At 55.1% G+C, this 57,119-nt stretch carries 56 protein-coding genes and 1 pseudogene (1 of these 57 only partly in view); 17 read left to right on the top strand and 40 right to left on the bottom strand.

Annotated elements, in window-relative coordinates:
• Nucleotides 1-193: 193 nt before the first annotated feature.
• The 7 genes from KO486_RS01760 to KO486_RS01730 all read left to right on the top strand — a co-directional run bounded on the left by KO486_RS01760 (nt 194) and on the right by KO486_RS01730 (nt 5,794).
• Complete coding sequence (locus tag KO486_RS01760; RefSeq protein ID WP_216035507.1) at nt 194-1,111, top strand: manganese-dependent inorganic pyrophosphatase; 918 nt, start codon at nt 194-196, stop codon at nt 1,109-1,111.
• 151 nt (nt 1,112-1,262) lie between these two features.
• On the top strand, nt 1,263-1,775 hold the full coding sequence (locus KO486_RS01755) for a class I SAM-dependent methyltransferase (protein ID WP_216035506.1): 513 nt from the start codon (nt 1,263-1,265) through the stop codon (nt 1,773-1,775).
• A 132-nt stretch (nt 1,776-1,907) separates the two neighbouring features.
• The gene (locus tag KO486_RS01750; RefSeq protein WP_216035505.1) at nt 1,908-2,783 is read left to right on the top strand and encodes a TIGR01459 family HAD-type hydrolase; all 876 of its coding nucleotides are present in this window, start codon (nt 1,908-1,910) and stop codon (nt 2,781-2,783) included.
• Between the two features lie 94 nt (nt 2,784-2,877).
• Nucleotides 2,878-3,321 (top strand): MaoC family dehydratase, encoded by a 444-nt coding sequence (locus KO486_RS01745; protein ID WP_216035504.1) that lies wholly within the window; start codon nt 2,878-2,880, stop codon nt 3,319-3,321.
• A gap of 36 nt (nt 3,322-3,357) precedes the next feature.
• The gene (locus KO486_RS01740; protein ID WP_216035503.1) at nt 3,358-4,290 is read left to right on the top strand and encodes a bifunctional riboflavin kinase/FAD synthetase; all 933 of its coding nucleotides are present in this window, start codon (nt 3,358-3,360) and stop codon (nt 4,288-4,290) included.
• Nucleotides 4,283-4,753 carry a YcgN family cysteine cluster protein gene (locus tag KO486_RS01735; RefSeq protein ID WP_216035502.1) on the top strand — a complete coding sequence of 157 codons (471 nt, stop codon included), beginning with the start codon at nt 4,283-4,285 and terminating at the stop codon, nt 4,751-4,753. The genes KO486_RS01740 and KO486_RS01735 overlap by 8 nt, the downstream gene beginning before the upstream one ends.
• Complete coding sequence (locus tag KO486_RS01730) at nt 4,754-5,794, top strand: beta-eliminating lyase-related protein (RefSeq protein WP_216035501.1); 1,041 nt, start codon at nt 4,754-4,756, stop codon at nt 5,792-5,794.
• Here the strand turns inward: KO486_RS01730 and KO486_RS01725 are convergent.
• On the bottom strand, nt 5,791-6,387 hold the full coding sequence (locus KO486_RS01725; RefSeq protein ID WP_216035500.1) for a 2-hydroxychromene-2-carboxylate isomerase: 597 nt from the start codon (nt 6,385-6,387) through the stop codon (nt 5,791-5,793). The genes KO486_RS01730 and KO486_RS01725 overlap by 4 nt on opposite strands.
• Before the next feature lie 96 nt (nt 6,388-6,483).
• Between KO486_RS01725 and KO486_RS01720 the strand changes: the two genes are divergently transcribed.
• Complete coding sequence (locus KO486_RS01720) at nt 6,484-7,503, top strand: ribose-phosphate pyrophosphokinase (RefSeq protein WP_216035499.1); 1,020 nt, start codon at nt 6,484-6,486, stop codon at nt 7,501-7,503.
• 2 nt (nt 7,504-7,505) lie between these two features.
• Here the strand turns inward: KO486_RS01720 and KO486_RS01715 are convergent, their stop codons facing one another.
• From KO486_RS01715 to KO486_RS01675, 9 genes are all read right to left on the bottom strand, one after another.
• Nucleotides 7,506-7,856, bottom strand: coding sequence for an H-type lectin domain-containing protein (locus KO486_RS01715; protein WP_216035498.1), 351 nt, complete (start codon nt 7,854-7,856; stop codon nt 7,506-7,508).
• A 100-nt stretch (nt 7,857-7,956) separates the two neighbouring features.
• Nucleotides 7,957-9,159, bottom strand: coding sequence for an MFS transporter (locus KO486_RS01710; RefSeq protein ID WP_216035497.1), 1,203 nt, complete (start codon nt 9,157-9,159; stop codon nt 7,957-7,959).
• 38 nt (nt 9,160-9,197) lie between these two features.
• Entirely contained in the window at nt 9,198-9,719 is a 522-nt protein-coding gene (locus KO486_RS01705) for a DNA topology modulation protein FlaR (RefSeq protein ID WP_216035496.1), read from the bottom strand.
• 130 nt (nt 9,720-9,849) lie between these two features.
• Nucleotides 9,850-10,251: a F0F1 ATP synthase subunit epsilon gene (locus KO486_RS01700; protein WP_216035495.1), complete on the bottom strand. Its 402-nt coding sequence runs from the start codon at nt 10,249-10,251 to the stop codon at nt 9,850-9,852.
• 51 nt (nt 10,252-10,302) lie between these two features.
• On the bottom strand, nt 10,303-11,727 hold the full coding sequence (gene atpD, locus KO486_RS01695) for a F0F1 ATP synthase subunit beta (RefSeq protein ID WP_216035494.1): 1,425 nt from the start codon (nt 11,725-11,727) through the stop codon (nt 10,303-10,305).
• 19 nt (nt 11,728-11,746) lie between these two features.
• Nucleotides 11,747-12,619 carry a F0F1 ATP synthase subunit gamma gene (locus KO486_RS01690; protein ID WP_216035493.1) on the bottom strand — a complete coding sequence of 291 codons (873 nt, stop codon included), beginning with the start codon at nt 12,617-12,619 and terminating at the stop codon, nt 11,747-11,749.
• A gap of 17 nt (nt 12,620-12,636) precedes the next feature.
• Nucleotides 12,637-14,172, bottom strand: coding sequence for a F0F1 ATP synthase subunit alpha (gene atpA / locus KO486_RS01685; RefSeq protein WP_216035492.1), 1,536 nt, complete (start codon nt 14,170-14,172; stop codon nt 12,637-12,639).
• The gene (locus KO486_RS01680; protein WP_216035491.1) at nt 14,172-14,732 is read right to left on the bottom strand and encodes a F0F1 ATP synthase subunit delta; all 561 of its coding nucleotides are present in this window, start codon (nt 14,730-14,732) and stop codon (nt 14,172-14,174) included. The genes atpA and KO486_RS01680 overlap by 1 nt, the downstream gene beginning before the upstream one ends.
• Nucleotides 14,733-15,192: 460 nt before the next feature.
• Complete coding sequence (locus KO486_RS01675) at nt 15,193-15,939, bottom strand: class I SAM-dependent methyltransferase (RefSeq protein ID WP_216035640.1); 747 nt, start codon at nt 15,937-15,939, stop codon at nt 15,193-15,195.
• A 62-nt stretch (nt 15,940-16,001) separates the two neighbouring features.
• On the opposite strand from KO486_RS01675, the gene gloB reads away from it, so the two are divergent.
• The 3 genes from gloB (at nt 16,002) to KO486_RS01660 (ending at nt 20,233) form a co-directional block, all read left to right on the top strand.
• Entirely contained in the window at nt 16,002-16,766 is a 765-nt protein-coding gene (gloB, locus tag KO486_RS01670; protein WP_216035490.1) for a hydroxyacylglutathione hydrolase, read from the top strand.
• Between the two features lie 186 nt (nt 16,767-16,952).
• A complete protein-coding gene (gene clpA, locus KO486_RS01665) occupies nt 16,953-19,274 on the top strand; it encodes an ATP-dependent Clp protease ATP-binding subunit ClpA (RefSeq protein ID WP_216035489.1) in 2,322 nt (773 codons plus the stop codon).
• Nucleotides 19,274-20,233, top strand: coding sequence for a M23 family metallopeptidase (locus KO486_RS01660; RefSeq protein WP_252734454.1), 960 nt, complete (start codon nt 19,274-19,276; stop codon nt 20,231-20,233). The genes clpA and KO486_RS01660 overlap by 1 nt, the downstream gene beginning before the upstream one ends.
• Nucleotides 20,234-20,297: 64 nt before the next feature.
• Here KO486_RS01660 and KO486_RS01655 read toward each other — a convergent pair whose 3' ends face one another.
• The 3 genes from KO486_RS01655 to KO486_RS01645 form a co-directional block, all read right to left on the bottom strand.
• Complete coding sequence (locus KO486_RS01655) at nt 20,298-22,193, bottom strand: peptidoglycan -binding protein (protein ID WP_216035488.1); 1,896 nt, start codon at nt 22,191-22,193, stop codon at nt 20,298-20,300.
• A 3-nt stretch (nt 22,194-22,196) separates the two neighbouring features.
• Nucleotides 22,197-23,375: a biopolymer transporter ExbB gene (locus tag KO486_RS01650; protein WP_216035638.1), complete on the bottom strand. Its 1,179-nt coding sequence runs from the start codon at nt 23,373-23,375 to the stop codon at nt 22,197-22,199.
• Nucleotides 23,376-23,444: 69 nt separating this feature from the next.
• On the bottom strand, nt 23,445-23,966 hold the full coding sequence (locus KO486_RS01645; protein WP_216035487.1) for a gamma-glutamylcyclotransferase: 522 nt from the start codon (nt 23,964-23,966) through the stop codon (nt 23,445-23,447).
• A gap of 65 nt (nt 23,967-24,031) precedes the next feature.
• Here KO486_RS01645 and KO486_RS01640 point away from each other — a divergent pair, with 65 nt between their 5' ends.
• A complete protein-coding gene (locus KO486_RS01640; protein ID WP_216035486.1) occupies nt 24,032-25,027 on the top strand; it encodes a DUF2125 domain-containing protein in 996 nt (331 codons plus the stop codon).
• Here KO486_RS01640 and KO486_RS01635 read toward each other — a convergent pair.
• From KO486_RS01635 to KO486_RS01580, 13 genes and pseudogenes are all read right to left on the bottom strand, one after another.
• Nucleotides 25,024-25,620 (bottom strand): extensin family protein, encoded by a 597-nt coding sequence (locus tag KO486_RS01635; RefSeq protein WP_252734453.1) that lies wholly within the window; start codon nt 25,618-25,620, stop codon nt 25,024-25,026. The genes KO486_RS01640 and KO486_RS01635 overlap by 4 nt on opposite strands.
• A gap of 5 nt (nt 25,621-25,625) precedes the next feature.
• Complete coding sequence (locus KO486_RS01630; RefSeq protein ID WP_216035484.1) at nt 25,626-26,543, bottom strand: prephenate/arogenate dehydrogenase family protein; 918 nt, start codon at nt 26,541-26,543, stop codon at nt 25,626-25,628.
• Nucleotides 26,543-27,622: a histidinol-phosphate transaminase gene (gene hisC, locus KO486_RS01625; RefSeq protein ID WP_216035483.1), complete on the bottom strand. Its 1,080-nt coding sequence runs from the start codon at nt 27,620-27,622 to the stop codon at nt 26,543-26,545. The genes KO486_RS01630 and hisC overlap by 1 nt, the downstream gene beginning before the upstream one ends.
• Nucleotides 27,623-27,714: 92 nt before the next feature.
• Nucleotides 27,715-28,335, bottom strand: a complete 621-nt coding sequence (rpsD, locus tag KO486_RS01620) for a 30S ribosomal protein S4 (RefSeq protein WP_216035482.1) — start codon at nt 28,333-28,335, stop codon at nt 27,715-27,717.
• Nucleotides 28,336-28,472: 137 nt separating this feature from the next.
• On the bottom strand, nt 28,473-29,186 hold the full coding sequence (locus KO486_RS01615; protein WP_216035481.1) for a M50 family metallopeptidase: 714 nt from the start codon (nt 29,184-29,186) through the stop codon (nt 28,473-28,475).
• Nucleotides 29,187-29,189: 3 nt separating this feature from the next.
• Nucleotides 29,190-30,254, bottom strand: coding sequence for a Hint domain-containing protein (locus KO486_RS01610; RefSeq protein WP_216035480.1), 1,065 nt, complete (start codon nt 30,252-30,254; stop codon nt 29,190-29,192).
• Nucleotides 30,255-30,368: 114 nt separating this feature from the next.
• A complete protein-coding gene (locus tag KO486_RS01605; protein WP_216035479.1) occupies nt 30,369-31,292 on the bottom strand; it encodes a lipid A-modifier LpxR family protein in 924 nt (307 codons plus the stop codon).
• Nucleotides 31,293-31,431: 139 nt separating this feature from the next.
• The gene (locus tag KO486_RS01600) at nt 31,432-32,601 is read right to left on the bottom strand and encodes an AGE family epimerase/isomerase (protein ID WP_216035478.1); all 1,170 of its coding nucleotides are present in this window, start codon (nt 32,599-32,601) and stop codon (nt 31,432-31,434) included.
• 237 nt (nt 32,602-32,838) lie between these two features.
• Nucleotides 32,839-33,939 (bottom strand): hypothetical protein, encoded by a 1,101-nt coding sequence (locus tag KO486_RS01595; protein ID WP_252734491.1) that lies wholly within the window; start codon nt 33,937-33,939, stop codon nt 32,839-32,841.
• Nucleotides 33,940-33,981: 42 nt separating this feature from the next.
• Nucleotides 33,982-34,389 (bottom strand): annotated as a pseudogene (locus KO486_RS16395) (TniQ family protein); the annotation flags it as partial.
• A 5-nt stretch (nt 34,390-34,394) separates the two neighbouring features.
• Nucleotides 34,395-35,357 (bottom strand): TniB family NTP-binding protein, encoded by a 963-nt coding sequence (locus KO486_RS01590; RefSeq protein WP_216035476.1) that lies wholly within the window; start codon nt 35,355-35,357, stop codon nt 34,395-34,397.
• Nucleotides 35,358-35,359: 2 nt separating this feature from the next.
• On the bottom strand, nt 35,360-37,711 hold the full coding sequence (locus KO486_RS01585) for a Mu transposase C-terminal domain-containing protein (protein WP_252734450.1): 2,352 nt from the start codon (nt 37,709-37,711) through the stop codon (nt 35,360-35,362).
• A gap of 244 nt (nt 37,712-37,955) precedes the next feature.
• A complete protein-coding gene (locus tag KO486_RS01580) occupies nt 37,956-38,633 on the bottom strand; it encodes a hypothetical protein (RefSeq protein ID WP_216035475.1) in 678 nt (225 codons plus the stop codon).
• 936 nt (nt 38,634-39,569) lie between these two features.
• On the opposite strand from KO486_RS01580, the gene KO486_RS01575 reads away from it, so the two are divergent.
• Nucleotides 39,570-41,294: a hypothetical protein gene (locus KO486_RS01575; protein ID WP_216035474.1), complete on the top strand. Its 1,725-nt coding sequence runs from the start codon at nt 39,570-39,572 to the stop codon at nt 41,292-41,294.
• A 196-nt stretch (nt 41,295-41,490) separates the two neighbouring features.
• Nucleotides 41,491-41,817, top strand: a complete 327-nt coding sequence (locus KO486_RS01570; protein WP_216035473.1) for a hypothetical protein — start codon at nt 41,491-41,493, stop codon at nt 41,815-41,817.
• A 98-nt stretch (nt 41,818-41,915) separates the two neighbouring features.
• On the opposite strand, the gene KO486_RS01565 is transcribed toward KO486_RS01570, so the two are convergent.
• The 11 genes from KO486_RS01565 to KO486_RS01515 form a co-directional block, all read right to left on the bottom strand.
• Nucleotides 41,916-42,239 (bottom strand): hypothetical protein, encoded by a 324-nt coding sequence (locus tag KO486_RS01565; RefSeq protein ID WP_216035472.1) that lies wholly within the window; start codon nt 42,237-42,239, stop codon nt 41,916-41,918.
• 618 nt (nt 42,240-42,857) lie between these two features.
• Entirely contained in the window at nt 42,858-43,793 is a 936-nt protein-coding gene (locus KO486_RS01560) for an ornithine cyclodeaminase (protein ID WP_216035471.1), read from the bottom strand.
• Between the two features lie 4 nt (nt 43,794-43,797).
• Nucleotides 43,798-44,151, bottom strand: a complete 354-nt coding sequence (locus tag KO486_RS01555; protein ID WP_216035470.1) for a RidA family protein — start codon at nt 44,149-44,151, stop codon at nt 43,798-43,800.
• 60 nt (nt 44,152-44,211) lie between these two features.
• Nucleotides 44,212-45,996, bottom strand: a complete 1,785-nt coding sequence (atzF, locus tag KO486_RS01550; protein ID WP_216035469.1) for an allophanate hydrolase — start codon at nt 45,994-45,996, stop codon at nt 44,212-44,214.
• 3 nt (nt 45,997-45,999) lie between these two features.
• Nucleotides 46,000-46,626: an urea amidolyase associated protein UAAP2 gene (locus KO486_RS01545; RefSeq protein WP_216035468.1), complete on the bottom strand. Its 627-nt coding sequence runs from the start codon at nt 46,624-46,626 to the stop codon at nt 46,000-46,002.
• Nucleotides 46,627-46,638: 12 nt separating this feature from the next.
• Complete coding sequence (locus KO486_RS01540; RefSeq protein WP_216035467.1) at nt 46,639-47,463, bottom strand: urea amidolyase associated protein UAAP1; 825 nt, start codon at nt 47,461-47,463, stop codon at nt 46,639-46,641.
• A gap of 75 nt (nt 47,464-47,538) precedes the next feature.
• The gene (locus tag KO486_RS01535; RefSeq protein WP_216035466.1) at nt 47,539-48,174 is read right to left on the bottom strand and encodes a cysteine hydrolase; all 636 of its coding nucleotides are present in this window, start codon (nt 48,172-48,174) and stop codon (nt 47,539-47,541) included.
• A 50-nt stretch (nt 48,175-48,224) separates the two neighbouring features.
• Nucleotides 48,225-49,010, bottom strand: coding sequence for an ABC transporter permease (locus tag KO486_RS01530; protein WP_216035465.1), 786 nt, complete (start codon nt 49,008-49,010; stop codon nt 48,225-48,227).
• A gap of 4 nt (nt 49,011-49,014) precedes the next feature.
• Nucleotides 49,015-49,704: an ABC transporter permease subunit gene (locus tag KO486_RS01525; RefSeq protein WP_216035464.1), complete on the bottom strand. Its 690-nt coding sequence runs from the start codon at nt 49,702-49,704 to the stop codon at nt 49,015-49,017.
• 74 nt (nt 49,705-49,778) lie between these two features.
• Entirely contained in the window at nt 49,779-50,549 is a 771-nt protein-coding gene (locus KO486_RS01520; protein ID WP_216035463.1) for a transporter substrate-binding domain-containing protein, read from the bottom strand.
• A 60-nt stretch (nt 50,550-50,609) separates the two neighbouring features.
• Nucleotides 50,610-51,404 carry an ATP-binding cassette domain-containing protein gene (locus KO486_RS01515; RefSeq protein ID WP_216035462.1) on the bottom strand — a complete coding sequence of 265 codons (795 nt, stop codon included), beginning with the start codon at nt 51,402-51,404 and terminating at the stop codon, nt 50,610-50,612.
• A 117-nt stretch (nt 51,405-51,521) separates the two neighbouring features.
• Here KO486_RS01515 and KO486_RS01510 point away from each other — a divergent pair, with 117 nt between their 5' ends.
• On the top strand, nt 51,522-52,415 hold the full coding sequence (locus KO486_RS01510) for a LysR family transcriptional regulator (RefSeq protein ID WP_216035461.1): 894 nt from the start codon (nt 51,522-51,524) through the stop codon (nt 52,413-52,415).
• Nucleotides 52,416-52,951: 536 nt separating this feature from the next.
• On the opposite strand, the gene KO486_RS01505 is transcribed toward KO486_RS01510, so the two are convergent.
• Nucleotides 52,952-53,839: a DMT family transporter gene (locus KO486_RS01505; protein WP_289847951.1), complete on the bottom strand. Its 888-nt coding sequence runs from the start codon at nt 53,837-53,839 to the stop codon at nt 52,952-52,954.
• Nucleotides 53,840-54,152: 313 nt separating this feature from the next.
• Nucleotides 54,153-55,106, bottom strand: coding sequence for an ABC transporter substrate-binding protein (locus KO486_RS01500; protein WP_252734489.1), 954 nt, complete (start codon nt 55,104-55,106; stop codon nt 54,153-54,155).
• Nucleotides 55,107-55,365: 259 nt separating this feature from the next.
• On the opposite strand from KO486_RS01500, the gene KO486_RS01495 reads away from it, so the two are divergent.
• On the top strand, nt 55,366-56,676 hold the full coding sequence (locus KO486_RS01495; protein ID WP_216035458.1) for an FAD-binding oxidoreductase: 1,311 nt from the start codon (nt 55,366-55,368) through the stop codon (nt 56,674-56,676).
• Nucleotides 56,677-56,698: 22 nt separating this feature from the next.
• Nucleotides 56,699-57,043 carry a cupin domain-containing protein gene (locus tag KO486_RS01490; RefSeq protein ID WP_216035457.1) on the top strand — a complete coding sequence of 115 codons (345 nt, stop codon included), beginning with the start codon at nt 56,699-56,701 and terminating at the stop codon, nt 57,041-57,043.
• Between the two features lie 8 nt (nt 57,044-57,051).
• On the opposite strand, the gene KO486_RS01485 is transcribed toward KO486_RS01490, so the two are convergent.
• Nucleotides 57,052-57,119 carry the 3' portion of an IclR family transcriptional regulator gene (locus KO486_RS01485; RefSeq protein WP_216035456.1) on the bottom strand. The gene runs 700 nt beyond the window's last position, so only the last 68 of its 768 coding nucleotides appear in the window; the start codon falls outside the window, past its right edge — the gene reads right to left on this strand; it ends in the stop codon at nt 57,052-57,054.

Below are 57,119 nucleotides of genomic sequence, written 5' to 3'. Positions count from 1 at the left end.
GTCGCGCCAGCCAGTCAGGTGTGACGGGGATCAGCTATGCTGTGTCATTGTCTGGGCACTCCTCTAAAGTGGGCCAATCTTAAGCGCAGACCCGCGCCCGCGTCAAATCAGCCATGCCACTGCGTAGGGGTGACAGGCAGAACGGCGCGCCCTATAAGGCCCCAAATTCCAACCGATAATAGGCGCATTTTTAATGACAACTCTCGTTTTCGGCCACAAGGCCCCTGATACAGACTCCCTTGGCTCTGCCCTGATTTGGGCGTGGTTCATGAACCACACGGGCACCAAAGCCGAAGCGAAACTGCTGGGCACGCCAAACACCGAAGCGGCTTTCGTTGCTGAAAAATGGGGCTTTGCACAGCCAGACATCATTGATGACGTCGCCGACGATCAGGACTGCGTGATTGTTGACACCAACAACCCAGCCGAACTGCCAGCCAACATCAACGGCGCCAACGTCACTGCGATTATCGACCACCACAAACTGGTTGGCGGTCTGGAAACAAAAGGCCCGATCGACATCACGATCCGCCCACTGGCTTGCACAGCGACAATCATGCACGACCTGATGGGCGAACACGCCGATCACATGCCTGACAACGTCAAAGGTTTGGTTCTGTCTTGCATCATTTCCGACACCTTGGAATTCCGCTCCCCGACGACGACCGACACAGACAAAGCACTGGCTGAAAAGCTCGCTGGAGAATTGAACCTGTCCATCGCGGATTACGCGACTGAAATGTTCGCTGCGAAATCTGACGTCTCTGCATTCTCTGACGCGGAACTTCTGCGTATGGATTCCAAAGAATACGAAGTCGACGGCACCAAATTCCGCGTCTCCGTTCTAGAAACAACGGCCCCTGCCATCGTTCTGGACCGCAAAGCCTCCATCATGGAAAGCATGACTGGCGTTGCGTCCGAGGACGGCGTTGATCAGGTTCTCTTGTTCGTTGTCGATATCTTGAACGAAGAAGCAACGATGTTGATCCCGAATGATCTGACAAAAACAGTCGCTGAGAAATCCTTCGGTGCGACCGTGACGGGCGACAACGTAGTCCTGCCCGGCGTCATGAGCCGCAAAAAGCAGATCATCCCAAACCTCAAGGTCTGATCTCTTTGGATGGGTGACCCCCATTACGCAATTTCTCCAAGGCCCGCAGCTCCACGCTGCGGGCCTTGTTGCATCTGAACCTGCCTCGCCCTCAACCGCTCACGACATATTTCACTTAGCCATCTCGCCACGGCTCGGGTATCCTTGGTACATGGCATACAACTACGACAAACTTTATGGCGAAACCGAAAACGCACTCGGGGAACCGACCCCGATCTTCGTGGAGTTTTTCGACCGTTTCGATCACCCAAACGCCCGCATTCTTGATGTTGGTTGCGGTCAGGGGCGCGACGCCGTTTTCATGGCCCGCAAAGGTCACCATGTGACGGGCGTGGATCTCTCGCCCAACGGCATTCGCGCGCTCAACGATGCGGCCACCAAAGACGGCCTTCCAATACAGGGCATCGTGGCCGACATCGTGTCATATGTCCCGTCAGGCACTTTCGATGTCATCTTGATCGACCGCACCTTGCATATGCTCAGTGCACCGGATCGCCGCGCAGTCCTGACCCGCCTTCTGGGCCACATCCGCCCGAACGGGTGGCTGCTGATCGCGGATGAAACCTCAAACATCCCGGACTTCACATCCACGCTTCGGACCCAAAACAGCCCATGGACCGTCGAACACCTAAAAGGGGGCTATCTCTTCGCACGTCAGGCGTGAACACGCCAAACCTGCCCAATCCAGCATTGTTGGCGACATTCCATTAGGTTAGCCTCTTTAGGCAACATTGGTCCCATACCTGAACCTTACCCGAACCATACCGGGACCATATCGCCCGAAAGGCCCGTTTTCATGTCTCAGATCGTCACCTCTTTCGCCGAAATCTCTGCCCAATACGACGTGGCTTTCGTCGATCTTTGGGGCTGTGTTCACAATGGCATCACAGCCTATCCGGACGCTGTAGCGGCCTTGCAATCCTACCGCGCGGCGGGCGGCATTGTTGTCCTCGTTACGAACTCCCCTCGTCCGTGGGATTCTGTGGCCAAACAGATTTCCGATATGGGCGCACCCGATGATTGCTGGGACGCTATCGCGACGTCTGGCGACAGCGCCCGCGCCGCAATGTTTCGTGGTATTGTTGGTGAAAAGGTCTACTTTATGGGCGAAACACCCCGTGATGACGACTTTTTCAAACCGCTCAGCATCATCGATAGTCCCGTTGATATTCAAAAGGTTACGCTGGATCAGGCCGAGGGCATCGTCTGCTGCGGCCCCTTTGATACGCAAGCCGACGTGGACGTGAACCGCGCTGATTTCCTTTATGCTAAATCCAAGGGGCTAAAACTGCTTTGCGCCAACCCTGACATCATCGTCGATCGCGGTGAAACACGTGAATGGTGTGCGGGCGCATTGGCTGCGCTTTATACTGAAATGGGCGGCGAGAGCCTCTATTTCGGGAAACCTCACCCGCCGATCTACGATCTTGCACGTCGACGCTACGCAGCACTCGCCGGATCACTGTCTGATCCGCGCATCATCGCCATCGGAGATGGGATTCGCACTGACATCCTCGGCGGGCAACAAGAAGACATCGACACTCTGTTTATCACAGGCGGGCTGTCAGCCGAGGAAACCAAAACCGTGCAGCAGCCTGATGAAGATGCCTTAAATGCCTACATTATTGCGGAAATGGTGACCCCGACCTACTCAATTGGCTTCCTGAAATAAGTTAAGAATCTCTTGACAATTGCTGCGCTTGCAAAGTAATAAAGTTTCAATCAATCTACGTTAGAAGTTTTATTATTACCCCATGGATCATGATATGCTCGACAATGCGCCCCGCGGAACCATCTGTATCGAAGACATCGAAATCGGCATGTCTCGGTCTTTGCGTAAGATCATCACAGATCGCGACATCGAGCTGTTTGCCGAAGTCTCCACAGACCGCAATCCCGTTCATCTCGATGATGCCTATGCCCAAGACACGATCTTTGAAGGTCGCATTGCGCACGGAATGCTGACAGCTGGCCTTATTTCCGCGGTTATCGGTGAACAACTGCCCGGACACGGCACGGTGTACCTTGGTCAGAGCCTGAAATTCTTGGCCCCTGTGCGCCCCGGCGATATGGTTGAGGCTGTTGTCACGGTGTCGGACATGGACATCGCAAAGCGCCGCGTCACCATGGAAACCTACTGCGAAATCGACGGTAAGAAGGTTCTCAAGGGCGAAGCCGTTGTGCTTGCGCCATCGCGCAAATTTGACTGACTTGTAACCTGCAGTTTTGCGGGCTACGGATGCCTTATGCGCATCATTCGAGACCCAGATTTCATTGCCCCACAAGATCGCGGCGCCGCGGCAGCCATCGGTAACTTCGATGGCGTGCATTTAGGCCATCAAGCCGTCATTGATCTGACCCGCAGCGTCGCGAACGGCGCGCCCTTGGGCGTCGTAACGTTCGAACCCCACCCGCGTGAATATTTTGCGCCAGAGGGGAAAGCATTCCGATTAATGAATGCCGTCACTAAGGCCCACCGCCTTGAAAAGCTGGGCGTTGAGCGCCTTTATGAGGTGCCATTCAACACCTCCCTTGCTGAGCTATCACCTGAAGAGTTCGCGAAGACCTTCATCAAAGACCGCCTTGGGCTGACCCATGTCGTGGTCGGTGAAGATTTTTGTTTTGGCAAAGGCCGCGCAGGAACCGCCGAAGACCTGATAGCGTTCGGCGCCGCGTTCGGCTTTGGCGTTACGATTGCGCCACTGCTCGCCACGCCTGCTGGTCATGTTTCATCAACGGCGATCCGGACTGCACTTAGCGATGGCGAACTGCGCATCGTGGCTGAAATGCTCGGCCATTGGCACCGCATCGACGGACCCGTCATCAAAGGCGACCAACGTGGCCGCGACCTTGGGTTTCCGACGGCCAATATGTCGATTAAAGGACTGCATCAGCCAAGGTTTGGGGTCTACGCCGTCAAAGTTGACGTTCTGGATGGCCCCCACAAAGGCAGCTATGACGGTGCTGCCTCTATTGGTATTCGTCCGACGTTTGGTGTGAATGCGCCCAACTGCGAAAGCCATATCTTTGATTTTGCGGGTGATCTTTATGGCGCGGAACTTAGCATCGCACTTGTGGACTACCTGCGGCCCGAAGAAAAATACGACAGCCTTGATGCGCTTATCACGCAGATGAATGCTGACTGCGAACGCGCGCGCGAAATTCTGTCAAATGTCTGATCCGATTGATCGCAGCGATGTGCGGCCCGAATTCTGGGCCCATGTCCCACTCACAAAGATGACACAGCCCGAATGGGAAGCGCTGTGTGATGGCTGCGGCAAATGCTGCCTGAACAAGCTTGAAGACGAAGACAGCGGAGAGGTCGTGTTGACCCGCGTCGCTTGCAAGCTTCTTGATGACAGAGATTGCCTTTGTACGTCCTACAAAACCCGCCACACCTATGTCCCCGAATGCATCGTGCTGACACCCAGTACCATTCAGGAACACATGTATTGGTTGCCGCAAACCTGCGCCTACCGTCTTCTGCATGAGGGAAAACCGCTGTTCCACTGGCACCCTTTGGTGTCGGGTACACCGCAATCGGTTCATGATGCAGGCGTATCGGTGCAAGACCTGACCGTCAGCGAAGCCAACACCCCTGAAGACGACTGGGAAGACCACATAATCGAGGAGCCTTATTAAATGTTTTTCGCCTCAGACAACTCCGGCCCGGCCCACCCCTCTGTGATGGAGGCTGTGATGCGCGCGAACGAAGGATTTCGTTTTGGCTATGGCGCAGACGAAGAAATGGCCCGCGTTACAGCGATGATGCGCGACCTGTTCGAAGCCCCCGAAGCCGCTGTCTATCTGGCAGCCACAGGGACGGCAGCCAATTCCATTGCCTTGGCAACGCTGACGAAGCCGTGGGAAACCATCTTTTGCACCAAGCCCAGTCACATCAACGAAGACGAATGCAATGCGCCCGAGTTTTATAGCGGCGCCAAGCTGACGTTGGTCGGGGATGATAACTGCAAAATGACCTCAGAGACCTTGCGGGCCGCATTGGACGCCGAAGAAACTCGCGGCGTGCACGGGCCACAGCGCGGCCCCGTGTCCATCACGCAAGTCACTGAAAAAGGCACAGTTTACACACTGGATGAAATCAAATCCGTGACCGACGTTGCCCGTGAATTTGGCGTTGCAACCCACTTGGACGGCGCGCGTTTTTCCAATGCGATCGTCACGTTGGGGTGCACCCCAGCCGAGATGACGTGGAAAGCCGGTGTTGATTGTGTGTCCTTTGGCGGCACCAAGAACGGGCTGATGGGTGTCGAAGCAGTTATCTTCTTTGACCCGAAACACGCTTGGGAATTTGAGCTGCGCCGTAAACGCGGTGGCCATCTGTTTTCCAAACACCGCTACCTGTCCGCCCAAATAGAAGCCTATCTGACGAACAACCTGTGGCACGACTTGGCGACTTCAGCGAATGCGTCAGGCCAGCGTCTGGCCGATGGGTTGCGCGCGCACAAAGACGTGTCGTTCCCCAACGAGCCCGAGGCAAACCTGATGTTCTTTGAAATGCCGCGTGGCCTGCACAAAAAGGTCCAAGCGGCAGGTGCCCAATATTACGTCATGGGATCACTTGAGGGGGCTGACGACGAGCCCGTCCTTGGCCGTCTGGTCTGTGACTGGTCGGTGGGATCGGACGGCGTGGATGCGTTCCTCGCCGCCCTAAACGCTTAAAAGTCGCCAGCGAGATGACGATCAAGATCGTCTAGGCGGTCTTCGCCCCAGAACCGTTCATCCGCGTCCGAGATAAAGAACGGCGCGCCGAACGCGCCTTTTGCGACGGCTTCTTCAAGGTTGCGTGCGTAGGTGTCTGCACCCTCTAACAAACCGCTATCAGCCAAGGCAGGATCAAACCCTGTTTCTTCTAGACAAGCGCGGATGACGTCATCCTCGGCGATGTTCTTGTCATCTGCCCAGCAGCTGCGTGTCAGCGCGTTGACCAGTGCGCCCACGTCGCCGCCTGCGTTTTGTGCCGCGATAATCGCATAGGATGACGGCGCCATGTTTGTCGGCCAGAACGCTGGTTTCATTGTAAACGGCTGGCCCGTGACAATCGCGCGACGACGCATGTCTTGCAGGCGGTATTCCTGACGGTTGGGGTGGCGGTCTTTTGGCGGGACGCCACCGGTGCGGGCAAACAACGCCATGATGTCCAGCGGCTTATACGTCACCGTCGCACCGTGTTTCTTTGCGATCTCTTCGAACTTTGGTCCGGCCAGATAGGTAAATGGTGAAATGGTTGCGAAGTAATAGTCGATATTTGGCATTTAGTGCTCCTGAGCGGTGCTTGGTTTGTTGGTCAGACCCTAAGGACGTGCTACGCCGTGTCAACGTCACGAATCTGTCATCTGGGACCCCTGCACATGCCAAACCTCATCGAGCCGAAACTCATTTCCGGTAATGCCAACCTGCCGTTGGCAGAAAACGTCGCCAAGCGCATGTCTATGCATCGCGGCATCAACGTCGGTCTTGTGGACGCACGGGTCGAACGATTCAACGACGGTGAGATTTTCGTCGAAGTTTACGAAAACGTTCGCGGCGAGGATATGTATATCATCCAGCCCACATCGAACCCAGCCAACGACAATCTGATGGAATTGCTGATCATTTCCGATGCGCTGCGCCGCTCATCTGCGGGCCGTATCACTGCTGTGATCCCTTACTTTGGCTATGCCCGTCAGGACCGCCGATCCAAGGCGCGTACACCAATCACCGCCAAACTGGTCGCCAACATGTTGGTTGAAGCCGGCATTGAGCGCATCCTGACGCTCGATTTGCACGCCACCCAGATCCAAGGGTTCTTCGATATTCCTGTGGACAACCTTTATGCCAGCCCTGTCTTCGCGCTGGACGCGATGCACCACTTCAAAGGGCAAATGGAAGACGTGATGGTTGTGTCCCCTGACGTTGGCGGTGTGGCCCGCGCACGCGATCTGGCGCAACGGATTGGCGCGCCACTCTCTATCGTTGACAAGCGCCGCGGGAAACCCGGCGAAGTTGCTGAGATGACTGTGATCGGTGACGTAAAAGACCGTGTTTGCCTGATCGTGGATGACATCGTTGATACAGCCGGCACGCTTTGCAAAGCGGCTGAGGTTCTGATGGAACACGGTGCCAAGGAAGTGCACTCCTACATTACGCACGGCGTGTTGTCTGGCCCTGCGATCGAACGTGTCAGCAACTCGGTGATGAAGAACCTCGTGATAACGGACACGATTGAACCGACGGACGCAGTGAAAGCCTGTAAGAACATTCGCATCGTGCCAACCGCGCCGATGTTTGCTCAGGCGATTATGAACACATGGAACGGCACATCCGTATCATCTTTGTTTGATCACAAGACGTTGCAGCCAATTTACGAAGTTATGTATTCCAACGTCTGACGTTAATACACATCCCACTCATCGGTTTGACGCAGTTCGCCGAAGGCTTGCCATGACACGCGCACACGGGCGATTTTACTGTCGCCCCACGTGCGAAACACGATGGCAAACCCATCTGTTGTGATGTCTTCGGCCTGCACATCCGCGCGGGCATTGGTGCTGTTGGACATATCAAACATCGACAACGACACCTGAACAACCGGGTTGGATCGGAAGCTTTCGGAAAATTCCACATGCGCACGCGTTTGCCGGGCGCCCTCACCCGTCCACATCACGCCATCATGTTCAAAATCAGAGAACAGGACCACGTCGCCATGGTCCACTCCGATCAAGTGGTTTCTTAGTCGTTTCATGTCTTACCGTTAGCCCGAAGGGGCCATTATCCATCCAAGATCAGTGATAGAAGTAAATTTGGGCAGATTTAAGCCCCAGTTTTGACGAGAGCCCTTTCGGTCACGATTGAGCAACGCTGCGCAATCGGTAGATCAGCGGGATAATCAAAACAATCAAGACCGCCGCCATCAAGAACGGCGCGCCGGGGAGATAAAGACCGGTGTCGTCCACAAAGGACTCAAAGACCCCTGTGGCAACCAACGGCGCCAGGAACGCTGCGATTGAGGACAAAGACGCGATAACCCCCTGAACCAACCCCTGTTTGTCTTCCTCTACCGTGTTGGCCGCCATTGCGGTCATCATCGGCGGTGATAAATCCGAGAGCGCCGCAAAGATCAAAACAAGGATGAGTCCCGTGACGGTCGAAATCAGGCCAAAGCCGACAAACCCGATCAAGGCCGAAAGCACGCCGATCTGAAGCGTTCTAAATTCACCGAGGCGCGAAATAAGCACAGGCATCAAGCCTCCTTGGACTCCTGCCAGCAAAATACCATACCCCGCCAATGACATACCAATGATCGCCGTAGACCAGTCAAACAGCTCGCGGGTAAAGAACGCCCAAAGCGTCGGGTAGACCATATTTGCGAACTCAAACACGAACAGACAGATCAACGGAATTGCGAGGCCAGGTATTTTGAAGGCATCGATAATGGCCTTGAACGGATTGAGGTCTCGAAAGCCAAAGGGGCGACGTTTGTGCGCGGGCAAGCTCTCGGGCAGGACAAACACACCGAACAGCACATTCAATGCAGACATGGCCGCAGCAATCCAGAACGGCGCGGCGATGTGCCAAGTAGCGGCAACCCCGCCAATGGCTGGCCCCATGACAAAACCGACCCCGAAGGCGGCACCAATCATCCCAAATCGCGCGGCCCGTTCCTTGCGGCTGGAGATGTCGGCAATATAGGCGGTCGCCGTGGTATAGGTCGCCCCCGCCACCCCTGCGAGGATCCGCCCGATCAGCAGAACCCAGAACACGCTCGCCATGGCCATAATTGCGTAATCGACCGCAAGAACGATCAAAGCGGCGATCAAGACCGGCTTGCGGCCAAACGCATCCGACAGGCTGCCGATAATAGGCGCGAACAGAAACAAAGCCCCAGCATAAGACGCCATCAGGATACCGCCCCACAATGCCCCCTCGCCCGTGCTAACAGCCCCAACACGCGCCATGAGGTCGGGCATGATCGGAAAGACGATCCCGATGCCGATGGCGTCGATCATCAGGGTGATCAGGATAAAGATGTAGGCGCGGTTGTTCATTTGGCGACGTGACGCCTTTTGGTGTTGTCTGACAAGCCCTAATCGGGGTGCCCGCCCGCCCATAGTGACAACGCACTGTCAGCATCAACGCGAGAATAGACCGTCAATAAGGGAATCGTTATGCCGGACAAGGCCACGGCAATCGATGCACGAAACTGCGTATCCTTCCGCAATGAGCGCCATGCGAAGCGGTATTGTTCCATGAGATAGTCAGGATTACCATCAGGCAGCTCAGGGCGCGTCATACCCCGCCTTTTCAGGGGCCGCTTCAACAACCGCCAAGCGCGCAGTGCGATGGGGGGATCGAGCCAGACCACCGCATCCGCCCGCGAGAGCGCCAGCGGCAAAAGGCTTGGGCCACCCTCAAGAATCCAACTCTCGCCTTGGATGGCGTTCACCAGATCTGCGTCAATTTCGGATCGCGGGCGTTGGATCCAGTTGGTTGTCAATTTGATCGCGTCAAAGGACATCAAAGGAACATCTGGCCGTGCACCGTGGCACTGCGCAGCAAAATGGCTTTTGCCGGACCCGTTGGCCCCCGTGATAATGATGCGTTTCATTGTAATTCTCTAACGCGAACAGAACTGCCTCACTAGAATATTCACCTATGCCCAAACGCACAAAGTGATCTCAGAAACGAAAAATGGCGCCCCAGTGGGACGCCATTCTTCAATTCAATACGACCTGCGTTTACGCGCCGACCAGACCTGCAACGTCAACCATTGCGTTGCGGATCATGTCCGCTTCATCAACGCCTTGGCCAAGTTCGGCCGCGGATTGATGAGCGGCATGCGCTTCATCGACCAGCTTTTGCATCTGCTCAGCTGTGATCTCGGCCTTTGGGATCGCCTTTTCCGCAAGAACGGAGACGCCTGTTGGGCTGATCTCGGCGAAACCGCCGGATACGATGTATTCCTCGACGCCACCCGCATGGGTGACGGCCAGAATACCAGGGCGCAGCGTGGTGATGGTTGGAGCGTGATCGGCCATAGCCGTCATGTCCCCATCCGCACCTGGGATCTGAACTTCTGTTGCATCCATTTCCGCCAAGCGGCGTTCAGGAGACACGAGATCAAATTTGAAGTCTGCCATTGTTAGGCTCCTACATCTTACAATTGACTGCTCTCGCAGTCGGGGCCGATCTTAAGCTGCGTCTGCAGCCATTTTCTCAGCTTTTGCAATCACGTCGCTGATGCCGCCGACCATGTAGAACGCACCTTCTGGAAGGTGGTCATACTCGCCGTCAACAACCGCTTTGAAGGATGCGATTGTGTCTTCCAGTGGCACCTGAATGCCGTCGGAACCGGTGAACACTTTGGCAACGTCAAACGGCTGGGACAAGAAGCGCTCGAGTTTACGCGCACGTGTAACAGTCATTTTGTCGTCTTCAGACAATTCGTCCATGCCCAAAATCGCGATGATATCCTGCAAGGATTTGTAACGCTGCAAGATTTGCTGAACGTCTGTCGCAACTTTGTAGTGCTCGTCGCCGATGATCAGCGGGTCAAGCAAACGAGACGTGGAACCGAGTGGGTCGACCGCAGGGTAGATACCCTTTTCGGAGATCGCACGGTCGAGAACCGTAGTCGCATCCAAGTGAGCAAACGATGTCGCTGGTGCAGGGTCAGTAAGGTCATCCGCAGGAACGTAAACGGCCTGAACAGACGTAATGGAACCGCCCTTAGTAGAAGCAATACGCTCCTGCATGGCGCCCATGTCTGTTGCAAGTGTTGGCTGGTAGCCAACCGCAGATGGAATACGACCCAGAAGCGCGGACACCTCGGAACCAGCTTGTGTGAAGCGGAAGATGTTGTCCACGAAGAACAAAACGTCGGAACCCGTGTCATCACGGAACTGTTCCGCAAGGGACAGACCAGTCAGAGCGATACGCATACGCGCACCTGGAGGCTCGTTCATCTGGCCGTATACGAGAGCAATCTTGGACTGCTCCAGATCGTCAGGAACGATAACGCCGGATTCGATCATCTCGTGGTAAAGGTCGTTACCTTCACGTGTACGCTCACCAACACCCGCGAACACGGACACACCGGAGTGAACCTTCGCAATGTTGTTGATCAATTCCATGATGAGAACTGTTTTACCAACACCCGCACCACCGAAGAGACCAATTTTACCACCCTTTGTGTAAGGCGCGAGAAGGTCGATGACCTTAATGCCTGTCACGAGAATTTCAGTCGCTGTGGACTGGTCTTCGAATTTTGGTGCGTCACCGTGGATAGAACGGCGGGCTTTTGTTTTCACAGGGCCTTGCTCGTCCACAGGGTCCCCTGTGACGTTCATAATGCGGCCAAGCGTCGCGTTACCAACTGGAACAGAGATTGGACCATCTTGGTCAACAACTTCTTGACCGCGAACGAGGCCTTCTGTTGCGTCCATCGCGATGGCGCGAACTGTGTTTTCACCAAGGTGCTGCGCCACTTCGAGCGTCAGATCCTTGCCGTTGTTGCTTGTTACGAGCGCGTTCAGAATTGCTGGCAGTTCGCCATCAAACTGAACGTCCACGACAGCACCAATCACCTGTGTGATTTTGCCTTTTGAGTTTGCCATTGTCGTTTCTCCGGTTCTCTTACAGCGCTTCCGCGCCGGAAATGATTTCAATCAGCTCGTTTGTGATGACGGCCTGACGGGATCGGTTGTATTGGATCGTCAGCTTGTCAATCATCTCACCAGCGTTGCGTGTCGCGTTGTCCATAGCCGACATACGAGCACCTTGCTCGGATGCGCCGTTTTCCAACAGGGCCGCAAAGATTTGTGTCGCAACTGCGCGCGGCAGCAAGTCGGCAAGGATCGCCTCTTCGCTTGGCTCGTAGTCATAAAGCGTGCCATCTTCGTCTTCCGCGCCTTCTGGTGCTTTGAACGGGATGATCTGCTGTGCGGTTGGGATCTGGGTCACAACGTTTACGAACTTCGCATAGAAGATCGTGGCAACGTCGAATTCTTCACCATCAAAACGGGCCAGAACATCGCGCGCGATGTCTTGAGCGTTTTCATAACCCACGCGCTTCACCTCAGTGAGGTCAACGTGGCCGATGAAGTGGCTTTCCAGATCGCGTTTGATCGCATCTCGGCCTTTTTTGCCAACTGTGATGATTTTCACAGTTTTACCGGCAGCGACAAGCTCAGCGGCGTGTGCTTTGGCGTTCTTGGCAATGTTGCCGTTGAAGCCACCACACAAACCACGCTCAGCAGTCATAACGACCAACAGATGCACGTTGTCGGATCCCGTTCCGGCGAGGAGACGCGGAGCGCCTTCACCACCAGCGGCAGAAGCCAAACCAGCCATTACAGCGTTGAAACGTTCCGTATAAGGACGGGACATTTCAGCCGCTTCTTGCGCACGGCGCAGCTTTGCAGCTGCAACCATTTGCATGGCCTTCGTGATCTTGCGGGTCGATTTGACCGACGCGATCCGGTTTTTAAGGACTTTAAGGTTAGCCATTTGGCGTCATCCTTCCCTTAAGCGAAATCAGCTGCGAACGGATCGAGAGCTGCTTTAAGTTTGTCGGCGGCATCGCCCTTGATTTTAGGATCGTCGTTGGTGATCCAGTCAAGAACATCCGCGTGGTTTGCATGCATGTGCTTCAAAAGCGCAGCTTCCCATTCGCCAACACGAGACACGTCAACGTTGTCGAGGTAACCGTTTGTACCGGCGAAGATGACAACAACGATTTCAGCGTTGGTCAGCGGTGAGTACTGCTTTTGCTTCATCAGCTCTGTCAAACGTGCACCACGGGCCAGAAGGCGCTGTGTTGCCGCGTCGAGGTCGGAACCGAACTGCGCGAAGGCAGCCATTTCACGGTACTGAGCAAGCGACAGCTTAACAGGACCAGCAACAGAGGACATCGCAGATGTCTGAGCGGATGAACCGACACGAGAAACAGACAGACCAGTGTTAACCGCAGGGCGGATACCTTGGTAGAACAATTCAGTTTCCAAGAAGATCTGACCATCGGTGATCGAAATCACGTTTGTCGGAATAAACGCAGACACGTCACCACCCTGAGTTTCGATAACAGGCAAAGCTGTCAAAGAACCGGAGCCGTTGTCTTCGTTCAGCTTCGAGGAACGCTCAAGAAGTCTGGAGTGAAGGTAGAAAACGTCACCTGGGTACGCTTCACGGCCTGGTGGGCGACGGAGCAGAAGGGACATCTGGCGATACGCAACAGCTTGCTTGGAAAGGTCATCATAGATGATCAAAGCGTGTCGGCCATTGTCGCGGAAGTGTTCAGCCATCGCAGTCGCTGCGTATGGTGCGAGAAACTGCAGAGGAGCAGGGTCAGACGCTGTCGCAGCTACAACGATGGAATATTCCATCGCGCCAGCTTCTTCGAGCTTCTTAACCAACTGAGCCACTGTGGAACGCTTCTGGCCGATGGCCACGTATACACAGTAAAGCTTGCCGCCTTCGTCTTTGGCTGCGTCGTTGTAAGACTTTTGGTTCAGGATCGTGTCGAGCGCGATCGCTGTTTTACCTGTTTGGCGGTCACCAATGATCAATTCGCGCTGGCCACGGCCAATCGGGATCATCGCATCCACAGACTTCAGGCCTGTCGCCATCGGTTCGTGAACCGATTTACGCGGGATAATACCCGGTGCTTTTGCATCCGCAATCGCACGCTTCTTGGCTTTGATCGGGCCTTTGCCGTCAATCGGATTACCAAGGCCATCAACGACGCGGCCCAGCAGCTCGTCGCCAACTGGAACGTCCACAATCGCGTTTGTACGCTTAACTGTGTCGCCTTCTTTAATGTCTTGGTCGGAACCAAAGATAACAACACCGACGTTGTCAGCTTCGAGGTTCAGCGCCATGCCCTGAATTCCACCTGGGAATTCAACCATTTCGCCGGCCTGAATGTTATCGAGGCCATATACACGCGCAATACCGTCACCGACGGACAGCACGCGGCCAACTTCTGCAACTTCGGCTTCTTTACCGAAGTTCTTAATTTGGTCCTTGAGGATCGCGGAGATTTCCGCAGCTTGGATCGCCATTACCGGGCCTCTTTCATAGTGTTTTGGAGGGCGTTGAGCTTCGCCTTGACCGACGTGTCGATCATTTTGGAGCCAACTTTAACGACAAGACCGCCGATGAGAGTTTCATCAACGGTCGCATTGATAATCACGTCAGAGCCAACGGACGCCTTAAGCGTCTTTGCCAGCTTGTCGGATTGGGCTTTGGTCAGGGCTTTGGCAGAAACGACATCAGCCGTTACTTCGCCCTTATGTTCCGCAATCATGTCACGCAAAGACGCGACCAACTGCGGCACCACGAACAAGCGACGTTTGGACGCCATAAGCGCCAGCGTGTTGGTCATGGTTTTTGAGAGTTTCATTTTCTTGGCAACGGCCCCGATCGCAGCGCCCTGTTGGTCGCGGCTATAGAGTGGGGACGAAATCAAATCGCTTAGGTCGTCACTACCTGCAAGGGCGTCAGACAAAGCGTTAATATCTGTTTCAAGACCATTAAGGCCTTTGGCGTCTTTGCTCAGGTCAAAGACGGCTGTGGCATAGCGTGTTGCGATGCCGGAGGAAATCGAAGCTGATTCAGACACGTCCACCCTTCCGATGTCTTGGCCCCGACCCTTCAGGAGAAGGCTTTGGGGGGTCACATTAAAGCCCCACAGAGTCGCGGGGCAGTTAATTCTGGGTCGATGTAGCAGAGGGTTCCAAACGGGGCAACCGCCTTGCGGTGCAAAACGTTAAGCGCAGGGGTTTCAGTACACCTTTGCATACCGAAATACTTTCGCACCGTTTTACTGGCATTTCCGCTCTGAAATGCTCATTCCTTAGCCTTTGCAACCAGATGGCCGCCGCACGAAGCGGTGCAAACCCTAGTTTTCTGATAAAAAACTGCAACGGGGTGCGGCGTTTTGGCACAAAGTCAGCAACCCATCAAAAACAGAGCGCCCTTCAACTCCCGCTTGTCGAGATCGCCGCTAACCTGACCCTGATTCAGAATCATTTAAGAGTCTTGGACGCTTAACAGTTTGCTTCAGCCAAGCGGCCCGCGCGTTAAACGGGTTTCACCACCGGCCCGCCCATGCCTTCAAGAACGCGCAGAGGCCGTTTGACCGCTTGCGTTAGGCCTGGGCGTTTTGGCTGAGGCACCTGTTTGGTCGCCTCAATCATGAGCACCCCGCCCGCCGCCAACACGGGCAAATGGCGACCTGCGTTCTCCATGGTCCCCGCCAACTTGCGCCACATCCGCTTGGACGATGGCGGCTGATAGAGTGTCGAAAGCGTCTTTACAGGGATCAACCCGACAGACCGCAGCTGACTTTCTAGTTGTCCCAGCGAATAGGGCCGTCCGAAGCCAAACGGAGTATTGTCGGCGCGAGACCACAGCCCAGCGCGATTTGGCACGATAAACACCGCACGCCCGCCCGGCCCCAACACCCGCCAGCATTCATCCAGCAAAGCCATCGGATGATCCGATGTTTCCAAGCCATGTAGCAAAACCAACTTATCGACGGACCCTGCCGCCAACGGCCAAAGCGTATCTTCGCACAAAACGCTGACGTTCTTCTGGCCCGCGGGCCACGGCATGACGCCCTGCGGTCCCGGCATCAACCCAATGACCCGCCGCGCGTCATCCATAAAGGGCCGCAATAATGGCACCGCAAAGCCGAACCCCACAACCGTTTGCCCCTTTGCCTCAGGCCATAAGCGGGTGAGTTCAGTGCGGATCACCTTTTGGGCCGCACGCCCCAACGTGCTGCGATAATAGAATTCTCTCAGATCATGCACGTCTAGATGCATTGCGCAGGCACCTGCTTTCAGTAACACTCACCGCTACCATACCCATCAAGGACGCCAATGCCATGCCTCTTGAACTGTTAACTGTCCCCTGCCTCGAAGATAATTACGCATTCCTGCTGCACAATTCAGACAGCGGTGAAACGTTGCTGGTCGATGCCCCCGAAGCAGCGCCGATTCAGGCTTCACTAGATGCGCAGGGGTGGATTTTGACCGATATCCTTCTGACCCATCACCATTGGGACCATGTTGATGGGCTGCCCGCCCTTCGCGGTTCGGCGCGGGTGATCGGTGCCGCCGCCGACGCAGACCGGCTTCCCCCGCTCGATTTGGCCGTCAGCGAAGGAGATGATCTGACCATCTGTGGTGCAAAAGCGCAGGTCTTTGACGTTTCGGGCCACACGATTAACCACATCGCTGTCTACGTTGAAGCTGCAGGCGTGGTGTTTACAGCTGACAGCTTGATGGCATTGGGCTGCGGCCGCTTGTTTGAAGGCACGCCGGCGCAAATGTGGCAGTCGATGCAGAAACTCCGCATCCTGCCCGATGAAACACGGGTTTGTTCGGGTCATGAATATACAGAAACCAACGCACGTTTCGCTCTGACTATTGAACCTCAGAATGCTGACCTTATCTCTCGTATAGACGAAATCACTAAAACCCGCGCTGCGGGGCTTCCGACGGTCCCATCCGAACTGGGGCTGGAAAAACGAACCAACCCCTTTCTGCGGGCGGATGTTTCCGCACTGCAATCCGCAATGAGCATGGTAAACCAAGATCCAACCGACGTTTTCGCTGCAGTTCGAAAAAAGCGCGATACGTTCCAATAGCCCTCCAACCCCTTACCTGCTTGCCCAAAAAAGAGTCTTCAACACCACTTTCGGCCCTCAGTAACGGTTTTGTGCCCATTTTTCCCTTGAAGCTCGGCGAAATAAGCCAAAACTTAACTCTAAGAGGCCACGGTCTAGGCGGGTCGCAATTGGCCGATAGACCCTCGATCAAGAAGGAGCACCAACGTGCCATCATTCTCCACCACGCTTGAGCAGTCCATTCATGGCGCCTTGGCGCTTGCCAATGCCAAAAAACACGAACTCGCCACGCTTGAGCACCTTTTGCTCGCGTTGGTTGATGAACCTGACGCGGCCCGCGTCATGAAGGCCTGTTCCGTTGATCTGGATGAGCTTCGCAAAACGCTCGAAGATTTCATTGACGACGACCTTTCCACTCTTGTGACCGAGGTTGAAGGTTCTGAGGCCGTTCCAACAGCCGCATTCCAGCGCGTTATCCAACGTGCTGCGATCCACGTTCAGTCCTCTGGCCGTACCGAAGTCACGGGCGCCAACGTTCTAGTCGCGATCTTTGCTGAACGCGAAAGCAACGCTGCCTACTTCCTACAAGATCAGGATATGACCCGCTATGACGCAGTGAACTTCATCGCCCATGGTGTCGCCAAAGATCCCGCATTCGGCGAAAGCCGCCCCGTTTCTGGTGCGCCAACTCTGGACGAAGAAGCAGACGTTGCGAGCGAAGAAAGCAAAGACGAAAGCGCCTTGGCCAAATACTGCGTAGATCTCAATGTTAAAGCCTCTGAAGGCGATGTTGATCCACTGATCGGCCGCAGCCACGAAGTCGAACGCTGCGTGCAGGTCCTGTGCCGCCGCCGCAAGAACAATCCGTTGCTCGTTGGTGATCCAGGCGTTGGCAAAACTGCCATTGCCGAAGGTCTGGCGCGCAAAATCGTCGAAGGTGAAGTGCCTGAGGTTCTGTCCGGCACAACAATCTACTCCTTAGATATGGGCGCACTTCTGGCTGGCACGCGCTACCGAGGCGATTTTGAAGAACGCCTCAAGGCCGTGATGACCGAAATGGAAGATCACGATGACGCCGTGTTGTTCATCGATGAAATTCATACTGTGATCGGCGCTGGCGCGACGTCCGGCGGCGCGATGGATGCATCCAACTTGCTGAAACCTGCGCTTGCGGGCGGCAAACTGCGCTGCATGGGTTCCACCACCTATAAGGAATTCCGCCAACATTTTGAGAAAGACCGTGCCTTGGCCCGTCGTTTCCAAAAGATCGATGTGAACGAGCCGTCTGTTGAGGATTCCATCAAGATCCTCAAAGGCCTGAAGCCGTACTTCGAGGACCACCACCAGATCAAATACACCGCTGATGCGATCAAATCGGCTGTAGAATTGGCCGCGCGCTATATCAACGACCGTAAATTGCCGGATAAGGCGATTGACGTCATCGACGAAGCGGGCGCAGCTCAGCATCTGGTCGCGGAATCCAAACGCCGTAAAACCATCGGTGCTAAGGAAATCGAAGCGGTTGTCGCGAAAATCGCACGCATCCCTCCCAAGAACGTCACCAAAGACGATGCTGAGGTGCTGAAAGATCTCGAATCCAGCCTCAAGCGGGTTGTGTTCGGTCAAGACGACGCCATTGTCGCGCTGTCCTCGGCGATCAAACTGTCCCGTGCAGGCCTGCGTGAACCTGAAAAGCCTATCGGCAACTACCTGTTCGCAGGGCCAACAGGTGTGGGTAAAACCGAAGTCGCCAAACAGCTGGCAGATACTTTGGGCGTCGAACTCTTGCGGTTTGATATGTCCGAATACATGGAAAAACACGCGGTTTCTCGTCTTATCGGTGCGCCTCCGGGCTATGTCGGCTTTGACCAAGGCGGCATGCTGACCGACGGCGTCGATCAAAACCCGCACTGCGTGCTTCTGCTCGATGAAATGGAAAAGGCGCATCCCGACGTCTACAACATTCTGTTGCAGGTGATGGATCACGGCAAACTGACCGACCACAATGGCCGGACAACAGATTTCCGCAATGTCATCATCATCATGACATCCAACGCGGGTGCGTCCGAAATGGCGAAAGAGGCGATCGGCTTTGGTCGTGATCGCCGCACCGGCGAAGACACTGCGGCCCTGGAAAAGACCTTCACGCCAGAATTCCGCAACCGTCTGGACGCTGTGGTTTCCTTCGCGCCGCTCGGCAAAGAAGTCATCCTTCAAGTGGTCGAAAAGTTCGTGCTGCAACTCGAAGCACAACTCATGGATCGCAACGTCTCTATCGAGTTGACCCGCCCAGCCGCCGAATGGTTGGCCGACAAAGGGTACGACGACAAAATGGGTGCGCGCCCCTTGGGCCGCGTCATCCAAGAATACATCAAGAAACCACTGGCCGAAGAACTGCTATTCGGACAGCTGGCCAAAGGTGGCCACGTCAAAGTCGGCACCAGAAAGGGCGAACTGGATCTCCAGATCGAACCACCAGAAAAGGCTCGTATCTCAAAAGACAAACCGCCGCTTCTCGCTGCGGACTAATGATACGCCTGACTGCACTCATGATATCCTGCGCCATGCCCGCCATGGCGCAGGATTTTCAATTGGACCTCCCCATCGACTGCGCGCTCGGTGAGACCTGCTATATCCAGAACTATGTCGATCACGACCCCAGCGAAGCCGCATCAGATTTCCAATGCGGCGCGCTAACCTATGACACCCACAAAGGCACCGACTTCGGCCTGCACTCGCTCGCAGACATGGACGCTGGTGTTGACGTTCTGGCCTCGGCCTCCGGTACAGTGCGCAGCGTGCGCAACGACATGCGAGATATCATCTACACGCCCGACCTTGATGGCGAAATCAACGGGCGGGACTGTGGCAATGGCGTCGTCATCGCCCACGGCGATGGCTGGGAAACCCAGTATTGCCACATGAAAGAAGGCTCTGTCGTCGTGCAGACAGGGGACTTCGTGAACACTGGCGATATCCTTGGCGAAGTCGGGCTTTCAGGGCGGACCCAATTCCCGCACGTCCATATCTCTGTGCGCCGTGATGGAAACGTGGTGGATCCGTTTGACCCTGACGGTCAGATCACCTGTGGCGAACCTTCTGACACCAGCCTTTGGCACGTCCCACTCGACACCCCTCCCGGTGGTCTGATCACAACCGGATTTTCCGACAGAGTGCCCGAATACCTCGACGTCAAAGCAGGAACCGCAGCCGCGCCCGAACTTTCCGCAAACGCGCCCATTGTCCTTTGGGCCTTTGCGTTTGGCGCACAACCGGGTGACGTCTTGCACATTGCTATCGATGGTCCCGACGGCCCGCTGTTTGAAACCGATGATGTATTAGACCGCCAACAGGCGCTTTTCATGCGGGCGGGCGGATTGAATGCCCCAGACGCAGGCTGGCAATCTGGCCTCTACGATGGCGTCGTGATCCATAGCCGTAATGGCATTGAACTGGACCGCCAGACCGCCACAGTCACCCTCCCCTGACCGCGATTGGCTCACGCCAACGGAATGCACCATTAATCATGGGCGGCGCAGCCGCGCCTTTAAATTACCGCTCGGTGAGCTTCAATTCGATTCGGCGGTTTTGGGCGCGGGCGGCATCCGTATCTGCCGGGTTGATCGGTTGATATTGCCCGAACCCGTTTGCGGCCAATCGGTCTGGCGGAATACCAAGCGAATTCACCATATACAGAACAACCGACAGTGCCCGCGCTTGGCTAAGTTCCCAATTGTTCGCGAACTCCCCTGCGCCCGACAACGGCACGTTATCGGTGTGGCCATCCACACGAATAACCCATTCAATCTCGTCGGGAATATCACTCGCGACATCCCTCAAGATTTGGGCAACCTTCGCAATCTCGCCCTGTCCTTCTGCCGAAAGCTCCGCAGCGCCCTGTTCAAACAAAACCTCGGATGAGAACACGAACCGATCGCCCTCGATCCGAACCCCGTCCACACCCTCCAGGACATCGCGCAACAGTCCCAAGAAATCTGACCTGTAGCGCTCAAGCTCTTCTGCTTCAGCAGCCAACCGCGCAACCTCCGCTGCCTCAAGCGCATTATTGCGTTGCTCTGCCAAAAGCGCGCGCGCCATTGCCGTATTCAGGTCTTGGGTCAAAGTCTCTATCTGCACATTGGCCGAAACATCTTCGTCGTTTGCCAAATCAAGCAACCCTTGTAGCTGATCCAACTGCCCTCGCAACGTACTCACTTGTTGGTTCAGCAAGGCCACCTGCCGCTGGCTCTCTGTTGAAAGTGCTTCTTGTTCGGCCAGTGCAGCATTCGCTTGCGCCAATAGGGCTGTCTGGCGATCAATATCGGCCTCAGCCGATCCTGACTGAGACTGGGCCGCGGCCAACGCCGCAACCGCTGCCGCCAATTCAGCGCCCAGTGTTTCTCGATCCGTCGTCGCAGATTGCAGCTCTTGTTCGAGTCCCGTGCGCGCGATCAGCGCTTCGGCGAGCTGTGCTTCGAGCGCGTCCATGCTTTGTGTTGTCGCCCCTGCGTCGTCCAATGCGGCGGCCAACCGTTCGGCCAAAGCCTCGCGATCCAGCCCCACGGCGTCGGCCGCCGCCTGCGCTTCTTGTTGGGCCAGCAAAGCAATCGCAAGGTTCTGGTCGAGTTCTTCTCGCGCGATTTCAGCCGCAGCCAGCAACGTCAACGTGTCTTCGGCTTGTTGACGTTGCTCCTCAAGCGCCAGCGTCATCGCCGTAATCTCGGTGTCCGCACTTGCCAGCCTTTCGCGCAGGGCCTCTGCGGCGGCGGCATCGACCAGCATCTCGGCTTCCAATGCGGTGATCTGTTCTTGTGCCGCAGCCCCATCGGTTTCCAACTCGGCCACCATCGCCTCAAGGGCTTCACGACGCGCCGCGGCCAACCGCGCGGCTTCTTCGCCTTCGTCAATCTCTGTTCGGGCCTGTGCCAATGCCAGCGCCGCTGCTTCTTGCGACGTCAGCAGCTCAGCCTCACGTGCTTCCAATCCTTCGATCGTTACCTCGGCGGCGCGGCGTTGCGCCAACAATCCGGCGACCTGTGCCTCGTAGCCCGTGATCTGTGTATCAGCATCAGACAGCGCGGCCGACAGCTCATCGCGCTCTCCGGTGAGACGGGCGATCATCGCATTTTGCTCAGCCACCGCCCGTTCGCTTTCGGTCAGATCCGCCTGCAGGCCTGTGACCTCACCCGCGAGAACTCCGACTTGGCTCCCCAATGTGGCTGAGCGATCCTGCTCAAGCCCCAATGCGTTCGCCAATGCGGCCACTTCGGCCGACAGTTCGTCCAGCTGAGTTTCCTGACCTGTGATCGTTTCTTGCAAAACGAATTGCAGCACCATGAATATGGTCAGCACAAACATCAAAACCAGCAAAAGGCCAGTCATCGCATCTACGAACCCCGGCCAAATTGAGCCTTGGAACCGCGCACCTGTTCTGCGGCTCAACGCCATGGCTTAGGTGCCGTCCTGATTGGTTTTGCGCGCCTCTCGCGTGCCTTGGCGCACAGCTTTGGTCAGGCCTGCCATATCGGCGCGCAGATCGTGAATGACCTCTTGTCGGCCAGCGGCCATTTCTTCGAGGATGCGCAAAATCCCGACATCAATAGAACGCAACCGCATGCGGCTTTCGGCATCGATGCCTTCCATCCCAGTGTCCTTCAGCGCAACGATCAATTGTTCTTGCGCATCCGCGACGCGGGTCAGTTGCTCTGTTGCATTGGTCCCTGCGGTATTCTTTGCCAAAATTTCAACGACTTCTGCCAAAGCGCCGATGCGTTGATTGGCCTCTGTCCGGCTCGCCTCTGAGGCGGCGAACATGTCTTGCATGCGTTCCATCTGGTCAACCATGTGATCCACCACACCTGACATAGCGGTGGTTTCACCGTCTGCTTCATCCCCCGCCGCGAGCCCAACGCGGGTAATCGAGGACATCCATTCTTCGAGTTCGCGGTAAAACCGGTTCTGACCGTGGCCTGCGAACAATTCCAACAAGCCTACAACTAGTGATCCGGCAAGCCCCAACAAAGACGACGCAAAGGCCACGCCCATGCCGCCCAACTGACTTTCTAGTCCTGCCTGCAAGCGCACAAACACGTCTGCGCCGCTTTCACCCTCTTGCGGGGTGAGAGATCGGATCGTGTCCACCAAGGCCGGAACGGTCGTCGCCAAGCCATAGAACGTCCCCAGAAGGCCAAGGAAGATTAGCGTGTTAACGATGTACCGCGTGATTTCGCGGTCTTCGTCGATCCGCTGAGACACTGAATCAAGAATAGAGCGGCTGGAACTGGACGTCAGATTCATTCGCGCCCCGCGCGACCGCATCAGCGTCGCCAAAGGCGCCAACAACCCCGGTGCTTGGATAAGCTGCGTGGCTTCGTTTTCGCCGGCAAATCCCTCAATCCAACTGACCGATTTGATCAACTGCCAGACCTGCCAAAAACATGACATCACGCCGATAATGAAAACGACGAAGATGAACCCGTTCAAATAGGGGTTCGCCAGAAACACCGGTCCGACACGCGGAAAGGCTAGAATGACACCTGCGCAGACCAAGCCCAAGCCGACCAGCATCAAGATGATCTGGCGCCAAGGTTGGGAGAACTGCGGCTCGGCCTTAGGGTCCCCTGTTGCCATGGGATCAGGCACCTCTTTGTTGTTTGTTGCGGTTAACATATGCGCAAGCCGCACATTTCCCAAACAAAATTAACCCAGCGCACGCACGCGTTTAACCAGCCAGTCCATATCGGGGTCGCTGATCCCCATCTTCACCAAATGCTCGGCGGTGTTGAACAGATATTCAGGGTTCGGGCCGCGCCCGCCGACTGACCGCGCGATCATCTGCGCTTGGCGTTCAAGATCGAACTGACAGTATTGTTCGTGGTCGCGGTTGATCACATAGGCCAACGCATCCACGCCGCGCCCGTCTTGCAGCGCCAAGGGCAAATGACGTTCAACATAGGCGCTTGAAATTAGCTCGCGTTCGCGCAGTTCTGCCAAAACACGGTCTTCCTCGGGCTCGGCGACACGAAACGCAACGCCCGTGCAGGTGGCGTCCCCCTCATCCAGCGCCAACACCAATCCGGGGTCTTCAACTGTGCCGCGATGATGGATCGACAACATACAAAAGCTGCGGTGATACCCTGACAGCGTTGCCGTCACGGCCTCAACCGGTTCAAAACCGGGGTTCCACAGCAAAGATCCGTACCCAAACACCCACATTGTCATAAGCCATGGTCCTTTTATTGCGGCTCCTCTAAACACCAAACAACTGGCTCGTGAAAGGCCCAAAGATGCGTAAACTGATCGTCGCTGTCGTTGTTCTCGCCTTACTTTATGGCGGATACTGGTTCGTCGGCAAATCGCAAATCCAAACGCGCTTGGCAGAGGCCCTCGTTGAAATCGACGCTGGTCCGATGGACATCGATTATTCCTCACTCAAGACGCGCGGCTTTCCGTCCCGTTTTGATACGACGCTGACCGACCTTGTCATTGATAGCTCCGATGCGGCGGTGCGGTGGGAGACGCCGATCTTTCAGCTCTTGGCCCTGTCCTATCAGCCCAACAACGTGCGCGCCTATTTCCCGCAAGAACAGGTTTTCATCATTGATGGTGAGCGGCTGACGCTGTTCACGGATGAAATGGTCGCCCGTGGTCAGGTTAGCCCCAATGCGTCCCTGCCCTTTGAACAGGCCGAGCTAGAGCTGCTTAATCCGCGCCTACAATCCGAGGAGGGTGCGGAGCTGACCCTTGCACGGCTCTTTGCAGCCATGCGCTTGACGCCAGAAACGACCCAGACCTATGACGCCTACATCGAGGCCCGTGCAATCGTTCTGCCCGACGCCTTGCGTCAGCTTCTTGACCCTGGGAACGCGCAACCCGCAGTCATTGAAAGCCTGCGCCTTGATAGCGACGTTGAATTATCCGCGCCCCTTCAGCTTAACGGAGCCAGCGAAACACCGCCGCGGATTGACATGCTCAGCATCCATGAATTTGCGTTCGAATGGGGCGAGATGTCCTTGTCCGCGATTGGTGACGTTGTTCCTGATCAGGCAGGGCTTTTGAACGGTTCGATCACGCTATCGGCCCGCAACTGGCAAACCGTCCTAGACCTCGCGGTGATCGCTGGTGCGATTCCAGACGAGCAACGTCAGTTCTACGAGGGGATAATCGACAGTTTGGACGAAACCCCCCACATTTCAGATACGTTAACGACAACATTGATGATCACAGACGGCCAGATGTCACTGGGGCCACTTCCGCTGGGCCCTGCTCCGCGTCTGCGTTAACGGCAATAGCTGCCAGAGCGGTAATCAGCCGTATCAAAATGGAAATGATCGCGGTGATGACGGTCCGCTTCGGGCCCAAGGACCGTGCCGAACGGACCACAGGCCGCCTGCCACATCTGACGCAGCTGGGCGCCATAACCAGACGTCCCCCAATCTGTTAGAACCGTCATTTCACTGCCGTCAGCCAAGCCAATGCCCGCGATATCAATCGCGTTTCCAAAGCTGTGTTCGGATAGGCGTGCACCAGATTGATTGTTGCGGGTGCGGCACGAATAATGCGCAACAACCCGCAGGGACGACACGCCGCCGCCCGTTTCGCCGACAACGGGGCGAACGCCCGTCTCGACCCATGTTTTCAGAGCACGCGCCGTGCCACAGGTGATCGTTGCAGGCGTCGACAGCGTAACACCAGACACAGACGTCAGCCGTACCGCGTTTTCAACACCACATGCGCCAGAGCCTTCGACGTCGCCGATCGTTTCGCCAAACAGCTGCGGATCACCACACACATTGCCCGGGCCAACCTGCGCTTCGGCCTCAGGGGCATCGCGCGAACAGGACGCGACAAGCGCGAGCGCGAGAAAAGCCGCCAACGCCCTCATGATTTCGACGGATAACGGCCGAAGTTCGCTTCGTCCGTGTCCTGCCCTGCATCAATAATCCCGCGACGCACCGCGCGGGTGCGGGTGAAATAGTCGTGAAGATGGTCGCCATCGCCTTGTCGGATCGCCCGCTGCAAAGCGAACAATTCTTCGGTGAAACGGCCCAGAATTTCCAGCGTCGCGTCCTTGTTGTTCAAGAACACGTCGCGCCACATCGTCGGGTCGGACGCCGCGATCCGCGTGAAATCCCGAAACCCCGCGGCCGAGAAATTGACGACTTCAGTGTCCGTCACGCGGCCCAAGTCATCGGCCACGCCAACCATCGTGTACGCAATCAAGTGCGGCGTGTGCGATGTGACGGCCAACACCAGATCATGGTGATCGGCTTCCATTTCGTCGACTTTAGAACCCAAGGCCTCCCAAAATTTACGCAACTTCGCTGTTTCAGCCGCGTCAGCCCCATTGGGCGTCAGCAGGCACCAGCGGTTATCGAACAGTTCCGCAAAGCCGGATTCTGGCCCTGATTGTTCCGTCCCCGCAAGCGGGTGCGCCGGAACAAAATGCACACCGTCTGGAATATGCGGACCAATCGCATCGATCACCGCCCGCTTCACAGACCCCACATCAGACACAACAGCGCCCGCCTTAAGGTGCGGCGCAATTTCAGCGGCGACACTGTCCATTGCACCAACCGGCACACAGAGGATCACCAAATCAGCGCCTTCAACGGCTTCAACCGCGCTGTCACAGATACGGTCGCACAACCCGATCTTACGGGCGGTAGAACGCGTTTCTTCTGAACGGGCATAGCCAACAACTTCGCCCGCCAAATCAGCGCGTTTCATGGCCCAAAACATCGATGATGCGATCAGGCCAAGCCCGATCAGCGCAACACGGTCATACATAACAGCCATTAGGATGCTCCCTTGAATTGCCCAATCGCGTGGACGACACGGCGGCAGGACGCCTCATCACCGACGGTGATCCGGATACAGTTTGGCAGTCCGTAATTGGCAACGTAGCGCAAAAGGATGCCCTGATTGGCCAACGCATCGTGACAGGCTTTGGCTTCATCCGCAGATGGGAACCGCACCAGAATAAAGTTCGCCGTGGACGTATCCGACGGCAACCCCATTTCGGCCAGTGCTCCCGCCATCCATTCACGCTGCTTGGCATTCTCCGCGCGGCACTTTTCGGTGTGGGCGGTATCGCGCACAGCAGCTTCTGCCGCGACCAAACCAACGGAAGACACATTGAATGGCCCACGAATGCGGTTCAAGACATCAAGGATCGGTTTTGGCGCATAGCCATAGCCAACCCGCAGCCCGCCCAGCCCGTAAATCTTGGAGAACGTGCGGGTCATCACAACATTGTCGCGGCTTTCAACCAACTGTTTTCCAGCATCATAACCGTCGACATATTCGGCATAGGCCCCATCCAACACTAGAATGGCCTGTTCAGGCAGACCTTCGGCCAGACGTGTGGCATCTGCTTCACCGATCATCGTGCCTGTTGGGTTTGCCGGATTGGCGATGAACACCAGCTTGGTCTTCTTCGTGCAGGCGGCCAGAATAGCATCGACGTCGACAACCCGTTCCCGCTCGGCAACCTCAACAGGTGTCGCCCCAACGGCCAATGCGCCGATACGATACATCGCAAACCCGTGCTCGGTGTAGATAACTTCATCGCCCTGCCCTGCATAGGCCTGACACAGGAACGCGATAATCTCGTCGGACCCCGCGCCACAAATGATGCGCTCTGGATCTAGGCCCCAAACATCCCCGATTGCTTCGCGCAAGGACGCGTGATCGGACGAAGGGTATCTGTTCATTGTATGCGACGCCCGCACCACGGCGTCTTTGGCAGCATCAGAAGACCCCAAAGGGTTCTCGTTTGAGGACAGCTTCAGCACATTGCTGAGCCCGTCCACATGGCTTTTGCCGCCAACATAAAGGTCAATGTCCATGATGCCGGGTTGTGGTGTGATCGCCATGATCTTTCCTTTGGGTCGTAAAACAAAAAAGGCCCGCCACACGCAAGGTGGCAGGCCCTATCTTTAACGGCGCGAAAGCGCCCTGCCCAGACTTAGTTCTGAGCGTAATATTCGATGACGAGGTTTGGTTCCATCATGACCGGATACGGTACGTCACCCAGACCTGGAGTGCGCACGAATGTCGCTGTCATTTTGTTATGGTCAACGTCCATGTAGTCAGGAACGTCACGCTCTGTCAGTGCAACTGCATCGATCACTGCAACGTTCTGCTTGGAACGGTCGCGAATCTCGATCACGTCGCCTTCTTTAACGCGGTAAGAAGGGATGTTTACCTTTTTGCCGTTCACACGAACGTGGCCGTGGTTCACGAACTGACGTGCTGCGAAAACAGTCGGTACGAACTTGGCGCGGTACACAACAGCGTCCAAACGACGCTCAAGCAAACCAATAAGGTTTTCACCTGTATCGCCTTTTACACGCTCAGCTTCTGTAAAGATGCGGCGGAACTGTTTCTCTGTCAGGTCGCCGTAGTAGCCTTTCAGCTTCTGCTTGGCGCGCAGCTGCATACCGAAGTCAGACAATTTGCCCTTACGGCGCTGACCGTGCTGGCCGGGGCCATATTCACGACGGTTAACAGGGGATTTCGGACGACCCCAGATGTTTTCACCCATCCGGCGGTCAATTTTGTACTTGGCAGCGGTACGTTTAGTCATACGCTGATCTCCTTCGATTAGAGCGCCCAATGCGGGCTATGAAGGGCGTTGTCCTCTGGCCGAAGCCCGACAGGCACTCCCTTGCGGGAACCACCAACACCAATGAACGGCCCCTCTACGCGCGAGCCAATCATGAGTCAACGCAAATCTGACGAGGTCTGGAAGCTCAAGTTGCTAGGCGATCGCAATGCAAACCGCAGTGTCAGAGCCGTCACAGTCAAAGCAACAATAACCCAAACCACTCCCACGATCTTTTCCGTCAGGCCGAGTTGATAGGCAATCGCCTGAGCATCCGTAGCCATTAAGGACGTACGGTTGCGCGTGAAGATCGTATCAACGGCGATGTCCCAAGGAACGTAAAGCATACTAACGAGCCCAATAAGCCGCAAAAACAGATCAGATACTTCACGGGGCAGCTTCCAGCCTATCGCGATTAAGACAACGGCTGTTACGGTCATGAAGGCAATCGCGAACCATTCGCGAACGAAAAGGATGGTTGTTAGCAGAATAATCAGCCCAAGCCCTACCGTCACATATCTATCCAATCGGGTATGTACCCCTATCAGGAATAAGAACACACCGATGAAGAGTGATCCAAGATATCCAGCCATTGCTGTCCAGATATAGCTTCCGCCTCGAAACCAGACCTGACCACCTTCGCGCCGGTTTATGGTCAACTCCAGAACCTCACCGCCCGTCAAAAGTGCTACGCCAGCATGGGATAACTCGTGAAATAGTACGATCATTACCCGCAAGGGCCAAACGACGTCCGTGTCCCAAAACGCAAATAGAAGTGCGGCCAAGACCAGCAATTGCCAGTGACCTTTCACGAAGCTGGCGAGTAGCCGCATCGCTTAGGCCGCGTCGTGACGCAAAATCGCAGCTTCAGATGCCGAAACGACACGGCGTGCGTAGGCGCCATAGGCGTTAACGTCTGCCGCAATCTCGGGAACCTGCGCGAACAGGCGTGCGCGGTCATGATCATCAAGGGTCTCAAGGCCCGCACTTGCAGGGTGGAAGCTCTCGCTTTCGACACCGTTGGCAAACATCACCTCATGGCTCGGCAAGAGCATGTGGATGTATTCGACCTGCCGCAGCGAGCGATCAACATAGATGGACTGATCATTCACCAAATCACGTGCCGCCACCAAGACTTCGTCGGTATTAAACAAAGCTCGCGCCCGCGCGCCTTTGACCATGACACGGTGATCGGGGCTGACCAAAAGGCCAGCATCCGGCACATCGTCATCCAGTGATCCCGCCCGCAATCGGATCGGACACAGATGCGGCATCGCATAAAGCCGCGCACCAGTGACGCGCCGCGCCCCTGTCCACAACACTTCTTGGCACCCGTTGTCTTTGGTTTGAACGCGCACGCCTTCATTGATCTCTTCAACCCGCATCAAACCATTTTCGGTTTGGATCATGGTGCCGGGTGTAAAACAGATCACACCGCCGGCGGGATCATCGTTCTGGTCACGGGATTTCAGATCAACCGTGTGATTGACAATCCAAAGATCGGCGGTGCGTGGCGGGATTTCACCGATAAACATGCACAGGCGAGCGGACGGCACAGCGCCTTCGATCAAGGTGATCGTCCACGTCTCACGCCCGTCGGTGACCGTAAAACTCTGTTCAAAATGCGGGGCTTCTACCTCAACCAAATCAAGGCGGGACGTGTTGACCTCAACGGCGCGCAGCAATCGGCGTACAGACATTGCAGCCCGCGCCCGAATATCGGCTTCGCCAGCGGCGTCACCCAATGGTAGAATATCTGCGGGTCCGTCCACCCGCACCGCTTCGCCTGTCCACGACCACGCTGTCCCGACCCGCAAGTTTTCAAGCGGTGCCGACCAGAACCCATCGAGTTCCGTTTGTGACCAGGAAATGACGAACGTGCCCTTAAAGCCCGTTTTCATGCCCGTAACTGCCTCTGTCTTGCCCCGCCTCTTTGTGCAGGGTTCTGACATTGACGTTAACAGAGGTGAATCGAGCCGATCAAGCCACTTTAAGGATTGCCGTTAACTTTTTGTTTAGAAGTTGAAATTAAGCTTCAGTGATCCGATGAACTGGCCCTCAGGCTGGCCAACATACTCTTCGCCAAGATACGTTAGGCCATAAAAATAAGAGATGCCGGGCCCAAGACGCCAATGCATCCCTGCCCGTGCGCGAAAGCGTTCATCTTCTGCAACAGTTCCGAAACTTGCAGGGAAATAGGCACTGTCACCAATGATCGCATAATCCGCACCCAGCACCAATCCGTTTCCGGCAGAGCCTTCTTCGATCCCGCTATATAAGTGACCCGTCGCGCTGTCGCGCACCCAAAGGTCATTGTGCAACACTTCACCGATCAACACATCCGCACCGACACGCACGAAGTCTTCAACGCCGTATTGGGTCTGGATGAAAGGCCGCAACTGTGTCCGTTCTCCGATCATGACCGGATAAGACACGTCCGCCAAAGCAGTTGGATAGACGGCGTTTGCCACCTGATTGGCCTCGACTGAATTAGAAATATTCGGTGCACTTACAATGTCGTGGAACCAGTCTTGCATGTTCGCCATTCCGGTTTGTGGCCCGACCGCAACAAGATCAACGCCCGCCGTAACATCCGCGCCACCGCGTGCGAAATGCGTATGCACCCCCGCAGACAACGCCCCAACATAGGCACGGTCATTCGACCCAGATCCGTTCAGAGCGGATGGTGCAATGATCTCGGAACGCAGTCGATATTCAAGGATCGCACCCGGTGTGGTTGGCAGCTCGCCGTTCCAGCCGTAGCCGCGCACGAAGGAATAGGAATAGGACCCGGACCGCCAGCGGTCCTCGTTGTCGCCAAAGAAATCGTTGGTCAGAAGACGGCCAAACCCAAGCGTTTCACGGTCCTGCGCGTGCGCAGGTGCAGCGCTCAATAGCCCTGCACAAAGCCCAGCGCAAATAACTGAAAATAGACGCATCTTGTTCCCCAACTTATGTGTTCTGCGTGACGATCCGCCGACCTATAAGCCAACGCACCCTCCTTTGACGACCCACATAGCCACCGAATTCGGCAAGAGTGTGGCCAATCGGGCCCGCCCCCCGATCACGTTAGGCGCTTCACCCTTGCGCTTTAGGCATATCCGCCCAAAGACCCGCCCGCGCACCTTCGCTCATGGCGATAACAAGGTGATACATCAGGCGCGTCAGCCCTTCGTCCCAAATAACTGCACCCTCTGCGTCAAGTTGATTGACGAAACACGTATGGCCCACGAACCAACGTTCAAACATCAAGCACATTAGGCGCTGCGCTCTCTCACCCGCAGACGGATCTCCGGCCCTGTGTCGGGTCGTCAAAATCTTGATGGCCTCGGTTTGTGGCCACAACAGGAAACTGTTTTCAACAACATCCCCAGCCGATGACACCGCATCATAGACCGCCCCTTCGAACAGTCCTTTGCTGGCAAACCCACAGTCGTCGGCGAATGTTACCAAACGACCCGCCGGATCAATCGGGGTTGTTGTCTTGGCGAGCTCGGCCTCTTCCAACAAGAGCCACGCCCATTCACACTGATGCCCCACCTCGCGGCGCTGACCATCGCCGCCCGCCAACGGTTGCAAATCAGGCGTCAGAAACTCGGCAATGCTGCCGCTGTTGTCATCCATAAAGTACTGCAACCCAACGGCCCGCAAATCCGCCGCGCGTTCTAGCCAGATCGCGTCATTCGTCATGCGGAACCCTTGAAGGCACGCTTCATAAAGGTGCATGTGCGGGTTTTGCGCGGGTCCTGTATCCGCGCCACTATCGTCATTTCGCAAGAGCCCCGTATCAGGGTCCGTCAGGTGGGTCTTCAGCGCGCCCCAACACTCCTCAATCAAGATGCTCACGTCGGCAGACTGTGCGACCTTATTCCACGTCACGAACCCTAAAACTACAAAGGTCTGATCGTAGCTGCGGGCAATTTCACCGTCTTTGCGCCCTGTCGCCGTGCCGTCGCGCATCGATTTACAGCGATAAAGCCCTTTGGCCTTTTGGAACGACTTAACAAATTCCGCCTGCTTTCGCGCCGCTTCAACGTGCGCGGGATCGCCGGACGCCAGTGCGATATGCGCAATCGTAAACAACGTTCTCGCTTGCGCCAAAAGCGTCTTGCCAGATGTTAGGTCAGGATTGCCATCCACATCAAGCGCATCAAAGACGCCATTCTCGCCGTCCTGAACACGCGCCAGCCAATCCGACAAGAATGGCCCCCAAAACCACTGTGACCACTCTTGCGCGTCTTTCGTCATGCTAAATCTCTTCTTGGGTTCATTGGGTCGTTGAAACACCACATGTTTCAATGTCCGAACATAGTGTAACTTGGCCACTATGTGATTTACACCCCCTTATTTTATTGGACCTAGCCACACACTCGGCGGCCAAAATGACCATTTGCACAGATCAAATGGCCATCGAAAAATTAAAAAAAATGCCACCCGAGGGCAGCATTTTCAGAGATTTATGTGAATTCCTTTAGATACTAGGTGTCACGGCATCCAAAAACGAATCTCATCGGAGGCGTTATTCGGCGGATCTTCGATGCATTTCATGATCTCTATCGATGATACCATCACCGCTTCAAACCCATGATGATCCTTCAGCCTGCATGCGTCTTTGAGATGCAGCCCAAACAACAGTTCCAATATTGCCAACAACGTGACCTTGGTTTTCTCGGCCGCCTTTGCCAAATGCACATGCCCTACCGGCACCTCTTTCACGACTTCAAACTGCCCTTCGATGAACTTCAAAACTTCCTGGATCGATCGGCCGTCGATTGATTTCCCGACCTTACTTTTGAGCTCATCATGATCCTGTATCCTGCGCAGCTGCCCCAGCTCGATCAGCGCAGCAACCATCGGTCGCGATGCGGACAACATATCCGGGACACGCGTTACCGGTGTCGCATGCTGCGCCCGTTCAATGAGGGGCTTCGCCAAAGCGTAATCAGCAACGACATTGCAAGCGCCTTTCAGCGGTTCCGTTTCATCAATCACTCCTGCCAATTTCAAGATATTCGTCAGCGTTTTTGGATGAAGATGCTCAGCGCTCGCAATTGACGTGATGCTAGCCAAGCGTGGTGTCGTGATCTGCTCCCCCAAAAGCATCTGCCCCGGCACCAATGGCACATTGTCGATGATAACGTCGCGCACGATGTCACGAATAGGTCCTGGGTCTTTTGACAGTCGACTGGCGAACAAGCAGCCATAGAGCATGCCGAGGGAGTTCCTCGGGCTGGGGTGACCGCTTATATTGACCGCCGTCAGGAGCTGTGTGCGAAGAAAATCACGGATTGTAGCATCCCCGTCGCAAACAATGGGCCATGCAGCACGTCCAGCCGCGTCCCACATATCCTCTGTCATTTCAGCCGCCTTTTGATCTGAACCAAAAGTCATAAGACCTCCGAGCATTTCTGCGGCACGGCAGGCTTGATCAATGCCCTGCCCGTCTAACCAAGCCGGTCCGGGCTCACCTTCAAGACGTCCCTCGACATACTCCTGCAGCGGCGATGGATCCCGCCGAACAAGGTTAGGCTCAGAAACGCGTGCCGCAGAAACTGCCTCACTTATTGTTTGAACCTCGTGAAGCATATCAGTCCACTTGCCTGCCCGAACTTGGGTCAAGGGGATTTGGTGCTTCCTGCACGTGCGCACAGGCGCTAGCCGCCAAAGCAACCGATGCCGCATTGCTGCTTTCGGCCAAGCCTGCCCAGCTTGGTCTTCGCTCAGGCACAGCGGGCAGAACCGTGTCACGACACCGGTGGTTAGCTCCGCCGAGAACTCGCATCCGCGAAGACTGTATCGACGGTTGCCCAAGGCCATTATCGTATTATCAGATACTGGTTCGAGGTCCTGACCGGCGATCATACAAAGCCGTTCGACGGCCTCGGGTTTACCACAGGCGAGATCCGCCGCTGGAATTCTAACAGTATTCAGAAACGGCAGTACGCGGCCTCCCGTATGGAAGGCCGCTAGCCGTGCTGCCCAAGACATGGGCGTTTCATCATGCTGAAACGGAAGACGAGGAAATAAGGCTGACATGGCGCTCACCCTCTCCGTTTCCGACGCGATCGCGATGCCAGTGCATCATCCTCGGCATCGGGATCCAAGACATGATAGATGTCTACATAGAAGACGTTTTCCGATGACGGACAGGCCTCGTTCATCGCATAGGCTGAAGCGAAGTGGTCGATGGTCAGACAATCATCATCTTGCTCGATCGCGAACTCCATAGCCAATAACAAAAGCTCAATGGCACGGCCAAAGCGATACCGCGCACCATGGAAGATGCGACCGATCAAATCCGCCTCAACCGGGGGCTCCAATCCAACCCGACCGCAATAGTCAGTCATGATCGTGCAGTACATATCTCCATGAACGGCTTCGACCAACTCAGGCAGCACCATTGCCGTAAAGCGGCGCTTTACCTGCGCGTCGGAACGGATGACATCGGCCAAATCTTCAGTGCCAGACAAAATGACGGCAACTGCATTGTCTCCCTGCATAAGCGATTTCAGAGCACGCAAGATCAGTTTGCGATCAGCGCAGAAGAGATCCTGTGCCTCATCGATCCAGACCACAGCGGTGCCCAGCAAGCCGATCCTATGGCGGAACATTTGCCAAAGGGACCAGGCCTCTTGGCGCGGGTTTGCGTCTTCAAACCCAGACTCCTCCAGCAATGCCAATGTCATGCTTTTAAAGGTCGCAGGGCTTGGCACTGGGCACGCAATCAGGGGGCGCGCGTCAGCAGTACCTTCCAACACTTGGCCCATCTTGCCGAGCGTCCGGTCCATGAGATGAGATTTACCACTGCCGGGCGCACCCACCAGCATCATCCCTCGGGTCTCCCCAGTCCTCGTTAAACGCCGCGCTTTGGGGAGAAGATTTCGCTCACCATCACGTTGCAATAGGCGCTTGGTATGCATGGCCGCTTCAGCGTCCAAATCAAGCCCAATGTGGAGGTCGCGAACAGCATCCAATGCCGCTTCTCTTGATACGAAATCCTTCATGATTAGTCCTCCTCGACTGTAACGTTGGATGGTTTCTTTGGCAGATCAGACGACACGACGGACTTGCCCTTCTTGGCAGGGCGAGTCTCCATCGGCGCACCCGTCAGTTCCTCGACGCTCGGGATTTCGTGACCCAAGGTGCCCTTCTGTTGCGTGGGCTCTTTGCGCTCATAGAACTCGATGCCCGCCAGCAGATTCTTTTCTGCCAGTGCCATTCGCTCTTCGGACCAATCCTGAAGGTTGAGGCTGGAAGCCAGCTTTGCCTGCTCATTGCGTGCAGCGATCGCCTTGATAGCCTCACGGACAGCAACATTGTCCAGACGGTCCACCTTTGGATTCGCCGCTCTTGTTTGACGGACCGCAGTCAGCCAGGTCTGTGCAGCAACTCCATCGAGGGAGCTGTCCAAGGCCGGAATCTCAAACCAAGCCTTTCCGATCCGTACCGAAATCGTACCAATGTCTTTAGGATGCCAACGTACATCGACCTCATGCGGGTCTTTCCGGCGCCTGTACTCTTGCAAGGCATCTGACTGGTAGCGAACACCAAGAATGGTGATCCCTTCCTTGTCCAGAACGTACTGTCGCTCTTGACCAAAACACAGGCGCATCATTTCCATATCAGGCGATGATGGCACCCCGTATTCCTGAGACAGACGGCGCCATGCCTTTACAGGCGTTTCGCCATTCAAACCGCCGTGCGGCGTGTTGTGATAGATGTCGGTCACCCAACGGATCAACGCGAAGGTGAAATCATCCAGGTTCAAGGCAGCGCGAGCCTCAGGGTCGGCATCGCCTTTTTCCACAATACTATTGAAAGTATGGCCCGACAGACGTGGCGCAAAGTCAGTCGCAAAAGTCCCGAACACTCGCTCGATGGTGCCTCTGTTCTCTGGGACCCCATTCATTGCCATTTCCCACATGACACCAAGATCATTGACGGCCATACGAAACCGCTGCGATTTAAAAGCCGCGCCGCCGTCGAAGACAATCAGTTCTGGCGTACCGTGCATGTCCCAGGGTGTAAGCGCCCCAACTGCATCACTCCACGCGCCCTTATTGGTCGTGATCATCTGCAGCAGTTGAACCGCCGCCTCACTCCCAGGATTGGGGCTCAAGACCATCCCTACGATACAACGTGTGGCACAGCAGATTGCGGCGGTTAATGTCCATCTTCCAAGATTCTTTTTCTTCTTTTTGCCGCCACCATCTTCGTCATCTTCGTCGCCTTTGAGAAACAGCCCAAGTGACCGCTTATCCTCATCGGACATAAGGGCATACATGCCCGTGCTCTCCAGGAAGGTCATGACATCGACAGTCCATTCGTCGATTTCGACCCGTTCCAGCGGGCGCGTCACCGAGATACCGTTCAGTACAGGTCGGAATTTCTTGCGCGCGGCTGCTTCGCCGTTGCGTGCCAGCTCAACCTGATAGGGATCAAGAGCTCGGATCGAGCGGCGCACGGTTTCACGGCTCGGGATGGTCAGCGATTGCTGACCGTTTGCTTTCCGCTCCTCATTGCGTTTCTCGAAGCTCAGCATAACGTCTTCATGGACGAGTTTGATCGAAGGCTTCTCGGGCGAAAGGTACTTACGCACTTCTTTCATCATAAGACCCAACGCTTCCGGGCCTAGGTTGCTCGACCGGTTCCCACGGCTATCGATCCGATCGACCAGACCGCTTCGACCAAATTCATTCATTGCGGCCAACCATCGTCGTAATGTCCGAGGAGCCGGTGGCTCACCAAAGTCTTCCGTTTTGGTCAGCTCGTCCTTCCCCTGGGAATTGAGATTGTCGGCCAATTTTACCGCCCGACCCATCAACGCTTCAGTATTCGCCTTGATGGACTCGTCTGTAAATTTCATCTTCCCTTCGCTGCGCAACTCGAATGCCGCTTGGGCGTAGGCCTCTCTCTTGCTCATTCGTGTCTTCACGCCTGCAGTTAGGCCACCGTAGGCGGTGCTGGCATGCAACTGACGTTTCGCCGCAAACTCTGGATCAAAGTACCCCCGCTCCACACGGATTCGATGCGCATTGCCCAAACGCAGCATGTCTTCATGCGTAAACTGGCACGCCAATTGCGTTTCATCGTCGCGAAGGAAGACGAAACCAACTTCGGTTTCTTGGTGCAGGCGGTAGCTAACACCTTCGATTGTTACTCGGTCAAATTTGCTGATGACCAAACGGGCGTTTTGCGAAAACTGATTTGTGATTGAGAGATCCATGATAATTCCTTTCAGGAGGTTGGACGGCTGAGCGCCGCGGAGTATGGACGCCGTAAAAGGCACCGAGGTAGTTTTAGTGATGTCTTGGCATAGGAATTTACCGGCTGAGATGCCTTCAGATCTAAGACCCAATCATCGACTTCGGCGCGGGCAAACTTCTGTGCATTTCCTTTGACTTCACTGTTTGGAGCCAGCCAATAGCCGGCGATAGTTCTGTCTGAGCTCATAAAAAACTCGAGTTTGATGGATGGCATGAGACTTACTTTCATTCACATAGCTGGAGACACCTCAGGCGATGGCCGCCTAAGTGATTTTAGAAATTGGGAAATGAGACCGACCTTGATCAATTGTCGTTGGCCGATCTCGAAGAGAGCAATCAGATCGAACGCGCCCGGAAAACCTCCGAGGAACGCTCGATGCGTTCGTAACGAACCATCTGAAGGTGGCCGGATTTGATGAAGCGAACCGCAGCCCGAAAACCCATACCGTCAAGGCCGGACTCGTTGACCAAATCATCGATCGTCGTCACGCCAACTGACGAAGCAGCTACGTCCTGCATGACGGGATCGGCAAAGCAATCTGGGCGACGTACGGCATGGAATAGCTCGGCGTTGAACAGCTCAACCCGACATACATCTTGTTCCGTAAACAGTACGAAATCATCCAGAAAACACTGCTGAATAGCCTGCTCCTTGATACGTGCCAGTTTTGCGAGATACTCGAGGTTCTCTCGCTCCATAGGGCGGACAGCATAGCCAACAACATCTCCATCAATCTGCGTCGCCACATGGTCGATGTAATGCGTATGGTACTCACCATGCTCGTCATACCAATCGAACGAAACCTGTTCGCGGAGACCAAGCGTTGAAGAACGTGCCGACAACAGCAAGGCTGCGTTTTTTTCGAGATGGCTCTCAAGACCAAGGCGGAAACCCTGGTCGTCGCCGAAGACGCCTCCGCCAGTAAAATGTTGTGTTGACCCGACTTTGGTCTTGCGATCGCCACGGCTGGCTTCAGGAAGGCGGATGCCGCAAGTTTGGAAATGGATGGACATTTTCTTGTCTTTCAATTGAGTTGGGGTGGTTCCCCGAGGATGGAAAAGAAAGATCCCGTCAGGCGGTCTCGACCGGTTCGCATAACGTCCATTACGGACGGCGATTTAAGCTCGAGACGCACCTCCCCCGTTGCCATCAAAAGATGACTTGGAGCGAGATCAGGATTGTTTGAAAAACCGATGTCCTTGAAATGGACCCACGTAAGTGGTACCCAATCCTTGCTTAGAGGAAGACTTTGGTCTTTCAGGAATTATCGCGATCTGTTGGCGCAGGTCGCATTTTTCTTTTTTAAGGTTCGGTCATGATCGTTCCTTTCTTGTGTCTGACGTCCATACTCTGGTCGTACATAGGATAGCGCGGCATTCACCAATCGTGAACATTTTTATTATTAAATTCAACACACTAGATAATTCTCACAGTGTGCGTTTTCGCATATGCGCAACGGATTGCATTAGCGCACCTCGACATCTCACCCACAAAATAGGAAACAGCATCGCCTTCGTATGGCTCCTGCTGAACGTGCGAAAAATTACCCGACTGAAATAGTCGTGATTTATTTTTGACCCGACTTTTGGAGCCAGGATGAAAAAAGCGCATCTCCGGAGAGCAAAGGCATGACCGTGATTCGTGCTTTTCGATCATGCTGAAGCGCAACTTGATTGCAGGATGTGCAACATGCACCGCACCGTTGGCACTGATCATTTTGGAGTCACTTAGCATCTTCGATCCTTTCTCACTGACCTGAGCAGCGGTGGCGTCTAGTTTGTGAATTCAATCTAAGCGGAAATACCGAATAATACGAGGATCGTAGCAAAAACAGATTCGTATCTATCAGCAGCTGATAGATAGTTTACAATCTTCAATTGACCTTTCTTTCGGCATAGAGTTCTGGCAAGGTGCCGAACACGGGGAGAAGGCCATTGCCGAATTTAGAAATGCCATTGGAAGTCGACACCAAGACTGTCGAAGGCCTCACAAGGCTTTTCCAATTTGGGATCCGCTTTAGAAGCGATGATCGCGACTTAACCAGGCTTTCGTCGACCGAAGGCCGCCTTGGTATTGATCCTTATTACCCAGCCTCCCGAGGAGCATTAGAAGATACGGTCAGATACCTAGAAAGCCTCGGACATGAGGGGCGATTTGAAAAGGCCTATGAACTTATCGGCGCGGCGATAGGGCATACGCAAATTAAAGAAGACGATCTTCAAAAGACCTTGCTCAGGCTAACTACCCAAAAATCAGCCGTCAGATTTTCTTTCTCGAAGATGATCCTGCTTTGCCTCCGACATACGAGGGAATTGCAAATAGCCCAAAGAATGAAGTTTGAGGTTAGGTTCTCTGGGGTTGGACCAGAAGTTTACTTAATGGCCATGGCAGCATTGTTCTTAGAGGTGCCAATCTACGTCGAATCAGGTCCGCCTTGGAATCCAGACGCGCTCATTAATGGCGAACCAGATACGGAACCACCAGAACTAGAGGTGACGTTTCCGCCAACAGGGTTTACGGCCTCCAATGCACCGGAGCTTGATAAAAGCGTGCGAAAGTCCGGCCTGCCCCGTGCGGTTGATCGCGGAAAATATGACCTAGAAAGCGTCATGATGAACTACCTCAGCTTAGCTGAGCCCGAGGCGTTAGCCTTAGTCTCGCACACCTTTGCAACCTCGCCAAAACAATCGCGCCTGAGGACAAGGCAAAACCTTTTACAAAAATTGCGCATCAGACGGATCACAGAATTATCGCTCAGCTCGCCTCACTTGATAGCGATCGAAACAACCGCGTCCGACGATATGTCAGAACAGATAAGAATGGGATCATCTGCTTCGCAGCCAGAATTTGACAGCCTTGAATTTAGCGGCCTGGTGTTCCCTGGGAAATCCACGTCCGTTTCTATTGATGAAATAAAAGCCGCTGGCAGCTTGCTAAGCCCGCGCCGCTATCTGGCCGTCGGCCCCACTGGAGGCAACAGCATTGGAGCTGTTTTCAAAAACAGTCGGACTCCCCCCAAGCACAAGCTGATTCAGCTGTTTAAAATCATCAGGCCCAAAACAACGAAAAAGGATCCCAACGGCGAATTTGCCATAAAAGAACTTCGGCCAAGCGATATTTCAGAGCGCGGTGATCTATCCGGCTCTTACCGAGAAATTCAAGTCAGAAAGGGAACAGAGAGCAATCTCGAACCCCAGAAGCTCCGCAGAAATGATGTCGTATTTGCGCATCGTGGCTCGATCGGTCGGGTATGCTACATAACCGACGACGATATTGAACAAACAGATCTTTGGGCCGCTCAATCACTCCTGATCTTCAGGGCACGAAAGCAAAGGTCAGGCGAGGAAGCACCGCCTTATTGCGATCCGAGGATTCTATTCATGTATCTTTTGACATCTAAGGTTCAGGACACCTGGTCGAAGTTGGCAATCGGGGACCGAAGTCCCGCGATCCCAATCGGCGAAATCGAACGGTTCGCGCTGCCTGACCGCCTTCTAATCAAGAAGAAGCTCAAGAAATCTCAAGATAATCGTTACGATCCTGTGAGCCCTTACGGCCAGCTTCGTGACGCGTATAACGACTGGCAGGCTACGCTGCGAGCCGTGCGCGAACTGGAAGAAAAACTAAATTATGATCGTGAAAAGGTATGGGATATCTCTTGGCCGCCCGGCTAGGACCTCGTCACCATTAGTCGCGTTTTCAGCGCGTCAGTGATGAAGCCAAGTCGGCCAATCAACAACGACGATAGAACAAACCACTGCTACAACATCCAGAATAAGGGTCCAATACGTGCTCAAACCATCAGCCAAAACAAGTGTCCTTGTTCCATTAGACTTGGATTTTCAAAGCTTGTCCGATCCAGAATTGTTCATGCGCTTTGCTCCCCAGTATTTTGACACAGTCGTTCTTATAGAGGGCGTCGTGGCGCAGTACGGGTTTCACGTCGAATTTCTGCAAAAGCTAATCGCAGGTTACGCCGAGTTGAAATACGGTCTGAAAGATGACGATAGGCCTGAACAAACAGCTTCGGCCGACGTTTTCGGAAGGCTTCGAGAGGCAGGCAAAGACACCCTGCTGCTGGTGGCGCATGATAGCACCATGCCCAGTAACCAGATCGAAACTTCTGCTGCGGAGCACGGACTGGCCGTCACCCATTTGAACTGGCTAGACCTTACCAAGCCAATGCGAGCGATTTGATAGGATCGCTTTGCATTGGTGTGAGCCCTGCCAGCAGGCGATACGCAGGCAAATAACTGACATTAATTACCACCACGCACCAAATTATTCTGCCATTCTTAGAAATCAAGATCACTTTCTAACCAACTGACCTGAACGGGTGTCTCAGGCGCGTCAAGGATGCAGAACGCCGCCTTCTGCAGTGTTTCGAACACTCCCCATGAAGTAGGGTAAGTCTGGGCCGGTTGGATGCAAAAGACCTGAAATCCGCCGCTGACTTCGACAATCCAAGGTTGCCTTGCCCAGACACGTTCTGAACCGTTCTCCCAGCGCCGGATTGGAGCAACGTGTTCCATTGTCGGTGGGTTCAAAGGGTTGATCGGAATGCCTCTGATTTCCGCTTCCGCATCAATGGGTCCGTCGGGGGTATTGATCCGGATCATATCTCAAACTCCATTCAAGTGCATAGGTTAGGGAAGTCATAAAGCGTTGTTTCAGCCATTTGGCTACCGGAGCAACCCTGCACAGAGGAATTTTTACGGTGACCGCTTAGTTGCCGTTCGCCTTATTTCGAGTATGCAGCGCTGAGGCCCGTCAGACCGGACCTTCGCCGCAACTGCAACATCAGACGTGCGGTGAATTCACGGTTCGTGGGACAAACCCGCCTTTTGCTTGTGCAGCCATTGCCGACGCAGCATTCCTTCGCATGTGCAGCGGCGGGCTTTTGGAAGCGAAGCAGGTTTCACCGAACCAGCCATTCAGAGCGACAAAACTAGGTAAGACCAAACCAACCTTTCGCGGCATGATCGCTCAAAAATCATGTCGCGGGACAAGCCGGACTTGTGCAATCGTGCCTATTGTTCATGCAGCATTTTCTTTCATGTGTAGCAATGAGCGTTCACAGGATAGAATTGAGCCGGGAGAGTTGCGATAATGGAACCGACCGCGAGAAAAGCCGACCTGATAGGTGCGCAGCAGTTACTCGCGCTGCACAAGGGCATCCGCTCGCGTCACTTTTCAAGATCAATAGGTCTTGGCTTGAGCAGCAACAGCTTCGTCGATCACCTGTGCCAGTCGAACAAAGCCTTAGCAATCATCAGATCAAGATGCGCACCGCCGCCGTTTTTGAACACGGTGGTGGTATCACGTGAAGGCCTGCCAACTTGTTTCTGGGTCAGATCATAGAGGTCACCCACCACATCCAACCTGGAAATCGTGCCCTCCCGCAGCGGGATCAGCAGCTCGCCGATATGATCAAGCGTGGTTTCAAAGCTGTCCACACATATTTGTGCGCGACCAAGCAATTCATTATCTGCTTCACGCATGTCAGACTTGAATGCCCCAATCAGGTCGACATGTGTGCCGGGCGCAACCCATTTCCCCAATAGGATCGGGTTTTGTGACATTGTCGCGGTCGAAATAATGTCGGCCTGCTTCACGCCAGCTTCCAGATCGGTAATCGCCTCAACCTTTGCTTTTTGGCCGGCGTGCCGTAACGCCAATGCGCGGCTTTTTTCAGGGGACCGCCCCCAAATCATTATGTGCGCCAAATCTGGGAAAAGCGTTGAATAAGCGTCGACGAGACTGTTCGCGACGACGCCGGCCCCGATAATCAAAAGGGTCTTGCTGTCAGTGCGGGCCAGCAAAGACGCGCCATAGACAGAGTCTGCCGCCGTTTTCCAGTAAGTCACCAAACCACTATCGACAACGGCAAGTGGTGCGCCTGTTTTATCGTCGAAGATCAGCATTGCGCCCTGTACGGACGGTCTTTGAACTTGGGCATTTTCAGGAAAAACGGTGAAGGATTTCACTCCGATTCCGAAATCATTAATCCACGCAGCACGGTTTACGAAGCTATCACGATCACGGCTTAAGAACTGATCGGTGATTTTCGCAGGGCTCCGCTCGTGCCCGTTCGCAATTGCATCAACCGCATTTTTCCAACCAAAACCAGCTGGAAGAGACGTTGCATCAATGACCGGGATACTGGCAGTCATCCCATTACTTCCGTGCGGCGGTCAGAATGATCTCAACTTTGTAGTCCGGTGTGGCAAGGCGTGCCTCGCCGCAGGCGCGGGTCGGTGCCTGGCCTTCAGGGACCCATGCGTCCCAAGCTGCGTTCATTTCGTCGAAGTCAGCCATGTCTGCCAGCCATATCGTCGCCTGAAGCATATGCGACAGATCCGATCCGGCCTCGGCTAGCAGTTTTTCGATCGAAGCAAGGCAATCGCGCGTCTGTTGTGCGACGCTCTCATTTGGGGTGCCAACCTGCCCAGCCAAGTAGATCGTATCACCATGTGTAACGATCTGGGACATTCGCGCGTTGGTATGCGAACGGGATATAGGAGTTGTCATAGAAGTTACTTTCTGTTGCCGTAAGTTCGGGGAGGGAGATGAGCGGGTTGCCTGACCGCGCTATGCCGTCTTAGAAAGGTAGGTCTTCCAACCTCCATATTCTGTGATGTCCACGGCATTTCCTAATGCACGGCTCTCACAGATAAATCCGTTCACCTGTCGCCCGTCGGAAAGCATAATTGTCCCCAAGCCAAGCGGCGCAGGAATGAGTTTGAGGAAGCCACCCAGTGTGCTTTCAGGGAGCCTCCAGATTTCCAGCTCAATACCGGCCCCGCCACTTTCGGGATCACGTACAAGCCCAGGCTTGGGCGGCGTTGTATCGGCAAGCGCAAACAGCCTGTATTCCGATGAGGTTTGAACGGTTTCACGCAGAACACCATCCCGTTCTGTAAGCTGGCTGTTCAAAGGCATACCCTTCAAATGAGCGCCGACAACGGCGATGTCTATGTAGGACTCATCCGCTGCGTCCGGCGTGTCCTGATCAGCAATGGTAAGGCGGTCCCGCCCGGTGGTTGTAGACAAAAGCTGATGGATTTGTCCTCCGAGGCGGGCAAGTGCTGCATCCGTGAAGGCCGGTGCAACGAGAGTGACACCTGCGGGTAAGCCGTCTGTGCGGAACCCCGCCGGAACAGCGATCGCTGCGTAGTCCAGCAGATTGACGCAGTTGGTGTAATAGCCAAGTTGTTTGTTGAGCTGGATTGGCTCAGCCTCCAGTTCCGCCAAGGAATAGAACGACGGCGTGGTTGGCACGCACATCACGTCGATGTCGTTCCAAACCACATCAAGAGCGACTTTCGCTTCGGCAGCTTTGTATATCGCATCGAACGTATCAACAGCGCTGTATTGCAAACCGTCCTCGACAATCTCGCGGGTGATTGGGTGCAGTGGATCAGGCGATGCATCAAGCCAAGGTTTCAGGGCATGGGTACGCTCAGCCACCCAAGCCGAGCCGTAGAGCATACGGGCGGTTGCGGCGAAGGGGTCAAAGTCAAACGGGACAAGTGTGTAGCCAGCTTTTGAGAGGTCTGCACAGGCGGCGGCGTAGTTATCCTCGGCCTGTGTGTCGCCAAAGAATTCAAGCGAAGCGGCGCTTGGCACACCAATGCGAAGGCTGTCTTGTGGCAAACCTACGGGTGCGGCGTCACGTGCAAAGGGGTCTACCCCGTCTACACCTGAAATGATGCCACGCACCATATCGGCATCCTTCGCGGTCAGCGCAAAAACCGACAGGCAATCCTGGCTTTTGTTGGCAGGGAACACGCCCGTGGTCGGAACCATGCCTTTGGTTGGCTTGACCCCGACGATATTGTTGAACGCCGCCGGAACGCGACCTGATCCTGCGGTATCTGTGCCATAAGAAAAGCTAACCAGATGCGCCGCAACCGAGACGCCCGATCCAGAACTGGAGCCTCCCGAAATCATCTTTTCATCAAACACCGAATGGGGTGCGCCATAAGGTGATCGGACACCAACCAGCCCCGTAGCGAACTGATCCAAATTGGTCTTTCCAATCAGAACGGCCCCTTGATCGAGCACGCGTTGCACCGCCGTCGCAGTACGTTCGGCTATGGGCTGTTCGCCTGCCATGCCCATCGTGGTCGGTAATCCGGCCACATCGATATTGTCTTTCACTGCAAAGGGAACGCCGTGAAGTCGCCCGCGGTCTGCGGGATCGATAGCGTCCAATTCTGCTGAACGCGCCAGAACATCAGCTTGATCCAGCCGTTTGATGAAAACCGCTGGGTCGCTGTAGGCGTCACAGTCGGCAAGGACCTGTTTCATCACAAAGGTGACGGTTTCACCGCCTGCATAACGGCGGGCGAGTTCGCAAAGGCGTAAATCCATGGGTCAGTCTTCCTCAGGCGTCCAGATCAGCACGTTAACCGGCGTCGGGTTGAACCCGTTGCAGGGATTGTTGATCTGCGGGCAGTTGGAAATCAGGCAGATCACATCCATCTCTGCGCGCAGATCCAGAGAATTGCCGGGGGCAGACAGCCCGTCGGAAATGGCCAGCGCGCCCGTGGGCTCAATCGGGACATTCATGAAGAAGTTGACGTTGGCCACGATGTCGCGTTTCTCCATGCCCCACTTGGCGGCCTCTGTGACGAAGTTGTCGCGGCACGCGTGCAGATGGCGCACCTCATGGCCAAATCGGACCGTGTTGGCCTCACAAGAACACGCCCCGGCAGAGGTGTCGTGCGCCCCAACGGCATCACGTACAACCGTCATCATCGGGTTGCCTTCATTTGACAGAAGCACTGAGCCTTCGGTGACATAGGGGGACTTTTGAGCAAGGACGGTATCTTGGGCCGAGTAACGTTCAGACGTATCGTCGGCGCTGTAAAACAGCGTATCAACGGCCTGTTGGCCTTCAAGATCGATGATGCGCATCATCTGACCTTTGCGAATGATCGCAGACCAGCCGACGTTAGCTGGGATGTGGTGGTTGTCCGCGTGATTGGGGGCGTCGAGCATCTGGGTCACTCCTTATGACAAGCGTTTACGGTCGCCGAAAAGGGCGTCGGTATTTTCAAAGGCGCGGCGGGCTTCGACAGTCCCGGTGCGGGCGAGATCGTCTGTCGCGGCGGGCGGCGCAAGAAATTGGGTTACTGCCAAGGGCAGCGGCTCGCGATCCGGCGACATTGGATGTGCCGAGTTTGACAGGGTCACAATCAGATCCATCTCGGCGCGCAGATCCACGGTAAACGGACCGCTACTGTTTTGATCTTCCCAATACAGCCGTCCGCCAGAGTCTACCGAAACCGGCGAGAAAAAGCTGATGCAAGGACCAACGTCGCGTTTGCTCAGCCCGTTTTTCAACGCGGCGCGCAGAAAGTGTTCGCGCCCGCTCTGCCAATCACCACCGTCCGCAGGCCCGGGCAAGGATACACCGGCCAAACAGTCGGACCGTCCGAAATCATCATGGGTGATCGACACCATTGCGCGCCCCATATCCGACAAAAGGACACGGCCCGTGGTCATCTCGCTGGTCCATTGCACCTTGATCGTGTCGCCGGGATTGAACCGTTCAGAGGTCTCATCGCTGCGCCAGAAACAGGCCGCGACCCCGGTCGCGCTTTCGGCTACAATCCGTAAACCATCGCCGCGTTTCAGGCGGCCGTGCCAGTACCCTTTGCTCGGCACGATATCGTCATAGATAACCGATGACACCTCAATGGCCGGTACAGGTTGGACGCGGGCGGCAGACTGCCGCGCGGCAAAATCGCCGCCCTCTCCATTCCCTTCGGACTTCAGCCTCTCATACCGCTCCTGCGGCGTTTCACCTGTGCTCAGGGTGGTTTGAACTGTCATGACGAATGGCTCCTTGTATTTGAAAAAATTGTGAAATCTTGAGGGCAGCCCGGATTGACCGCCCTCAAGATTGAATCAAGCGGCCTGTGTTTCAGCTTTGCTTTCCATCGCGGACAGGACTTCATCCAAGGTGCGGATCGCGCCGTGCTGCAGGTATTCCATCGCGTTGAGCGATGCCTGATGCGCCTCCAGGCTAGAGCCGGCGACACAGTTTTCGATTACGCGGCAGAAATAGTCGCCCTGATGGGCGTCAACGAAAGTGTAATGCACGCAAACGTCAGTCAGGCCGCCCACTAGGATCAGGGTCTCCGCCTTGAGCCCCTTCAGCAGGATTTCCAGGTCGGTCCCGTAAAACGCGGAATAACGACGCTTTGAGATGCGGTAATCATCCGGCAGCATGCCGAGTTCTTCTTCAGCGAAGGCGGTAAGTGGGTTGCTGTCAAGGCAGTGAACATCTTCATCGCCATCGGTTTCGCGCCCCATGTCGATTAGATTCGCGCGGTGGATCTCCTGAATGAAGATCACCGGAATTCCGACCTCGCGTGCCTTGTCTATGGCCTCTTTTGAACGCGCCATACGCTCTGCGTAGTCTGGCATATGGGCAATCGCGCGCTTGTCATCAGGAATGGGGGCGAAGGTCGATTTCTGGATGTCGATGACGATGAGCGCGGCGCGCCCTTCGATTAGGTCACGTTTCTTCGAAGCGGTCATAGTGAGGCCTTTCGTTAACAGATAATATGATTGGGATGCGGAGGTCTGGCTCAGGCGGCAACTCTTGCTGCGCCGGGTTGTGGTGTTTCTCGCGGGCGCAGATGGCCAAGGAAGCGCTTTTCGGCCAGCCGGAACGCGAAGGTGATCATGAAAACAATGGCCATGTAGAACACCATCGCGGTTAGAAAGCCTTCGTAGGCGAGGTAATAGCGGCCATTCAGCCAGCGCCCGACGCCCAAAAGGTCTTGCAACGTCACCGTGCTCGCTATCACGGAGCCGTGCAGCGTGAAAATGACCTCGTTCGAGTAGGCAGGCAGCGCGCGGCGGAAGGCACTCGGCAGAACCACCAGCCGCATCCGCGCATAGGGTGACATGCCGCATGCCTTTGCGGCCTCGACCTCACCGTGGGGTGTGGTTTCGATCGCACCGCGCAGAAATTCAGTGGTATAGGCTGCTGTATTCAAGGTGAAAGCAATCATCACGCACCACCACGGGCTGCTGAGGATCGGATCCCAAAGGAAGCTTTCTTGCACGGCCGTGAACTGGCCAAGGCCGAAGTAGAATAGATAAACCTGCACCAGAAGCGGCGTGCCGCAAAAAACATAGGTGTAGACACGAATTGCGGGGCTTAGGAACGGCTTGCGGTATGCGCGTGCAATGGCCAACGGCACCGCGATTATCCCCCCGACAAGAAGCGCGAGGAATGTGAGTTGCAACGTGACCAACGCGCCGTCAACGAACCGGTCGAGGTTGTCATAGATCAGGACAAAATCGATTGGTGACTGAGTTTCACTGATGTTCTTCAGGTAGTCGTAAAAACTCTGTTCAGGTTCCATCGCCTTAGGCCTTTCTCACGCCAGCGGCGTACTTGCGGTCAACCGCCCGCAGGATCACATCAGACAGACCAGTGATGATCAGGTAGATAACCATAACAGCGATCATGAAGCTAAAGAGCATGTGCGTAGACCGTCCCGCCGTGAAAGCGTTCCAAACCAGATCGTGCAAGCCAATAACCGAGACAAGCGCGGTAGATTTGACCAGAACTAACCAGTTGTTGGTGAAGCTCGGCAACGCGAAACGTACCATTTGCGGCCAGGTGACGATTCGAAAGACCTGACTGGGTGTCATCCCCACAGCCTTCGCCGCTTCGATCTGGCCGCTCGGAACAGCAAGGATGGCGCCTCGAAAAGTTTCGGACATATAAGCGCCGAAGATGAACCCAAGCGTCAGCACACCGGCGATGAACTGGTTGATGTCGATATAGCCCCAAAGGCCGGTCAATGCGCCGATTTGGCTCATCAACGTTTGACCGCCGTAGAAGATCAACATCATTAAGACAAGATCAGGCACGCTGCGCACAAAGAGGGTATAGAGTTCACCCGCGCGTCGAACACCGCGCTTGGGCGAAAGTTTTGCAAAGGCCCCCATGAGGCCCAATGCAATAGACAGAAGCAGCGACAGAACAGCCAACGAGATGGTCACCAAAGTGCCCTCGATCAGGATCTGTTTGTACTCGAAGATCACATCCATTTGCTTTGTCCAGACATTGAGAGAAGTTGCGACAGGAAAGCCGGAGGACTCCCTGTCGCGCTCAGGTAACGGGGTTACTCGCCGTAAATGTCGACGTCGAAATAGGCGTCGTTGATCGCCGCATAGGTGCCATCAGCGCGGATCGCCGCAATTGCCGTGCTCAACTCGGCCGCCAGCTCGTCGCCTTTGCGCACCGCGATGCCGGTCCCCTCGCCAAGGCATTCTGGATCATCGACATTGTCGCCAAGAAACGCGAACCCTTCACCCTGTGGGGTGTTGAGGAAACCGTCGATGGCCTGAAGCGTATTGTTCAACTGCATGTCCAGACGTCCGGCGACAAGATCTGCAAACACATCTTCTTGCGTGTTGTAGAGGCGCAAGTCAGCGTCAGGGAATGCCTTTTCCACATGACATTGCAATGTGGTGCCGCGCAGTACGCCGATCTTCAGCCCTGCGGTACCTTCTGGTGTCAGTTCGAATGTTGCACCTTCCGCCGCGACGAACCGCGATGGTGTCTGATAATATTTTTCGGAAAAGTCGACCAAGCGAAGGCGATCTTCGGTGATCGACATGGAAGCGACGATCGCATCATATTTGTTTGCGATCAGCGCCGGGATCATGCCATCCCACTCCTGCTCGACCAGCTCGCATTCGCGTTCCAGCTCTGCGCACAGGGCAAGTGCGATATCGATGTCGAAGCCAGACAAAGACCCGTCAGCTTCCTTTTGCGAGAACGGAGGGTATGCGCCTTCCACGCCGATCCGCAATGGTTCTGCTGTCGCCATTCCTGCCATCAGTGCAATTGCACCAACTGTGGACGCGAGAAGTTTGTTTTTGAGTGTCATTTGATTTCCCCTTTGTGGACTTAGTTTAGTTTGTGAATGCGTGCTGCACAGCCTCGCGGCCTAGTGTCGGGTATTGGATAGAAATTCCTTGAAGCGCGTGGATTTTGGATCCGTGAACATTTGCTTGGGCACGCCTTGCTCTTCGATTAGGCCTTGGTGGAGGAATATCACGTTGGATGAGACATCTCGTGCGAATGCCATCTCATGTGTCACAACCAACATGGTGCGCCCTTCCTCTGCCAGTGAGCGAATGACTTTCAAAACCTCTCCCACAAGTTCGGGATCAAGAGCAGAGGTCGGCTCATCGAACAGCATCACCTCGGGCTCCATGGCAAGCGCGCGGGCAATGGCCGCACGCTGCTGTTGACCGCCTGAAATATGCGCCGGGTAATAGTCGCGACGCTCGTACATGCCGACGCGTTCAAGCACGCCCTTGGCATTTTCGATGGCCTCGGCGCGCGATTGTTTCAAAACATGGATTGGCCCTGCGATGACGTTTTCCATGACAGTCATGTGAGACCAGAGATTGAAGGACTGAAACACCATTGCCAGTCTTGCGCGGATGCGCTCCACCTGCCTGGGGTCCGCGGGCCGGGCTATGCCACCGCGATCTTGGGTCATCTTGATGACCTCACCGTGGACGGATATTTGGCCGGATGTCGGCGTTTCCAGCATATTGACGCACCGCAAGAGCGTGCTTTTCCCTGATCCAGAAGAGCCCAACAATGAAATGACGTCACCTTCGCGTGCCTCCAGCGAAACACCCTTAAGGACTTCATGCGTTCCGAATGACTTGTGAAGATCATTGACGCCAAGCGAGACGTTCGTGTCGGCAGAGGTCGAAACAGCGTTCATACGGGTTCCTGTGCGGCTTAAGTGACTGATTTGCTGATCCGAGGCTAACAACTAAATCCCAAGCCTAGAAAGCGCGTTTAACTTGCGCTCAGCGAAGCTTTTACCTACGCTAGAATAATGGGAAACACGCTTCGCCACCTCAATGCACTTAGGGTCTTCGAGGCCGCTGCACGGCATTCTAGTTTTGCCAAAGCGGCAAGCGAACTGAACGTCAGCCACAGTGTTGTCAGTCAGCATATCAAAAATCTGGAGCTTTGGTTCGGAACCGATCTTTTCATCAGACACCGCAACCGGGTCGAGTTGAGCGAAAATGGGCGGACCTTGCTTCCGCAAATCGCGAGCGGGCTGCAAACGCTGACAGATGCAAGCGAAACCCTGCTGCGAAAAACACGGACCGGCACAGTGGTTGTCAGCGCGGAACCTGCGATTGCCTCGCTCTGGCTGCGCAAGCGCATAACCGAATTTTGCAGTCTCTTTCCGCGAATAGACGTCGATCTGCGGCCGGCGTGGACTCCGGCACAGATTGGGGAAGGACATGCCGATATCGTCATTCACTTTGAGACCCGGTTGCCGGGACGTGGTGTGACAAAGGACAGATTATTTCCGATTGACGGCTTTCCGGCCGCGACACCGCACTTGAGCGCAAAACTTTCGTCGCAGGATGCCAAAGTTGATTGGAGCAGCGCGATTCTCATCCACGACAATGGAAAAGAGACCTGGCATAAATGGTATGCGGCCCATGAGCCGGAAAGCACTGGCTGGAACGCGGGCAAGGTCTACTCAGATCTTTCTCTCGCAATTGACGCGGCGGCGGACGGAGAAGGGGTTATCCTTGCCGACAAGATCCTATGCGAGCGAGAAATACTGTCGGGACGGCTGGTTCGCATGGATCCACGAAGTATTCGTTGCATCTGGTACGAAATCGGATTGGACAAGAATACCTCGGGGTCATCCGCAGCATCATTCTTAAAGAATTGGCTGCTTGAACAGACAAAGCATCAACGAGATTAGCCTGCACTTGCTCGGTAACCACTGTCGACTTTTCCAATCGGCAAGACTGTCGCTGTTGTTTGAACGGCGTAAGATCAGTTAATTTTTGGAATAATTCCCATGCTTGCCGCGGGAGATATGAATGACCGGTCTTTTCGCTGCAATGCGGCACCGAATCTTCAGTTCACGCACCATTTTCTACGCTGCGAGCGCGTGCAGCGCAAATTCCACACTTCCGCAATGGGCTCTCCTGACACCTTCGCTGCGTCAGTCGCGAGTGGCCGGATCGGGATACATCGCCGTTCGCTGCACAGTGCATGAACTTGTAAGATGCGGGACGAAGCGGACTTGTGCACCTGCAGCTATTGCTGCCGCAGCATTTGTTCGCAGTCGCGGCGCTGACTGTCCCCGTCATGAAGGCTGTGTCACCAAAGCTGCCATTCAATCTATGTCTTTTGGGCCAATCCAAACTGTACTTTCGCTGCGGCGATGCATTTGGCGGCTTCGGGTTTTTCGGTCTCGAGCGCCTTTTGTGGACCTTTCGACAAATGGTGGATCTATCCAACTGTCTTGCGCCGCCACATAATGAACAGGCCAGAAACCACGATTAGTCCGGACCCAAGCAGCATTGCGGAACTCAGGCTTTCCCCAAAAAACACAACGCCGATCGTGATCCCAAAAAGCAACCTTGTGTACCGGAATGGCGTTACAGCAGATACTTCGCCTGTGCGCATCGCTTTCATAAGGCATGCATACGCCGCGACGCCTGCTGCAATCGCTCCCAATAGATAGAAAAAGGCCCTTATATCTACGGAAACGAATGAAGCACCTTGCCAGATTGCAAACATCACCCCTGCAACCACAATAGATAAGAAACCGTAAAGTCCGAGGATAGAAGTGCTGAGCGTCGCAGGGGCCGCTCTGCTTGCCAAATCACGACCTGCAAAACCGATCATTCCGATAATCGCTAAAACTGATAGCATTGAAAAGCTATCGGTTCCCGGTTGAATGATGACGATGACGCCAGCCAAACCGATGAAGATTGCAGACCATCTGCGCCATCCGACCTTTTCGCCAAACACCAACGCGGCTCCCGCGACAACAACCAGCGGCGTTGCTTGCAAAATGACGGTTGCCGACGACAACGGAGTCATTGCGATGGCGAGCACATAGAACAGGCGGCCGACAATCTCAAAAACGACGCGAATGCGCATTGGACGGGAGAGCACATCTTTGTTGAATAATGGTTCGTTGTTCAAGCGCGCCAAAGCCGCAAACACAACCGCCCCGCCCAAGCCGAAGATGATCAGGATTTGACCGACGGGCAGCGTGATAGACGCCGCTTTGACGAAGGCATCCTCGATGGCAAAAATAGCCATCGAAGCGATCATCCAGACGCTCCCTAGCAGGTTCGCTTTGCGATGAGTTGCGACGTTTGAGTACATGGGTGGTCTAATTCCGATGGCAGAATGAGCAACAACTGGTGTTTTGCTACCCACACCCAAGAGGTTTTAGTGCCAATGGCGTAAACGCCCCGAACGGTCAATAGGGCCAAGCTGCCGTGTGAGGCTTCTGGTTAAAACATGTACCATGCTTGATTGCTTAGGCGAGCGACACCTGAGCAGGCCGGTAACGGTGGGAAAAGGAAAGGCCGAACACAGTGTGCCCGGCCAGTTGGAGTTGCACAGGGGTGCACAACCCTAAATTTGTTTGGTTTGATTGGCCGAATGGGCAAAATACACCTTCGGCCAATCGAATTTACATGTCGCCTGCAGCTGCGAGTGGCGCTGCATTAAGTGCGCCTTCATAGCTGTCCAGCGCGGAATCGATGGATCCGGCTTCAACGAAGACATCTGCGACACCTTTCATGAAAGGTGCAGCGTTACCCCCAAGCCATGCTTCGGAAAGCTGCTCATCGATCGTGGGGAAGGACATTGTCGAGATTGCGCTGCGGGCAGCTTCCAAATCCATCCCAGCTTGCTGAGCAATCGCTCCCAGCAATTCGTCAGACGGATTCGCGGCCCACTCTGCGTTTGCAGCAGCTGTCACGGCGAGGAATTTCTCAACGACGTCGGCGTTTTCAGCGACAAACGCAGCTGGCGCAGAGGTGACGTCAAAGACCAGAATGCCTATTTCCTGCTTTTCAGCACCGGTCAGCAATACGTCGCCAGATTCCAGCATTGATGTCAGACCGCCACCGTAGCCACAGGCAAAATCAACTGCGCCAGTGCTCAGAGCAGCCGCACCGGATGGTGGGTCCATGTCAATGATGGACAAACTGTCGAGAGCAACACCGAAATGGTCCATGTGACGGATAAAGCTGTAGTGTGCGGCAGTACCAAGAGGCACGGCAACAGTTTTACCGGCGAGCTCACTTGCATTCATTTTGTCGATTTCCAGATCGGAACGGACAACGCAGCCCTGGTTCTCAGCGTAGCTTACAGCAACGTCCAGAAGCTCAAGGTTCTGACCGCCGGACACTGCAACTACGAAAGGTGGCAGGCCCTGGGAAACAGCGATTTGGACGTCACCGGACGCCATGGCCGCAGACATAGCTGTGCCCGTGTCAAATGAGACCCAGTTCACTTCCATGCCAAGCGCTTCTTCGTAGGCTCCCGATGCCTTGGCTGCCATCATCGGCATTGGCCATTCAAGGAAATAGGCAACCGTGATTGAATGGCCATCGGCCATCGCAGTTGTAGCGCTTGTCATCAATGCAACGCTTGCAGCAGCGCTCATCATTACTGTCTTCAGTTTCATGTCGTTCTCCTATTGGTGCAGTTCGATTGTTCCATATTACGAAACATGTATTTTGCATAGCAAGATTAGTGAGAGAATCGAGCGCAGGTCAAATCATTTCTCTCAGGTCGCGGACTGCGTCGAAACGTATTGACCGCCTCTGGCACTGACCCTATGTTTCTTTATGTGGAATTTTAGTTCCTAATTACGAAACAATTTGGAGTATCATCAGATGGCAAAGTCACCGGCCCCTGAGAACATTGATGTCATCCATTGGGCGCGCACCGCGACGCCAAAACCACTGGCGCTGCGGCTGGAGGGTCAGGTATCGGTGGACTTCGTTGTCATTGGTGGCGGTTTGACTGGCACGCGCACCGCCCTTGGTCTGGCGCAAAGCGGCGCGAGCGTTGCTTTGCTTGAGGCAAAGGAAATTGGTTGGGGGGCGTCAGGGCGCAGTGGCGGGCAGTGCAACCCGATCTGGCGGGCGACGCCGGATGATCTGGCGCAACGTCTTGGCGGCGGCGTTGCAGAACGGCTTGTCGCCACAACGCTCTCGTGCGCCGACGATTTGTTTGATGACATCCGCAATTACGAGATTGAATGTGACGCGCAGCAAAACGGCTGGGTTCAAGCCGCGCATTGCCCGTCCCAAGCACGATCCTTGCGAGCGCTGTCCGAAGGCTGGAACGCAGCTGGTGGGCAAATTGAAATCCTTGAAGACGCAGAGGTCGCGCGGCGCTGTGGATCAGAGGCGTATACTTTCGCGTTGTTCCACCCCAAGGGCGGCCACGTCCAGCCCCTGTCCTTAACGCGCGGATTTGCCCGCACGGCGCAACAGTTCGGTGCGAAACTTTATGAAAACGCGCCTGTGCAGTCCATGGAGCAGGTCGGGGACAAGTGGCAGGTCACCACACCCACGGGTTCGGTTTTGGCAGGGAAGGTAATCTTGACCACCAATGCCTATACGGATGATCTACAAAAGGGCTTGCGCAAAACGCTTTATCCGATGGTCAGCGTGGCGTTGGTCACGGAACCGCTGAGCGACAATTTGCGAAAGTCGGTGCTGCCCAATGGCGTCACCATTTCCGACAGCCGCCGTGCGATCTATTTTGGCCGCTATGACCGCGATCACCGCCTGATTTTCGGCTGTGTTGGCAGCGACCCCGAAAAAATGGAAACATTGGGTGGGTTGAAACGGTTGCAACGCGGGCTGACCACAGTGTTCCCGCAACTGGGCGAAACCGAAATTGAAACCTCGTGGTCAGGCCGAATTGGCGTGACGCCCGAAATGATGCCCCATTTGCATGAACCCCAGCCCGGTGTTCTGGCGGGCCTTGGATTTAGTGGTCGTGGTATCGCAATGACGTCCGTGATGGCGCGCAGTCTGGTGCATAAAGCACTGGGTGGCCGCGATGATGAATTGCCGTTCCCCGTCAGTCCCGTCAAACCTATTCCATTTCACGGTGTCACATCGAAACTTCTGCCCCTTGCTGCGCCCGCCATGACGCTGCGCGACGGGATGGATAGAATTCTTGGCCGTTAGGTATGATCAAAAGGACGATATCATGATTACGTTATTCAGCGAACACACACCGCCACGGACCGAAAAGGATGTCACAGACGACACAATCAGTGGGACGCCGAAACAGTTCGTCGAACTGATGTATTCGGGCCAGAGCGACACTTTGAAATCAGGTATCTGGGAAAGCTCGGCAGGGGTGTTTCGCGCATCTTACGACGGCATCGTTGAATACTGCTACATCCTTGAAGGCAGCGCTGTGATCAAAACGTCAGACGGGCAATCTGTGACCGTAGCGGCAGGGGATGGCTTTGTTCTGGACGAAGGGTTGCAGACCGAGTGGACCGTCGAGACGTTCGTCAAAAAGCAATTCTTCATCTGCGCAGTCTAAACGGGTATTCAGCCTAAATCCGGCTTCACCCCACCGATCAATTGCGTCACGCGGGCCGCTGATGCCATCAATTCGT

Origin of the sequence: Octadecabacter sp. B2R22 (genome assembly GCF_018861045.1) — a bacterium.
GTDB lineage: Bacteria > Pseudomonadota > Alphaproteobacteria > Rhodobacterales > Rhodobacteraceae > Octadecabacter.
Note: the sequence above shows the minus strand (reverse complement) of the source record. Positions and strands in the feature narration are given on the sequence as shown.

Excerpts from the sequence above, each read along its gene's own strand:
- KO486_RS01690 (WP_216035493.1), bottom strand. The coding sequence starts at position 12,619 with ATGGCTAACCTTAAAGTCCTTAAAAACCGGATCGCGTCGGTCAAATCG.
- KO486_RS01535 (WP_216035466.1), bottom strand. The coding sequence starts at position 48,174 with ATGACCGCTTCGAAGAAACGTGACCTAATCGAAGGGCGCGCCGCGCTC.
- KO486_RS01715 (WP_216035498.1), bottom strand. The coding sequence starts at position 7,856 with ATGAAACGACTAAGAAACCACTTGATCGGAGTGGACCATGGCGACGTG.
- KO486_RS01580 (WP_216035475.1), bottom strand. The coding sequence starts at position 38,633 with ATGTCCATCCATTTCCAAACTTGCGGCATCCGCCTTCCTGAAGCCAGC.
- KO486_RS01555 (WP_216035470.1), bottom strand. The coding sequence starts at position 44,151 with ATGACAACTCCTATATCCCGTTCGCATACCAACGCGCGAATGTCCCAG.
- KO486_RS01710 (WP_216035497.1), bottom strand. The coding sequence starts at position 9,159 with ATGAACAACCGCGCCTACATCTTTATCCTGATCACCCTGATGATCGAC.
- KO486_RS01700 (WP_216035495.1), bottom strand. The coding sequence starts at position 10,251 with ATGGCAGACTTCAAATTTGATCTCGTGTCTCCTGAACGCCGCTTGGCG.
- KO486_RS01640 (WP_216035486.1), top strand. The coding sequence starts at position 24,032 with ATGCGTAAACTGATCGTCGCTGTCGTTGTTCTCGCCTTACTTTATGGC.
- KO486_RS01735 (WP_216035502.1), top strand. The coding sequence starts at position 4,283 with ATGTCTGATCCGATTGATCGCAGCGATGTGCGGCCCGAATTCTGGGCC.
- KO486_RS01750 (WP_216035505.1), top strand. The coding sequence starts at position 1,908 with ATGTCTCAGATCGTCACCTCTTTCGCCGAAATCTCTGCCCAATACGAC.
- KO486_RS01590 (WP_216035476.1), bottom strand. The coding sequence starts at position 35,357 with ATGAAGGATTTCGTATCAAGAGAAGCGGCATTGGATGCTGTTCGCGAC.
- KO486_RS01630 (WP_216035484.1), bottom strand. The coding sequence starts at position 26,543 with ATGGCTGTTATGTATGACCGTGTTGCGCTGATCGGGCTTGGCCTGATC.
- KO486_RS01720 (WP_216035499.1), top strand. The coding sequence starts at position 6,484 with ATGCCAAACCTCATCGAGCCGAAACTCATTTCCGGTAATGCCAACCTG.
- KO486_RS01515 (WP_216035462.1), bottom strand. The coding sequence starts at position 51,404 with ATGAACGCTGTTTCGACCTCTGCCGACACGAACGTCTCGCTTGGCGTC.
- KO486_RS01560 (WP_216035471.1), bottom strand. The coding sequence starts at position 43,793 with ATGACTGCCAGTATCCCGGTCATTGATGCAACGTCTCTTCCAGCTGGT.
- KO486_RS01660 (WP_252734454.1), top strand. The coding sequence starts at position 19,274 with ATGATACGCCTGACTGCACTCATGATATCCTGCGCCATGCCCGCCATG.
- KO486_RS01730 (WP_216035501.1), top strand. The coding sequence starts at position 4,754 with ATGTTTTTCGCCTCAGACAACTCCGGCCCGGCCCACCCCTCTGTGATG.
- KO486_RS01655 (WP_216035488.1), bottom strand. The coding sequence starts at position 22,193 with ATGGCGTTGAGCCGCAGAACAGGTGCGCGGTTCCAAGGCTCAATTTGG.
- gloB (WP_216035490.1), top strand. The coding sequence starts at position 16,002 with ATGCCTCTTGAACTGTTAACTGTCCCCTGCCTCGAAGATAATTACGCA.
- KO486_RS01755 (WP_216035506.1), top strand. The coding sequence starts at position 1,263 with ATGGCATACAACTACGACAAACTTTATGGCGAAACCGAAAACGCACTC.
- KO486_RS01650 (WP_216035638.1), bottom strand. The coding sequence starts at position 23,375 with ATGGCAACAGGGGACCCTAAGGCCGAGCCGCAGTTCTCCCAACCTTGG.
- KO486_RS01615 (WP_216035481.1), bottom strand. The coding sequence starts at position 29,186 with ATGCGGCTACTCGCCAGCTTCGTGAAAGGTCACTGGCAATTGCTGGTC.
- KO486_RS01725 (WP_216035500.1), bottom strand. The coding sequence starts at position 6,387 with ATGCCAAATATCGACTATTACTTCGCAACCATTTCACCATTTACCTAT.
- KO486_RS01565 (WP_216035472.1), bottom strand. The coding sequence starts at position 42,239 with ATGATCCGGATCAATACCCCCGACGGACCCATTGATGCGGAAGCGGAA.
- KO486_RS01705 (WP_216035496.1), bottom strand. The coding sequence starts at position 9,719 with ATGAAACGCATCATTATCACGGGGGCCAACGGGTCCGGCAAAAGCCAT.
- KO486_RS01740 (WP_216035503.1), top strand. The coding sequence starts at position 3,358 with ATGCGCATCATTCGAGACCCAGATTTCATTGCCCCACAAGATCGCGGC.
- KO486_RS01570 (WP_216035473.1), top strand. The coding sequence starts at position 41,491 with ATGCGCTTTGCTCCCCAGTATTTTGACACAGTCGTTCTTATAGAGGGC.
- KO486_RS01495 (WP_216035458.1), top strand. The coding sequence starts at position 55,366 with ATGGCAAAGTCACCGGCCCCTGAGAACATTGATGTCATCCATTGGGCG.
- KO486_RS01575 (WP_216035474.1), top strand. The coding sequence starts at position 39,570 with ATGCCATTGGAAGTCGACACCAAGACTGTCGAAGGCCTCACAAGGCTT.
- atpA (WP_216035492.1), bottom strand. The coding sequence starts at position 14,172 with ATGGCGATCCAAGCTGCGGAAATCTCCGCGATCCTCAAGGACCAAATT.
- KO486_RS01505 (WP_289847951.1), bottom strand. The coding sequence starts at position 53,839 with ATGTACTCAAACGTCGCAACTCATCGCAAAGCGAACCTGCTAGGGAGC.
- KO486_RS01510 (WP_216035461.1), top strand. The coding sequence starts at position 51,522 with ATGGGAAACACGCTTCGCCACCTCAATGCACTTAGGGTCTTCGAGGCC.
- KO486_RS01545 (WP_216035468.1), bottom strand. The coding sequence starts at position 46,626 with ATGCTCGACGCCCCCAATCACGCGGACAACCACCACATCCCAGCTAAC.
- KO486_RS01605 (WP_216035479.1), bottom strand. The coding sequence starts at position 31,292 with ATGCGTCTATTTTCAGTTATTTGCGCTGGGCTTTGTGCAGGGCTATTG.
- KO486_RS01675 (WP_216035640.1), bottom strand. The coding sequence starts at position 15,939 with ATGCATCTAGACGTGCATGATCTGAGAGAATTCTATTATCGCAGCACG.
- atzF (WP_216035469.1), bottom strand. The coding sequence starts at position 45,996 with ATGGATTTACGCCTTTGCGAACTCGCCCGCCGTTATGCAGGCGGTGAA.
- KO486_RS01595 (WP_252734491.1), bottom strand. The coding sequence starts at position 33,939 with ATGCTTCACGAGGTTCAAACAATAAGTGAGGCAGTTTCTGCGGCACGC.
- KO486_RS01600 (WP_216035478.1), bottom strand. The coding sequence starts at position 32,601 with ATGACGAAAGACGCGCAAGAGTGGTCACAGTGGTTTTGGGGGCCATTC.
- KO486_RS01500 (WP_252734489.1), bottom strand. The coding sequence starts at position 55,106 with ATGACAAGCGCTACAACTGCGATGGCCGATGGCCATTCAATCACGGTT.
- KO486_RS01540 (WP_216035467.1), bottom strand. The coding sequence starts at position 47,463 with ATGACAGTTCAAACCACCCTGAGCACAGGTGAAACGCCGCAGGAGCGG.
- KO486_RS01745 (WP_216035504.1), top strand. The coding sequence starts at position 2,878 with ATGCTCGACAATGCGCCCCGCGGAACCATCTGTATCGAAGACATCGAA.
- KO486_RS01490 (WP_216035457.1), top strand. The coding sequence starts at position 56,699 with ATGATTACGTTATTCAGCGAACACACACCGCCACGGACCGAAAAGGAT.
- KO486_RS01760 (WP_216035507.1), top strand. The coding sequence starts at position 194 with ATGACAACTCTCGTTTTCGGCCACAAGGCCCCTGATACAGACTCCCTT.
- hisC (WP_216035483.1), bottom strand. The coding sequence starts at position 27,622 with ATGGCGATCACACCACAACCCGGCATCATGGACATTGACCTTTATGTT.
- KO486_RS01525 (WP_216035464.1), bottom strand. The coding sequence starts at position 49,704 with ATGGATGTGATCTTCGAGTACAAACAGATCCTGATCGAGGGCACTTTG.
- KO486_RS01645 (WP_216035487.1), bottom strand. The coding sequence starts at position 23,966 with ATGACAATGTGGGTGTTTGGGTACGGATCTTTGCTGTGGAACCCCGGT.
- KO486_RS01520 (WP_216035463.1), bottom strand. The coding sequence starts at position 50,549 with ATGACACTCAAAAACAAACTTCTCGCGTCCACAGTTGGTGCAATTGCA.
- KO486_RS01610 (WP_216035480.1), bottom strand. The coding sequence starts at position 30,254 with ATGAAAACGGGCTTTAAGGGCACGTTCGTCATTTCCTGGTCACAAACG.
- KO486_RS01530 (WP_216035465.1), bottom strand. The coding sequence starts at position 49,010 with ATGGAACCTGAACAGAGTTTTTACGACTACCTGAAGAACATCAGTGAA.
- atpD (WP_216035494.1), bottom strand. The coding sequence starts at position 11,727 with ATGGCAAACTCAAAAGGCAAAATCACACAGGTGATTGGTGCTGTCGTG.
- rpsD (WP_216035482.1), bottom strand. The coding sequence starts at position 28,335 with ATGACTAAACGTACCGCTGCCAAGTACAAAATTGACCGCCGGATGGGT.